This is a genomic window from Pseudooceanicola marinus (genome assembly GCF_020177265.1).
Classification (GTDB): Bacteria; Pseudomonadota; Alphaproteobacteria; order Rhodobacterales; family Rhodobacteraceae; genus Pseudooceanicola; species Pseudooceanicola marinus_A.
In genome coordinates, this window is record NZ_JAIVMC010000007.1 from 167,641 (window position 1) to 224,068 (window position 56,428).

Annotated in this window: 49 protein-coding genes, 1 pseudogene and 1 riboswitch (2 of these 51 running past the window's edge); of the genes and pseudogenes, 31 read left to right on the top strand and 19 right to left on the bottom strand. The window is 68.3% G+C overall.

All coding sequences use genetic code 11. From position 1 onward, the window contains the following. On the top strand, positions 1–609 hold the final stretch of the coding sequence (locus tag LC066_RS21530) for a methyl-accepting chemotaxis protein (RefSeq protein ID WP_224899845.1). 2,004 nt of this gene lie to the left of the window's left edge; 609 of the gene's 2,613 nt are visible here — the last part of the coding sequence; its start codon lies off the left edge, out of view; it ends in the stop codon at positions 607–609. 55 nt (positions 610–664) lie between these two features. Here the strand turns inward: LC066_RS21530 and LC066_RS13380 are convergent, their stop codons facing one another. Beyond that, a complete protein-coding gene (locus tag LC066_RS13380; protein ID WP_224899847.1) occupies positions 665–1,477 on the bottom strand; it encodes an IclR family transcriptional regulator in 813 nt (270 codons plus the stop codon). Positions 1,478–1,619: 142 nt separating this feature from the next. Between LC066_RS13380 and LC066_RS13385 the strand changes: the two genes are divergently transcribed. Continuing rightward, entirely contained in the window at positions 1,620–4,769 is a 3,150-nt protein-coding gene (locus tag LC066_RS13385; RefSeq protein ID WP_224899850.1) for a transporter substrate-binding domain-containing protein, read from the top strand. A 75-nt stretch (positions 4,770–4,844) separates the two neighbouring features. After that, positions 4,845–5,675 carry an inositol monophosphatase family protein gene (locus tag LC066_RS13390; protein ID WP_224899853.1) on the top strand — a complete coding sequence of 277 codons (831 nt, stop codon included), beginning with the start codon at positions 4,845–4,847 and terminating at the stop codon, positions 5,673–5,675. A 76-nt stretch (positions 5,676–5,751) separates the two neighbouring features. Here the strand turns inward: LC066_RS13390 and LC066_RS13395 are convergent, their stop codons facing one another. Together LC066_RS13395 and LC066_RS13400 are read right to left on the bottom strand one after the other, a co-directional pair. After that, positions 5,752–7,122: a dipeptidase gene (locus tag LC066_RS13395; RefSeq protein ID WP_224899856.1), complete on the bottom strand. Its 1,371-nt coding sequence runs from the start codon at positions 7,120–7,122 to the stop codon at positions 5,752–5,754. Positions 7,123–7,259: 137 nt separating this feature from the next. Beyond that, entirely contained in the window at positions 7,260–8,264 is a 1,005-nt protein-coding gene (locus LC066_RS13400) for a GSCFA domain-containing protein (RefSeq protein WP_224899859.1), read from the bottom strand. A gap of 296 nt (positions 8,265–8,560) precedes the next feature. On the opposite strand from LC066_RS13400, the gene LC066_RS13405 reads away from it, so the two are divergent. From LC066_RS13405 to LC066_RS13415, 3 genes are all read left to right on the top strand, one after another. Beyond that, positions 8,561–9,214 carry a protein-L-isoaspartate O-methyltransferase family protein gene (locus LC066_RS13405; protein WP_222477970.1) on the top strand — a complete coding sequence of 218 codons (654 nt, stop codon included), beginning with the start codon at positions 8,561–8,563 and terminating at the stop codon, positions 9,212–9,214. A 73-nt stretch (positions 9,215–9,287) separates the two neighbouring features. Then, on the top strand, positions 9,288–10,724 hold the full coding sequence (locus LC066_RS13410) for a TolC family outer membrane protein (RefSeq protein ID WP_224899863.1): 1,437 nt from the start codon (positions 9,288–9,290) through the stop codon (positions 10,722–10,724). A gap of 73 nt (positions 10,725–10,797) precedes the next feature. After that, positions 10,798–12,141 carry a hypothetical protein gene (locus LC066_RS13415; RefSeq protein WP_224899866.1) on the top strand — a complete coding sequence of 448 codons (1,344 nt, stop codon included), beginning with the start codon at positions 10,798–10,800 and terminating at the stop codon, positions 12,139–12,141. A 69-nt stretch (positions 12,142–12,210) separates the two neighbouring features. On the opposite strand, the gene LC066_RS13420 is transcribed toward LC066_RS13415, so the two are convergent. Both LC066_RS13420 and LC066_RS13425 read right to left on the bottom strand, forming a co-directional pair. Further along, positions 12,211–13,689, bottom strand: a complete 1,479-nt coding sequence (locus tag LC066_RS13420; RefSeq protein WP_224899869.1) for a cobyric acid synthase — start codon at positions 13,687–13,689, stop codon at positions 12,211–12,213. Between the two features lie 87 nt (positions 13,690–13,776). Further along, entirely contained in the window at positions 13,777–14,097 is a 321-nt protein-coding gene (locus LC066_RS13425; RefSeq protein ID WP_097145801.1) for a DUF6280 family protein, read from the bottom strand. Positions 14,098–14,316: 219 nt separating this feature from the next. Between LC066_RS13425 and efp the strand changes: the two genes are divergently transcribed. Further along, positions 14,317–14,880, top strand: coding sequence for an elongation factor P (gene efp / locus LC066_RS13430; protein ID WP_222477978.1), 564 nt, complete (start codon positions 14,317–14,319; stop codon positions 14,878–14,880). A 373-nt stretch (positions 14,881–15,253) separates the two neighbouring features. On the opposite strand, the gene LC066_RS13435 is transcribed toward efp, so the two are convergent. Both LC066_RS13435 and LC066_RS13440 read right to left on the bottom strand, forming a co-directional pair. After that, positions 15,254–16,087 carry a fructosamine kinase family protein gene (locus LC066_RS13435; protein WP_224899872.1) on the bottom strand — a complete coding sequence of 278 codons (834 nt, stop codon included), beginning with the start codon at positions 16,085–16,087 and terminating at the stop codon, positions 15,254–15,256. After that, positions 16,084–16,839: a YgfZ/GcvT domain-containing protein gene (locus tag LC066_RS13440; RefSeq protein ID WP_224899875.1), complete on the bottom strand. Its 756-nt coding sequence runs from the start codon at positions 16,837–16,839 to the stop codon at positions 16,084–16,086. Before LC066_RS13440 ends, LC066_RS13435 begins: the two co-directional genes overlap by 4 nt. A gap of 66 nt (positions 16,840–16,905) precedes the next feature. On the opposite strand from LC066_RS13440, the gene LC066_RS13445 reads away from it, so the two are divergent. Next, positions 16,906–17,376, top strand: coding sequence for a glycosyltransferase (locus LC066_RS13445; RefSeq protein ID WP_224899878.1), 471 nt, complete (start codon positions 16,906–16,908; stop codon positions 17,374–17,376). Here the strand turns inward: LC066_RS13445 and LC066_RS13450 are convergent. The 3 genes from LC066_RS13450 to LC066_RS13460 form a co-directional block, all read right to left on the bottom strand. Continuing rightward, positions 17,357–19,249, bottom strand: a complete 1,893-nt coding sequence (locus LC066_RS13450; RefSeq protein ID WP_224900226.1) for an ABC transporter ATP-binding protein — start codon at positions 19,247–19,249, stop codon at positions 17,357–17,359. The two genes, LC066_RS13445 and LC066_RS13450, sit on opposite strands and share 20 nt — an antisense overlap. 92 nt (positions 19,250–19,341) lie before the next feature. Next, positions 19,342–20,025, bottom strand: a complete 684-nt coding sequence (locus LC066_RS13455) for a tyrosine-protein phosphatase (RefSeq protein WP_224899882.1) — start codon at positions 20,023–20,025, stop codon at positions 19,342–19,344. Between the two features lie 363 nt (positions 20,026–20,388). Continuing rightward, entirely contained in the window at positions 20,389–23,013 is a 2,625-nt protein-coding gene (locus tag LC066_RS13460; protein ID WP_224899885.1) for a hypothetical protein, read from the bottom strand. Positions 23,014–23,181: 168 nt separating this feature from the next. Here LC066_RS13460 and LC066_RS13465 point away from each other — a divergent pair, with 168 nt between their 5' ends. After that, a complete protein-coding gene (locus LC066_RS13465; RefSeq protein WP_224899889.1) occupies positions 23,182–23,874 on the top strand; it encodes a thiamine diphosphokinase in 693 nt (230 codons plus the stop codon). On the opposite strand, the gene LC066_RS13470 is transcribed toward LC066_RS13465, so the two are convergent. Both LC066_RS13470 and LC066_RS13475 read right to left on the bottom strand, forming a co-directional pair. Next, complete coding sequence (locus LC066_RS13470; protein ID WP_224899893.1) at positions 23,792–24,739, bottom strand: DMT family transporter; 948 nt, start codon at positions 24,737–24,739, stop codon at positions 23,792–23,794. The two genes, LC066_RS13465 and LC066_RS13470, sit on opposite strands and share 83 nt — an antisense overlap. Positions 24,740–25,039: 300 nt before the next feature. Further along, positions 25,040–26,410, bottom strand: a complete 1,371-nt coding sequence (locus LC066_RS13475) for an L-serine ammonia-lyase (protein WP_224899896.1) — start codon at positions 26,408–26,410, stop codon at positions 25,040–25,042. A 167-nt stretch (positions 26,411–26,577) separates the two neighbouring features. Between LC066_RS13475 and xseA the strand changes: the two genes are divergently transcribed. Next, the gene (gene xseA / locus LC066_RS13480) at positions 26,578–28,209 is read left to right on the top strand and encodes an exodeoxyribonuclease VII large subunit (protein ID WP_224899899.1); all 1,632 of its coding nucleotides are present in this window, start codon (positions 26,578–26,580) and stop codon (positions 28,207–28,209) included. A 57-nt stretch (positions 28,210–28,266) separates the two neighbouring features. Here xseA and LC066_RS13485 read toward each other — a convergent pair whose 3' ends face one another. Continuing rightward, positions 28,267–28,695 (bottom strand): hypothetical protein, encoded by a 429-nt coding sequence (locus tag LC066_RS13485; RefSeq protein ID WP_224899902.1) that lies wholly within the window; start codon positions 28,693–28,695, stop codon positions 28,267–28,269. Between the two features lie 37 nt (positions 28,696–28,732). Continuing rightward, the gene (locus LC066_RS13490; RefSeq protein ID WP_224899905.1) at positions 28,733–29,818 is read right to left on the bottom strand and encodes an alkane 1-monooxygenase; all 1,086 of its coding nucleotides are present in this window, start codon (positions 29,816–29,818) and stop codon (positions 28,733–28,735) included. Between the two features lie 208 nt (positions 29,819–30,026). Here LC066_RS13490 and ftsY point away from each other — a divergent pair, with 208 nt between their 5' ends. Continuing rightward, positions 30,027–31,307: a signal recognition particle-docking protein FtsY gene (gene ftsY / locus LC066_RS13495; protein WP_224899908.1), complete on the top strand. Its 1,281-nt coding sequence runs from the start codon at positions 30,027–30,029 to the stop codon at positions 31,305–31,307. Positions 31,308–31,364: 57 nt separating this feature from the next. Here the strand turns inward: ftsY and LC066_RS13500 are convergent, their stop codons facing one another. Beyond that, complete coding sequence (locus tag LC066_RS13500; protein ID WP_224899912.1) at positions 31,365–31,832, bottom strand: MgtC/SapB family protein; 468 nt, start codon at positions 31,830–31,832, stop codon at positions 31,365–31,367. Between the two features lie 57 nt (positions 31,833–31,889). On the opposite strand from LC066_RS13500, the gene LC066_RS13505 reads away from it, so the two are divergent. From LC066_RS13505 to LC066_RS13520, 4 genes are all read left to right on the top strand, one after another. After that, positions 31,890–32,795: a DMT family transporter gene (locus LC066_RS13505; protein ID WP_224899915.1), complete on the top strand. Its 906-nt coding sequence runs from the start codon at positions 31,890–31,892 to the stop codon at positions 32,793–32,795. Further along, positions 32,795–33,424, top strand: coding sequence for an inner membrane-spanning protein YciB (locus LC066_RS13510; protein ID WP_085887918.1), 630 nt, complete (start codon positions 32,795–32,797; stop codon positions 33,422–33,424). Before LC066_RS13505 ends, LC066_RS13510 begins: the two co-directional genes overlap by 1 nt. A 110-nt stretch (positions 33,425–33,534) precedes the next feature. Then, complete coding sequence (locus tag LC066_RS13515) at positions 33,535–35,340, top strand: metallophosphoesterase (RefSeq protein WP_224899918.1); 1,806 nt, start codon at positions 33,535–33,537, stop codon at positions 35,338–35,340. Positions 35,341–35,548: 208 nt separating this feature from the next. Beyond that, on the top strand, positions 35,549–37,060 hold the full coding sequence (locus LC066_RS13520) for an acetyl-CoA hydrolase/transferase family protein (RefSeq protein ID WP_224899920.1): 1,512 nt from the start codon (positions 35,549–35,551) through the stop codon (positions 37,058–37,060). 88 nt (positions 37,061–37,148) lie between these two features. Here the strand turns inward: LC066_RS13520 and LC066_RS13525 are convergent, their stop codons facing one another. From LC066_RS13525 to LC066_RS13535, 3 genes are all read right to left on the bottom strand, one after another. After that, positions 37,149–38,168 (bottom strand): LLM class flavin-dependent oxidoreductase, encoded by a 1,020-nt coding sequence (locus LC066_RS13525; RefSeq protein WP_085887416.1) that lies wholly within the window; start codon positions 38,166–38,168, stop codon positions 37,149–37,151. Between the two features lie 147 nt (positions 38,169–38,315). Further along, positions 38,316–39,011, bottom strand: a complete 696-nt coding sequence (locus tag LC066_RS13530; RefSeq protein ID WP_224899922.1) for a glutathione S-transferase N-terminal domain-containing protein — start codon at positions 39,009–39,011, stop codon at positions 38,316–38,318. 23 nt (positions 39,012–39,034) lie between these two features. Further along, complete coding sequence (locus tag LC066_RS13535; RefSeq protein WP_224899925.1) at positions 39,035–39,922, bottom strand: DUF726 domain-containing protein; 888 nt, start codon at positions 39,920–39,922, stop codon at positions 39,035–39,037. A gap of 163 nt (positions 39,923–40,085) precedes the next feature. Further along, a riboswitch (SAM riboswitch) is annotated at positions 40,086–40,163 on the top strand. Positions 40,164–40,229: 66 nt separating this feature from the next. Between LC066_RS13535 and metZ the strand changes: the two genes are divergently transcribed. From metZ to LC066_RS13615, 15 genes and pseudogenes are all read left to right on the top strand, one after another. Further along, the gene (gene metZ, locus LC066_RS13540) at positions 40,230–41,411 is read left to right on the top strand and encodes an O-succinylhomoserine sulfhydrylase (protein WP_224899929.1); all 1,182 of its coding nucleotides are present in this window, start codon (positions 40,230–40,232) and stop codon (positions 41,409–41,411) included. 216 nt (positions 41,412–41,627) lie between these two features. After that, positions 41,628–42,716: a GTP cyclohydrolase FolE2 gene (folE2, locus tag LC066_RS13545; RefSeq protein WP_224899932.1), complete on the top strand. Its 1,089-nt coding sequence runs from the start codon at positions 41,628–41,630 to the stop codon at positions 42,714–42,716. Between the two features lie 101 nt (positions 42,717–42,817). Next, a complete protein-coding gene (locus LC066_RS13550) occupies positions 42,818–43,678 on the top strand; it encodes an urease accessory protein UreD (RefSeq protein ID WP_224899935.1) in 861 nt (286 codons plus the stop codon). Between the two features lie 3 nt (positions 43,679–43,681). After that, positions 43,682–43,984 (top strand): urease subunit gamma, encoded by a 303-nt coding sequence (locus LC066_RS13555; protein WP_085887409.1) that lies wholly within the window; start codon positions 43,682–43,684, stop codon positions 43,982–43,984. A gap of 165 nt (positions 43,985–44,149) precedes the next feature. Beyond that, complete coding sequence (locus LC066_RS13560) at positions 44,150–44,455, top strand: urease subunit beta (protein WP_224899938.1); 306 nt, start codon at positions 44,150–44,152, stop codon at positions 44,453–44,455. A gap of 89 nt (positions 44,456–44,544) precedes the next feature. Next, positions 44,545–45,174, top strand: a complete 630-nt coding sequence (locus LC066_RS13565; protein ID WP_224899941.1) for a hypothetical protein — start codon at positions 44,545–44,547, stop codon at positions 45,172–45,174. A 33-nt stretch (positions 45,175–45,207) separates the two neighbouring features. Further along, positions 45,208–46,959: an urease subunit alpha gene (ureC, locus tag LC066_RS13570; RefSeq protein WP_222478031.1), complete on the top strand. Its 1,752-nt coding sequence runs from the start codon at positions 45,208–45,210 to the stop codon at positions 46,957–46,959. After that, positions 46,959–47,588, top strand: a complete 630-nt coding sequence (locus LC066_RS13575; protein ID WP_224899944.1) for a hypothetical protein — start codon at positions 46,959–46,961, stop codon at positions 47,586–47,588. Before ureC ends, LC066_RS13575 begins: the two co-directional genes overlap by 1 nt. 284 nt (positions 47,589–47,872) lie before the next feature. Then, positions 47,873–48,097: a hypothetical protein gene (locus LC066_RS13580; protein ID WP_224899946.1), complete on the top strand. Its 225-nt coding sequence runs from the start codon at positions 47,873–47,875 to the stop codon at positions 48,095–48,097. Positions 48,098–48,184: 87 nt separating this feature from the next. Further along, a pseudogene (locus LC066_RS21465) lies at positions 48,185–48,799 on the top strand (urease accessory protein UreE); the annotation flags it as partial. Positions 48,800–48,947: 148 nt separating this feature from the next. After that, positions 48,948–49,598 carry an urease accessory protein UreF gene (locus tag LC066_RS13595; RefSeq protein ID WP_224899949.1) on the top strand — a complete coding sequence of 217 codons (651 nt, stop codon included), beginning with the start codon at positions 48,948–48,950 and terminating at the stop codon, positions 49,596–49,598. Positions 49,599–49,635: 37 nt separating this feature from the next. Beyond that, entirely contained in the window at positions 49,636–50,262 is a 627-nt protein-coding gene (ureG, locus tag LC066_RS13600; protein WP_224899952.1) for an urease accessory protein UreG, read from the top strand. Between the two features lie 4 nt (positions 50,263–50,266). Beyond that, entirely contained in the window at positions 50,267–51,754 is a 1,488-nt protein-coding gene (locus LC066_RS13605; RefSeq protein ID WP_222478040.1) for a TrkH family potassium uptake protein, read from the top strand. Between the two features lie 227 nt (positions 51,755–51,981). Continuing rightward, positions 51,982–53,349 (top strand): siroheme synthase CysG, encoded by a 1,368-nt coding sequence (cysG, locus tag LC066_RS13610; RefSeq protein ID WP_224899955.1) that lies wholly within the window; start codon positions 51,982–51,984, stop codon positions 53,347–53,349. A gap of 154 nt (positions 53,350–53,503) precedes the next feature. After that, complete coding sequence (locus LC066_RS13615; protein WP_224899958.1) at positions 53,504–53,893, top strand: hypothetical protein; 390 nt, start codon at positions 53,504–53,506, stop codon at positions 53,891–53,893. Positions 53,894–54,202: 309 nt separating this feature from the next. On the opposite strand, the gene LC066_RS13620 is transcribed toward LC066_RS13615, so the two are convergent. Next, positions 54,203–55,963: a serine protease gene (locus tag LC066_RS13620; protein WP_224899961.1), complete on the bottom strand. Its 1,761-nt coding sequence runs from the start codon at positions 55,961–55,963 to the stop codon at positions 54,203–54,205. Between the two features lie 267 nt (positions 55,964–56,230). Between LC066_RS13620 and LC066_RS13625 the strand changes: the two genes are divergently transcribed. Further along, positions 56,231–56,428 carry the 5' portion of a glycine--tRNA ligase subunit alpha gene (locus LC066_RS13625; protein ID WP_224899964.1) on the top strand. It continues 747 nt past the right edge of the window, so 198 of the gene's 945 nt are visible here — the first part of the coding sequence; the start codon lies at positions 56,231–56,233; its stop codon lies beyond the right edge, outside the window.

A 56,428-nucleotide genomic window follows, 5' to 3' on the forward strand; every position in this document is an offset into this window, starting at 1 on the left:
AGCGTCAGCGTCGTGCATCAGACCATCGGCGCGATGGAACAGATCCGCAGCTCCTCGAAAAAGATCGAGCAGATCATCGACATGATCGAGACGATCACCTTCCAGACGAACCTGCTGGCGCTGAATGCCGGGGTCGAGGCGGCGCGGGCGGGCGAGACGGGACGCGGCTTTGCCGTGGTCGCCAGCGAAGTGCGCGCCCTGGCGCAGCGGTCCAAGGAAGCGGCGGAGGAGATCACCGGCCTGGTGCAGGAAAGCCGTCGTCAGGTCGACGTGGGCTTTGATCTGGTCAGCCGGACCCGGGGTACGATCGAGGACATTTCCGAGACGGTCGGCACGGCCACCGGGCTGATGGCCTCGATCTCCGACGCGGTGGTGGAGCAATCCGCGAACCTGAGCGACATCAACGCCTCGATGTCCAGCCTTGACGAGGCGACGATGAAGAACACCGCGATGCTGGAGGAGGTTTCCTCGGCCAATGTCGCGCTCAACGAAGAGGCGCAGGGCATGGCCGGGGCCATTGGTCAGTTCAAGGTGACGCTGGACGGGGCGGCGGCCCATTTCGATACCGGGTTCGGAACCAGCGGCGAACGAGCAGCGCAGGTCGCCTGATCGTTCGGGCGCGAGCGGTGCGACCGTTGAACAGGGGTGGTGGGGCCGGGCGCGATCAGTCCGGCCTGGGCCCGCCGGAGGCCCCCGGCGGGGCGACCCCGCCCAACCGTTCGGTCAGTTGCCGGGCGGCCTCGCGCACTTGCTGTCCGGCCTGGTCCAGCCGGTCCCGGGTCAGTCGGGCCGCAAGGCCGGAGATCGAGATCGCGCAGGCCGGTTCGGCACTTGGTGCCCAGACTACGGCGGCGACGCAGCGCAGGCCGGGCACATGTTCCTCGTCATCCAGTGCATAGCCACGTTGCCGGATCCGCGCCATGTCGGTCAGCACCGCCTCGGTCGTGGTCAGGCTGCGAGGTGTCATCGGCGGAAGACCGACCCGCGCCACCAGCGCCGTGATCTCCGCATCCGGCCAGGTGGCCAGCAGGGCCTTGCCCATCCCCGAACAGAAAATCGGCGCCTGGCCCCCGGGCGGGGCGATGGCGCGCACGATCTCGCGGCTTTCGACTTGGCTGATCGTCACCAGCCGATCCTGGTCGAGGATACCGAGGTTGGCCGTTTCATGGGTCTGGTCGCGGAGCCGCCGCAGAAAGGGCAGGGCGGGGCCGGTGAAGCTGTGGCGCCGGCCATAGGCGGCCCCCACGGCAAAGGCGGCGCGCCCGACGCTCCAGCTGGCGGTGTCGGGGTCGCATTGGGCAAACCCCTGCGCTTCCAGCGTTGTCAGTAGGCGATGCGTGGTCGACACCGCCAGGCCCGCGCGTCGCGCCAGTGCGCTGACGCCCAGCCCCTCTTCCTGTTGCTGGCCAAGCAGCTGTAGCAACTCCAGCGCGCGCCGTACCGACTTCACCCCGTCCGATCCTGTCGCGCCCGTCATTTCGTTGCCCCGCTCCGTTTCTGCCGCGCCTTGCCGCCCTGCTGCCGCGATGCCGCCGCATTCGCGGTTTCTGGTAGCAAGAGGAGTAGGCAGTGCCAATCACTTCGCCTAGAACGGAAGTGGTGTCAGTCAGGGAACCCGCATGTACCGTCGTTTCGCCCGTTTCAAGATCTGCGTTCTTGGTCCGCTTCTTCTGGTTCTGTTCCTTGCGGCCCCGGTCGCGGCCCCTGCACAGGACGGACCGGCCCCGGAGGAGGCGACCTCCGACCGCCCGCTGGTACGGGTGCCCTGGTCGCCCTACGCGGGCATCTACGAGATGCAGCCCGATGGCACCCTGACCGGCTATTTCGCCGAACTGGCCCGGCTGGTGGCCGGCGAGGCGGGGTTCGATGTCGAATTCGTGGGCTACGAGTCCACCCCTGATGTGATCGCGGCGCAGATGGTCGGGGATACCGACATGCTGGCCGGCGGATCGGGGGAACAGGCGCTGCGCCGCACCAACATCCTGTCGAGTCCCGTCCTGAAAAGCAGCGTCTACTTGATCGCCCGGAGCGATGCGCCGGCGGACTGGTCGCCTGACACGCTGGAAGGCGCGCGGATCGGGGTGATCCGCAACACCACCGGCAGCGAGCCCGGCGCACTGGCGGAGCGCAACACGATCCTGCCCTACGGCGGGGTCGAGGACGCCCTGGGCGCCCTGCTTCTGGGCCAGATCGACGCCGTGATCAGCGTGCGCAAGGTGATCTTCGACACGCTGCGCCAGTGGCGCCTGGATCACCGGGTCCGCACGGTCGGTCCGCCGCTGATGGAGCCGGAGCATTACGTCCTGCTGCACCAGAGCCGGGCCGAACTGATGCCGCGCATCAATGCCGCGCTGGCCCGCCTGCAGGACAGTGGCGCCCTGACGGAACTGGGTGAACGCTGGGGCCTGGGCCTGGCCGCCCCGGTGCCCGATGTGCTGACCGTGGGGGTCAGCCACTTCCCACCCTACCAGGTGGTGACCGAGGACGGGACGCTGACCGGCTTTGGCGTCGAAAGCCTGCGCGACCTGGCGGAACGGGCCGGGGTGCAGCTGCAGTTCAAGGAAATCTCGACGGAGGACTGGGCCGCGGGGCCGTCGCCGGATCGATACGATATCCTGCCGCCGATCAGCGTGAATGCGGATCGCCAGCGGCGGATGGATTTCACCACCCCGATCCAGCAGTCGCCCTATTCGATCTTCGTGCGGGCGGGCAGCGGCGAGGGGATCGCCGATCTCGATGACCTTGTGGGCCTGCGCGTCGGCGTGGGGGAGCAGAACGTGGCGCGCGCCCGGGCCGAGGCCCATGGAGGGCTGGACCTGGAGGTCTATGACAATGCCGCCGGTTTGCTGGACGGGCTTCTGGCGGGGGAGGTCGATGCGATCCTCTATCCCACCATGACCGTCCGGCGTCTTGCCGCGACCGGCGGGTTCGACAGCCGGATTGAGGAGGTGCGCCCGCCCTTCGAGGTCACACAACGGGCCATTGCGCTGCGTCCCGGGCTGGCGACCGTGCGCGAGCGGCTGAACGGGGTGATCCCGGGCTACCTCAGCTCGGAGCAATATATCGCCCTGCGCGAGGACTGGCTGGGTACGCCTGAGTTCTGGACGCCGGAGCGCCTGCGCATGGCACAGATCGGGGTGGTGCTGATCTCGCTGTTGGTGGTCGCCGCCTTTCTCGTGCAGAACGTGCTGGCGCGGCGCAACGCCGAACGTCTGGCGGCCGAGACGCGCCGGGTCAGCAATCGCCTGACCGCGATCCTGGATGCGGCGCAAAGCGGCGTGATCGGCCTGACCGCGGGCGGCCAGATCGCCGCGGTAAACCCCAGCGGACGCCTGATGCTGGGTGAGCTGGATCGCCCGATCCCCTTCCCCTGGCCGGAAACCCTGGCCTTCGTCGATCCGGAGAAGATGGTGCCTGTGGGCGCCCACACCCCGGTGGCGCGCGCCATGGATGGCGAGGTGCTGCGCGGGGAAACGGCCCTTCTGCGCCGGGCCAACAGCGACGAGCCGCGCTACGTGCGCGTGTCCACCGCGCCGGTGAAGGCGCGCGATGCCGGCGACGTGGCCACCGTGGTGATCCTGGACGACATCACCGAACAGGAACGCAACCGTCAGCAGATGGAACGCTCGGGGCGGCTCGATGCACTTGGCCAGCTGACCGGCGGCGTGGCGCATGATTTCAACAATATCCTGGCGACCATCGAATACGCGGTGCAACTGGTGAAATCCGAGGCCTCGCCGCGGATGATGCCCTTCCTCGATACGGCCCATGCCTCGGTCCGGCGAGGGGCGGAACTGACCAAGCGGCTGCTGGCCTTCGCCAAGCGCCAGCCGGGTATGGAAAGCTCTGTGAAGACGTCCCGCGTGCTGGCCGATTTCCGCGACCTGGCCGCACCCACGATCGAGAAGAGCATCGACCTGGTCATCAACGACGAAGACGAGGATCTGCGCGTCTTCTGCGATGTGGGGCAACTGGAAAATGCCCTGCTGAACCTGGTGCTGAACAGCCGCGACGCGATCATCGCCGCCGGCATGGGGGACCGGATCAGCGTCAGCGTGCGCAGCCTGTCGGAGGTCGACAGCCGCTCCAGCCTTTACCGCTCCGGCGGCGGGGAAGACGACGGCCAGAACCTGCGCTACGTCGAGTTCTCGGTCACCGACAACGGCCCCGGCATGACCGAGGAGGTGCGCCGCCGCGCCATTGATCCCTTCTTCACCACCAAGGGGCAGAACTCCGGCACCGGGCTGGGCCTGTCGATGGTCTATGGCTTCGTCGAACAGTCCAACGGCGAGCTGCGGATCTATTCGGAGGAGGGGTTGGGGACCACCGTCAGCCTGGTCCTGCCACGCGGCACCGAGGACAACCGGCGCGAGGCCCCGCATAAGCGCGCCAAGGCGCCGAAGGGGCAGGGGCAGCGAATCCTGGTGGTCGAGGACGAGGAAAGCCTGCTGAGCATCGTGACCGAGGTCGTCCGCTCCTTGAATTACGAGGTCCTGCCGGCCAGTTCGGGGCGCGAAGCCCTGGACCTGGTGGAGGCCGGCGAGCCCTTCGACCTGTTGCTGACCGACGTGGTCATGCCGGGGGGGATCGGCGGGTTCAAACTGGCGGCCGAGGTGCGCAAGCGCTTGCCAGACATGCCGGTGGTCTACATGACCGGCTATTCCGGGCTGCTGGAGGCCGAGATGGGCGCGGTGGTCGCGCCCACGCTGCAGAAACCCTGCCCGCCGGTGGACCTGGCGAAGACCCTGAAACAGGAGCTGGAGGGCTAGGCGCCCGGCGCCGCCTTCCGGCTCTGTCCCAGAGGTGAAGACAGACCTGAAAACAGACCTGCAAACGGACGTTCCATGCCCCTGACAGATGACGTTATGACCGGCCTGATCGAGGCCGTGCGCGACGCCGCGCGAACGGAGATCCTGCCGCGTTTCCGCAACCTTTCGGCCGACCAGATCGACACCAAGAGCGGCCCCGATGACCTGGTTACCGTGGCCGATCGCGCCGCCGAGGCGCGGCTGACCGCCGCCGCGCAGCGGCTGCTGCCGGGCGCCCTGGTCGTCGGTGAGGAAGGGGTGGCGGAGGATCCCACGATCCTCGACCGCTTTGCCGAGGCGGAGCTGGCGGTGGTCATCGACCCGGTCGACGGCACTTGGAACTTTGCCAACGGGCTGGCCAATTTCGGGGTGATCCTGGCGGTGGTCGAGGGCGGGCGGACGATCTTCGGCCTGCTGTATGACCCGGTGCTGGACGACTGGATCACGGCCACCCCCGGGGGCGGGGCCTGGTTCTGCCGTCCCGATGCGGCGCCGCGCCGCCTGTCCGGCCCGCCGGCGCGGCCGCGTGACCGCTGGCAGGCCTTCGTGCCGCTGCGCCTGTATGTGCCCGAACACCGCGCCACCCTTTGGCAGCAGGCGCAGGGGTTCGGCGATGCCTTCACCCTGCGCTGTTCCTGCCATGAATACCGCATGATGGCCCTTGGCCACGCCGACCTGATGTTGGCGCCCGTGGTGAAACCCTGGGACCATGCCGCGGGCGTCCTGATCGTCGAGGAATGCGGGGGCGCGGTCTGGTCCGGCGGCAGGCCGGGCTACCGGCCCGCGGGGCCGGCCCATCCCCTGATGGTCATGGGCCGGGCCGAGGCAGGCGAGGATCCGGCGCTGTGGCTGCCCGCGGGCGTCTGAGGCGCGCCGATCAGGATCATGGAAAAGAGGCGGTCCCGGCGGGCCGCCCCTTTCCAGTCCAACGGCGCGGCGCGCCTCAGACGCGGGCCAGCGCCTCCATCAGCTGCCCATAGGCCAGCTGGCCGGTGCGGAAGGCATCCAGCCGGAAGAACTCGTTCGGGGCGTGGATGTTCTCGTCGCCATGGCCGAAACCGAACATCACCGCATGCACGCCGAGCTCTCCCAGCAGGGTGGTCATGACCGGGATCGAGCCGCCGACACGGGTGCGGTAAGGCGCGCGGCCGTAGACCTCTTCCAGAACCTGTGCGGCGATGGCGGTGGCGTTGTGGCCGGCGGGCACCTGGAAGGGCTCGGCCCGACCGGGGTTCTGGGTGACCTCCGCCGTGATGCCCGGTGGGCAATGGGCGGCCACATGGGCGCGGATCGTCTCGAAAACCGCTTCGGGGCTTTGGCCGGCAACAAGGCGGCAGGTGATCTTGGCGCTGGCGTGGGCGGGCAGCACCGTCTTGGTGCCCGCGCCCTGCCAGCCGCAGGTCATGCCGTTCACCTCCAGCGTGGGCCGGGCCCAGAGGCTTTCGCGGACCGTATAGCCTGGTTCGGGCAGCACAGCAGGGGCGCCGGTTTCTGCGAGATAGCCCGCCTCGTCGTAGGGCACGCGGGCGATGGCGGCGCGGGTCTCCGCGTCCAGCGGCAGAACGTCGTCGTAGAACCCTTCGACGGTGATCTGCCCCTCGGGGGATTTCATCGAGGCCAGGATCTGCGCCAAAGCCATGCCGGGGTTGGCCACGCCGCCGCCGTGTTGCCCGGAATGCAGGTCCGCCGCCGGTCCCTGCACATGCACCTCCAGACTGACCAGCCCTTTCAGCGCCTCGACGATCTGCGGCTGCCCCGGCGCCCATTGTGATCCGTCGGCGGAAAAGATCATGTCGGCCTTCAGCCGGTCGGCGTGTTCGGCCACGAAGGGCGGCAGGTCCGGGGAGCCGATCTCCTCCTGGCCTTCGAAGAAGAACCTCACGTTGACCGGCAGCCTGCCGTCGGTCTTCATCATCGCCTCGGCCGCCAGGATGGGGATCAGCATGCCGCCCTTGTCGTCCGAGGCGCCGCGCGCCCAGACCCGGTTGTCACGCACCTCCGGCTCGAAGGGCGGGCTGTGCCACAGCTCGAAGGGCTCCGCGGGTTGCACGTCGAAGTGACCGTAGATCAGGATCGTCGGCTTCTCCGGTCCGGCGCCCATCCATTCCGCCAGGACGACCGGGTGGCCGTCGGTCGGCAGGATCTCAGCCCCGGTCACGCCCGCTGCCTCCAGCCGGTCGCGCACCCAACGGGCGGCGCGCATCACGTCGCCGGTGTTCTCGGGCTTGGCCGAGACCGAGGGGATGCGCAGGAAACCGAGAAGCTCTTCAGTGAAACGCGCCTGGTTGGCGTCGAGATAGCCGGTCCAATTCATCGCGGGGTCTTTCGTCTGGGGATCCTTGCCCCCAGCTAGACCCGTTCGCGCGCGAATGGCCAGAGCGGTATCCCCGCGCGGCGCGGCCCCGGAGGCGCTGCGCCCAAGCGGCAGGCGATCCCGCGCGCGCCTCCCGTTCAGGCGGCCCCTTCCATCGAGCCGCGCAGGTAATGGGCCGTCATATGGGCGATCACCTCGGACACCACGGCGGGGCGGACGTGGACATTGTCGTTGTCGAAGGCCGCGAGGCCCATCGAGGTGACCATTTCGTAGCTGGGAAAGTAGTCGACGCCGTCGAACTGCTCCGCGACCTCCTCGGCCACCACGCGCAGCACAGCCTTGGAATAGGCGTTGCGCATGATCGCATCGCCTTCGACAAAGGTGGCCTGCAGGGGGACGGGCGACAGGGTCAGCAGCACCCGTTGGCCGCCCTCGGTGACCAGACGGTCCATCATCTCGAACAGCATGTCGCGGCAGGTCGCTGTGTCCAGCCGGCGGAAGACGAAGCGCTCGGGCTCGGCGCGCAGCAGGCGTCGGTTTGGCACCTCGTTCAGGTAGATGCCCTCGAACTGGTCGAACCAGCATTCGACCAGGCCCAGGGTGACCACAACGGTATCGCAGGACGCCAGCCCTTCGGCGTAAAGTCGGCGGATCTGGGCGCGCCGTTCCAGGGCACGGGCGCGGGCCACGGCGCGCCCGCCGGTGGCCAAAAGGCAATCCTGCACCATCTCCTGGTCTTCCGCCGCAGCCTGGCCTGCCTCGCCCTGATCCGCTCCGGCGGCGGTCGGCAGCCGGTAGAGGCCGGCGCCGGTTTCGCCGGTTTCGGCATCGCGCAGGCATTGCAGCATGGTGGCGGGGTTGTACTGGTTCAACAGACGGTTCGGTCGCCCCGGTGCCTCCTCCAGCGGGGCGCTGAAGGCGGTGGTGGGCACCTCCAGACCGGCGGCGATCAGGGCGTCTTCGACATTGCGGGCGAAGCAGGAGCCAATGGTGAAGACACCGCCATTCGGGGCCAGGTGGAAGCTCGGGGTGATCTGCGGGCGCAGCATGCCCCCGGCGCTGCGGGCGTCGGACCGGTCGGGGTAGCGGCGCGCGGGATTACGCAGGGCGCGGGCGACGACCCCTTCGCCGTCAGGCGCCATGCCCCTGGCGGCAGGACCCGCGAGCCTGTGGCGGCCATCAGTCTGCGGCCTCTGCGACGGTTGTTGCCTGTCTTCTGACATATCCCTCATGGGCGCCTCCTGGCGTCGATTCTTGGCGGTACAATCGGGCAGGGTGGGTTAATATCCCTTCAATCGCCGTGGCTGTTCCGGCCGGAGCGATGCAAAATGTGACCCCGGAAGCGCAATGCGCGAATGCAGGACATCGCGGCGTTGCCGTGGTCGCATCCTTGTGGCACAACCGGGTCCGAGAGGATTCTGAACGAAAGAGTCTAGTTATGACCGACTACGCCGCCCGCCGCACGATGATGGTCGATGCGCAGGTCCGCCCCTCCGACGTGACCAAATTCCCGATTATCGAGGCCATGCTCTCGGTTCCGCGCGAGCTGTTCGTGCCGCAGGAGCGCAAGGAGGCCGCCTATCTGGGCGAGAACCTGCCCCTCGGCGGAAACCGCGTCCTGCTGGAACCGCGCACCTTCGCCAAGATGCTGGACGCGCTGGACATCCAGCCCGAAGAGCTGGTGCTGGATCTGGGCGCCGCCCAGGGCTACTCCGCCGCCGTCATCGCCCGCATGGCCGAGGCCGTGATCGCCGTCGAGGAAGACAGCGAACTGGCCGGCGATAGCCAGCAGATCCTCAGCGATCTGGGCGCCGACAACGTGATCCTGCACGAGGCCAAACTGGCCGAGGGGGCGCCGGAACACGGCCCCTACGACGTGATTCTGATCGAGGGCGCGGTGGAACACCTGCCCGAGGCGATCACCGACCAGCTGAAGGAAGGCGGTCGCATCTGCGTGCTTTTCGCCGAGGGTCATCTGGGTGTCGTGCGTGTCGGCTACAAGATCGACGGCAAGATCAGCTGGCGCTTCTCCTTCAATGCAGGAGCACCGGTGCTGCCCGGTTTCGAACGACATGCGGCCTTCACCCTTTGATCCTTCGGGTCGGTCAGGCGCCGCGTCTCAAACAAACTGAGCCGGGCCAACCGGCGGAACGAGGAAGAACAGGATGATGGAACAGGTCAAGGCGCCCCGGCGTCGCGGAATCTTTGCCGGGCTGCGGCAATCGGCACGGGCGCTCCTGTCGGGGGCGGCCTGCGCCGCAGCTCTGGTGGCGCTGCCGGGCGCCGCCAGTTCGGAAACGCTGGGGCAGGCCCTGGCGGATGCCTATCGTAATTCGGGCCTGCTGGAGCAGAACCGCCTGTTGCTGAAGGCCACCGATGAAGACGCCGCCGGCGCTCTGGCGGCGCTGCGCCCGGTCCTGGCCTGGAGCGCGAACGCCTCCAGCGACTACAACGATGCCACCGGCGTGACCTCCAACGGGCTCGGGGCTGGCCTCTCGGTCAGCTATACCCTGTTCGACTTCGGCAAGGGCCAGCTGGGTCTCGACATCGCCAAGGAAACCGTCCTGGTGACCCGCCAGCAGCTGCTGGCCATCGAGCAGCAGGTGCTGCTGCGCGCCGTCAGTGCCTACATGGAAGTGCGCCGCGCCCTGCAGACGCTGCAGCTGCGCCGTGCCAACGTCCGCCTTCTGAGCGAGGAACTGCGGGCCGCGCAAGACCGGTTCGAGGTGGGTGAGGTGACCCGCACCGATGTCGCCCAGGCCGAGGCCGCGCTGGCCGGGGCCCGGTCGGGCCTGACCGCCGCGCAGGGCTCGCTGATCCAGGCGCAGCTGGAATACGAGGCCGCCGTGGGCCACAAGCCCGGCGACCTGGCGCCGCCCGCCCGCCTGGGCCGGGTGCCCGGCCAGGTGTCCGAGGCCGTGAATATCGGCCTGCAGACCCATCCCAGCATGAATGCGGCCCGCCGTCAGGTGACGGTGGCAGAGCTGCGCATGCGGCAGGCCGACCTTCAGGTGGCGCCCGACATCGACCTGTCGGCCAGCGTGTCGATCTCCCGTGACCTGGACAATGACTTCACCACCAACAGCCGTTCCATCGGCCTCGGCGCCTCCGGCCCGATCTACAGCGGGGGGGCCATCGCGTCGGCCCGTCGCCAGGCGGTCCTGAGCCGGGACGCACAGCTGGCCAACCTGCGCGTGGTCAGCACGGATGTGACCCAGAACGTCGGCAATGCCTTCTCCGGCGTGCAGATTGCCCGTGCGGCCTCGGTCGCCGGCGAGGAACAGGTGCGTGCTGCCGAGGTGGCCTTCGAGGGCGTCCGGGAAGAGGCGAACCTCGGGTCGCGCACCACGCTCGACGTGCTGACCCAGGAACAGGCGCTGCTGGATGCCCGCGTCGATTACCTGTCCTCGCAGGTCGACGAGGTGCTGTCGCGCTATTCGCTGCTGTCCACCATGGGGCTGCTGACGGCAGAGAACCTCGGCCTGAACGTCGAGATCTACGACCCGGCGGCCTACTACAACATGGTCAAGGATGCGCCGGCGGGGATCTCCTCCCAGGGGCGGAAGCTCGATTCCGTTCTGCGCCGCATCGGGAAAGAGTAAAACTCTGCTCATCCATTGTGAAAAACCCTTGCCCGGGCTAGACTTCGGGCTTGGGGATTAACGGTTAGAGCAGATGAACGACCCTGTCAGCAACGTCCAGATCGAGGATGTCCTGGCTTCCATTCGGAAGCTGGTATCGGAAGAAGTGCGCGCCCAGACGCAGCCCGAGGAGGCCCGCAAGGGGCCCACGGCCTTCGGGCGCAAGGGCGAGGCGGCTCCGGAAGAGAAAGCCCCCGCCGCGCCCGAGAAATTGATTCTGGCGCCGCATCTGCGCGTGGCCGATCCGGAGCCGGGTAGCGCTCCCGAAAGGGACGCGGAGACCGCGATCGGCACTGCTGACGATGATCTGAGCGACAGCTTTGCCGATGCCGGCCTGTCCTTTGCCCCGGAAAACGACCCTGAAGACCCTCTCGCGGAAGAGATCGAAGAGGCGCCCTTTGCCGAGGTGTCGGACGAAGCCGCCCTGCGCGGCTTCGACGATGCGCCGGTGGCCTTCGACGGCAGCAGCTGGGTGCCCGCCTATACCGGGGCACAGCGCGATGATGATCTGACTGGGAACGCGGCGGAGGACGACGTCCTGGGTGCGCAGCGCGAAGATGAAGAGCCCGAGGATGACGTGCTGGAGGGCACGGAGGATGACGACGACGAGTTCGACTTCGACGAGATGCTCGCCTCGCTGAACGCCGATCATGCCCGGTCCACCGATTTCTCCGATTTCGGCGATGGTGCTGCCGAGGCGCTGGCCGCCGCTGCTCACGTCGACGCCGCTCCCGTCGAAGACATGGCCGATGACCCCGCCAAGGATGATACCGCAGAGGACGAGGCCGCGGAGGATGCGCGGTTCGACGATCTGGACGCGGTTCTCAGCCGCCTTGATTTCGATACCGACCCGGCGCCACGCCACGACCGGTCCGGGCTGCGGGACGACATCGAGGACGCGGAACTGGTCGAGGGGCAGGGCGACAATGTCCGCAGTTTCGAGTCGCTGTTCCGCCGCAATGAGACCGTGACGCCGGTGGCAGAGCCGGAGCCGGTCGAGGCCGAGGACGAGCCGGCAACAGAGGCCCCCGAAGGATACCGTTTCGTCGCACCGGATGCGGATGATCCGACACAGGACGCCGATTTCCTGGATGGCAACAGGACGGATCCGCTGCCCGAGGCGGACTTCGACGCGATGCCGGAGCATGACGCCCTTGTTGGCGGCGCGGCGCAGTCGCCATCCGAACTGGCTGATCCCTATCAGGATGACGCGGACGACGGCAGCGTCACCGTGGATGAGGAGGCCCTGCGCGAGCTCGTCTCCGAGATCCTGCGGCAGGAGCTTCAGGGTGCCCTGGGCGAGCGGATCACCCGCAACGTGCGCAAGCTGGTGCGCCGTGAGATCCAGCGCGCGCTGCAGAGCAAGGATTACATCTGAGGCCGGCTCGGGGGCGCGGGCCGCAAGTGCCCGGGCTTGGTGTGCTCCTGTCGCGCCCGTGTGGCCTGATCAGCCCGCCGGGGCGTTGACCTCCCCTGACATCGCCAGAAGCCCGTCCAGGTCGAGGTGGGCCGCCATGTGGTCGGCCAGCCGGTCCAGGACGCTGTCCACCTCGGTCTCGTAGCGCAGGGCGGAGGCGGGGGTGCCAAGCTCCGCCAGCAGCGCGGCGCGGAAGCCGTCGGCGGCGAAGAGGCCATGCAGGTAGCTGCCCCGCACCAACCCATTCTCCGACATGGCGCCCTCGGGGCGACCCGCGATCTGCAGCCAGGGGCGGTCCGTGTCGGGGCCGGTAGTCTCGCCCAGATGGATTTCATAGCCTTCGACCGGGTTGCCGCTGGCCGGGTGGGACCCCTGGCGCAGGTGCAGCTGTTTCTCGGGGTGCAGCACGGTGTCGATCTGCAGGTGTCCCAGCCCTTCCGTGACGCCTGGAGGGCCTTCGAGGCCCTCAGGGTCCGATAGGGTCCGGCCGAGCATCTGAAAACCGCCACAGAGGCCCATGACATGGCCGCCGCGGCGCAGGTGCGCCGCCAGGTCGATATCCCAGCCTTCCGCCCGGAAGGCCGCCAGATCGGCGCGGGTGCTTTTTGAGCCGGGCAGCAGGATCAGCGCCGCATCGGCGGGCAGGGGGCGGCCAAGCGGCACCAGGTCCAGCGTGATGCCCGGTTCGGCGGCCAGCGGGTCCAGGTCGTCGAAATTGGCGATCCGGGGAAGGCGGGGCACCGCGATCTTCGCCGCGCCGGCGGCGGGGGCATCCGCCGGGCGGTCCAGATCCATCAGGTCCTCGGCGGGCAGGCGCCAGGCTTCGGCGAACCAGGGTAGCACGCCCAGGCCGGGCCAGCCGGTGCGCCCCGCGATCGCGGCGTAGCCTTCGTCAAAGAGGCGGGGGTCGCCCCGAAACTTGTTGATGAGGAAGCCGCGGATCATCGCCCGGTCTTCAGCGTCCAGCACCTCGGCCGTGCCGACCATCTGGGCGATGACACCGCCCCGGTCGATGTCGCCTGCCAGCACCACCGGCACGCCCGCCGCCCGGGCGAATCCCATGTTGGCGATGTCGCGGGCCCGCAGGTTGATCTCTGCGGGGCTGCCTGCGCCTTCGACCAGCACCAGGTCGGTGTCACGGGCCAGGCGGTGGAAGCTGTCCAGCACCCGGTCCATCAGGCCCGCGCGCAGGGCGGGGTAGTCGCCGGCGGCGCTGCTGGTCAGGCGCCGGCCCTGGACGATGACCTGGGCGCCGGTCTCGCTTTCGGGCTTCAGCAGGACGGGGTTCATGTGGACCGAGGGCGGCAGGCCGCAGGCTCGAGCCTGCAGGGCCTGGGCGCGGCCGATCTCGCCGCCGTCCGCCGTCACTGCGGCATTGTTCGACATGTTCTGCGGCTTGAAAGGGGCCACGCGCAGGCCGCGCCGGGTCAACGCCCGGCCAAGGCCGGCCACCAGCAGTGACTTGCCCACGTTGGAGCCGGTCCCCTGAATCATGATCGCGCGGGCCATGATACCCCCCTTGTCAAAAGGAAAACGCGCCCCTTTCGGAGCGCGTTTTTCATGGCGAAACCGGCTGGGCTGGTTCCGTCAATGGGCTCAGGCCGCTTCGGCCTGTTCCGCTGCGTGGCGACGCTCGCTCTCTTCGCGCGAGAGGGCGACGGAGGTCCGGACACCTTTGGAAACGAACTCCATCAGGCCACCGACCACGCGTTCATTCGGGTCGATGCCGGCACAGGACAGAACTTCACGGCCGTCACGAGACCGGGCCCAGCGGGCGATCTGTTCCGGGCCGTTGCCGTATTTCTTGTCGTCTGCAATGGCGTCATCGAGGGCCGCCAGTACGACAGCGGCAAACAGTTTGCGTGCGCGGTTGCCCTGTTCGTTATTGAAGGCGGTGCCGTCAACGAAATCTTTCATGATCCGTCCTTGCTTATTGCTCTTGTGTTTCGGGCGTGCCGCCCCTTATGACCAAAAAGAACCGATTCGGATAGCGCAATCACGCATCCCTGCGTTGCGTTCACCGCATGGCTCATTGGGCCACACCCAAGCGTGACACCCCCGTGGCGATGACTTGTCACGGGGCTGAAGGCCATATATAGGCTGGCCCGGAAACGGATCAACACGCAGGCTTCCCGAATGCCCAAGATCAACGGAAACGAAATTCGTCCCGGCAACGTGCTGGAACACAACGGTGGCCTCTGGGCGGCCGTCAAGGTGGACCACGTCAAGCCCGGCAAGGGCGGCGCCTTCGCCCAGGTCGAGATGAAGAACCTGCGCAACGGCTCCAAGCTGAACGAGCGTTTCCGCAGCGCCGACAAGGTCGAGCGTGTGCGGCTGGAGCAGAAGGACATGCAGTTCCTGTTCGAAAGCGACGGGATGCTGAACTTCATGGATATCGAAACCTTCGACCAGGTCGAGGTTTCCGCTGATTTGCTTGGCGATCGTCGGCCCTTCCTGCAGGACGGCATGACCATCGTGGTGGAATTCTACGAGTCCGAGGCGCTGAACGCCACGGTGCCGCAGAAGGTGACCTGCAAGATCGTCGAGACCGAGCCGGTGGTGAAGGGTCAGACGGCGGCGAATTCGTTCAAGCCGGCGATCCTCGACAACGGCGTCAAGGTCATGGTGCCTCCCTTCGTGGGCCAGGACGAGGACATCGTCGTCAACACTGAGACCATGGAATACGCCGAACGCGCCTGAGCGTGCCCGCCGCGGCGGAATCGGATTGATAAGGAGGCCGCGCGACGCGCGGCCTTTCACGTTCTCAGCGGGCATCTGGGGGGCTGTTGCCCGCTCCGAAAAGCTGCATCTTCCCAGTGCATATGAAGCGGCTGCATGGCTGCGGCGGCCCATTCTGGCTTTGGCAGCTTGGTGAAATTTCCGCCATTTAGGCGCGCTTCAGCCCCCAATTTCCCTCGGCTTGGCCGCGCGTGCCTGTCCAGCGCAAGGCTGCCGGTGCGTCGCGACCTGGACAGATTGGCGCGTTTGCCTGAAATTTGTGCAATTTTCTGTGGCGGCGCTGCAACGCGGCCCTGCGGCCTGTTGTCCTGGCGCAGGAGCCGCCAGACGCGGCTCAGAGCCGGTCCAGCAGGTCCTCGACAAGCGTGCGGTAACTGGGCCCGAAGAGGCGCAGGTGAACCAGGGCGGGCCAGAGCTGGTAGATCACCCGGCGCGTGCCCCAGCCGGGCGGCAGGGAGCCGTAGTTGGCGGTGAACCCCGGCCCCGGCTGGCCGAAGAGATGCAGCATCGCCAGGTCGACCTCCGCATCGCCGCGGGCGCAGGCGGGGTCGATCAGATGGACATTGCCCGACGGGCCGAACAGCAGGTTGCCGGCCCAGAGATCGCCGTGCAGCAGCGAGGGCCGCGGAGCGGCGGGCAGCATGTCCGGCAGCCGCTGCGCCAGGGCCTCGATCCGTCGCGCAAGCGGCATGGGCAGGGTCTCGATCCCCTGCAGCAGGCGTGCCTCGGCCCAGAAGCGGGGCCAGTCGGTGGCCGTGCCAGGCGCCTCACCGGGCAGGCCGCAGGGAATGGGCACCGGGCCGAAGGCATAGTCCTCGGGCCAGCCATAGCCCGCACCCTCGGGCGCCGGCGCGTCGTGCATGGCGCGTAGGCGGCGTCCCAGGCGGCCCCAGGCCCCGGGCAGGGCGTGGCTTTCGGGCAGGTGTTCGAGGATCAGCATCAGCGGCCGCACCTCCAGCACCTTGGGCACGGGGGCCCCCGTCCGCGCCATCGCCTCCAGCATGCCGGCCTCGGCGCGGGCATGGCTGCCCAGCTTGGCAACCCGGTGGCTGCCGTCCGCCAGCGTCAGCAGGCGCACCTCCGACAGGTCGCCGCCCTGCAACTGGCGCATCCCGGTGACGGGCTGGCCTACCAGGTCGGCCAGCAGGGCGGAGGACGGATCGCTCATTCGGGCGCGTCGGGCAGGGCGGTGACCCGGGCGTCGCCGGCGCTCAGCACGCCCGTGGCACGGTCGAAGCGCAGGTAGGCGATGCCTTCGCCGCCCGCCTGGGTGTAGAGCGTGCCGGCGGCCTTGCCGTCCTCGCTTGCCAGCGCGGTGCCCGGGGGCGCACTGCCCTCCACGGCGACGCGGCGCAGGCCCTTCCGCAGTTCAGTCTTGTGCTTCATCCGTGCGGTCACCTCCTGGCCGACGAAACAGCCCTTGCGGAAGTCGACCCCGTGCAGCCGCTCGAACCCGGCCTCCAGGATGAAGGTGTCCGGCGTCAGCTCGATCCCCGTCTCGGGGATGCAATGAGCCACGCGGATGGCCACGAAATCGCTGCCGTCATCGCCCGCCTCGGTGCCGTAGAGCCGCCAGCCAAGCGCCGGGTGACGCGGATCGGGCACGGCGCCCTCGGGCGCCTCGCCGGTGCCGCGGTAGACCTTCAGATCGGTGTCCTCGATCTGCACGTCGGCGCGCAGCTTGTAGAGGGTCAGCTTCTGCAGCAGCGCAGGCGCCAGATCGGCGGCCACGTCCAGCAGCAGAGCATCGCCCTGCGGGACCAGCAGGAAATCGGCCTGGTACTTGCCCTGGGGCGTCAGCAGGGCGGCGTAGACGGGCCCCTGGTCGAGGCGCCCCAGGTCGTTGGTGACGAGGTTCTGCAGGAAATCGTGTGTATCGTTGCCGGTAAGGCGCAGCACGCGGCGATCTGTTTCGGACATCGGGGACTCCCGGTTTTCGATTTGCTCCCTTATAGCGGGCCGAGGAACTGGCCGACAGGGGGTGACATGCGCGCAGCTATTTCGGTGATCGTGACCACGCGAAATGCAGAGCGGGATCTGCCGGATCTGGCCCCGCTGATCTTCGAGGCGGTGCAGGAGGGGATCCTGCGGGAGCTGATCTTCGCCGATGCGGGTTCGACCGATGCCACTGCCGAGATCGCCGAGGCGATCGGCGCCGAGGTGGTGCGCGGGGATCGCAACGCTGCCGCTGCAGAGGCGCAGGGCGAATGGCTGCTGTTTCTCGACCAATGCGACCGGCCCGAAAGTGGCTGGACCCGGGCCGCGGCGGATCACCTGGGCGCGAGGGCGCCGGGGGTCTTCCGGCAGGGCCGGATCGGCGATCTGCGGGCGCGGGTCCTGGCGCCAGGGGCCGACCGGGCGCTGATGATCCGCGCCGTGGACTGGCGGGCCGGACGCCTGGGGCGCGCGCGGGTCTGGTCCGCGCGCAACCGCCCCGTCAGCCGCCGAACAGCCTGAGGAAGGCGCGCCGGAAAATACCGGCGTCATCGGCATCCGCAGCGCGGCCGCGATTGCGGGTGCGGTCCCGTTCCTGTTCCAGCGCCATGCGATCGGCGGTGCGACCATCGGTGCGGAACTGAAGATCATGCAGATGCGCATAGATCCCGCCGTGCGCCATCAGCTCCTCGTGAGAGCCTTGGTCGGTGGCCCGGCCGCGATCCATCACCACGATCTGATCGGCGCCGCGCACGGTGGACAGGCGGTGCGCGATGACCAGCGTCGTGCGTCCTTCCGCCAGCCGGTCCAGCGCCGCCTGCACTACGGCCTCGGATTGCGCATCCAGCGCCGAGGTCGCCTCGTCCAGCAACAGGATCGGCGTGTCGCGCAGCAGGGCGCGAGCGATGGCGACCCGCTGACGCTGCCCGCCCGACAGGGACGACCCGCGCGGGCCCACTGGCGTGTCGAGACCCTGGGGCAGATTCTCGGCGAAGTCGCTGACATGGGCGGCGGCCAGCACCTCGGCCAGACGGTCCTCGCTGACATCGGTGCGGCCCAGCAGGATGTTCTCGCGCAGGGTCTCATCGAAGAGGGCGGCATCCTGCGACACGACGGAGAAGAGACTGCGCAGGTCAGGCAGGGACATGGCCGAGACCGGCACGCCGTCGATCTCGATCTTGCCGGAGGTCGGGTCGACCAGCCGGGTCAGCAGGTTGAAGACGGTGGATTTGCCCGCGCCCGACGCGCCGACCAGCGCCGTGGTCTGCCCCGGCCGCGCGGTAAAGCTGAGGCCGTTCAGCACCGGCGTCTCGCCGTAGGAGAGGTGGACATCGGTCAGGGTCACGCCCGGCATGCCCTTCGGCGGGGCGACGGGATTGGCCGGGGAGACGAGGGAGGGCTTCGTCTCCATCAGTTCCTTGATCCGCTCCAGCGCGGCGGCGGCCACTTGCCAGGTGCCCGAAACGGCGCCCAGGCGCCGCAGCGGTTCGAAGGCAAATCCGATGGCGGTGAAGAAGGACATGAACTGTCCCACGGTTTTCTCGCCGTCGATGATCTCGGAGCCGCCGAAGATCAGCACGCCCAGGAAGCCGATGCCGGCCATGATGTCGATCATGCCGGGGATCGAGGCGGTGCCGATGGTGGAGCGGATCGAGGCGCGGACCAGGTCGTCAGTCAGGGCGCCGTATTGTCGTGATTGATACTCCTCCAGGCGGTTCAGCTTCACCGGGACGATGCCGTGGAAAATCTCGTCCAGGCGGGTGGCCAGCCGGGCGCCGAGGTCACGCGCCTCGCGCGAGCGGGCACGTACGAAGCGTTGCACGATCATCGAGGGCGCCACCAGGATCGGCGCGCCGATCAGCGCCACGGCGGTCCATTGCCAGTCCACCGAGATCGCCACGCCCATCAGGATCACCAGCGAGATCAGGTCGCGGCCCGCGCCTGTCAGGATTGCGGTCCAGACGCCGTTGACGGCGGCCACGTCCGCCTGCACCCGCTGGATCAGGAAGCCCGGCGGATGGGTCTGGTGAAAGGTGCCATCCTGGCGCATGAGGTTCGCCAGCAGGTCCATGCGCAGGTCCGCCGCATTTAGCTGGCCCACGCGTGCCAGCAGCGCCTTCTGCCCCATGGAACTGAGCGCGCGAACTATGAAGATCGACAGGATGGCGGCTCCGACCCAGCCGAGCGCACCGGTCTGGCCCTCGATGAAGACGGTGTCGAACATCGGCTTCATCATCCAGCTGAGTGCGCCCAGCATCGAGCCCTCCAGCGACATCAGCACGAAGGCGGCGATCAGCGTCCAGCTGTGTTTCTTCAGGTAGTTGACCCAGAGCCAGCGCGCCAGGATGCGGCCGGGCACATGGGCCTCCGTGCCGGGGACAGGCTTGCCGCCCATGGTGGGGGCGGGCTTGGAGGCCTTGTCAGCCGGGCGGGGACTACCTGTCGCCGCGCCGGTCGGGGTGGTGCTCTTCGGGGTATTGTCGTCAGTCATCGGCGCCACCAGGGCAGGGCGCGGAAGTCTGCCTTGATCCTGTCCGCATCATATTCGGTCCGTATCCAGTCTTCGAAGCCGATCGGCTCTTTCGCATTGCGCGCGGCGTAGACGTCGAGCAGGTGATCGAGCACGCCGGTCTTGCTCTTGCGGATGTGGATGTACTTCAGCGAGAGCATCTTGCGGGCCTCTTCCACGGGGCGGCCTTCGATCACCATCAGGTAGATCGCCGAGGCCAAGCCTGCCCGGTCGGCACCGGACTTGCAATGCATCACGAACGGGCGGGGGATGGTGCGCAGGGTCTCGATGACTGCCAGCACCTCCTCCCGGCTCGGGGCCTTGCGGGCATGCAGGCGGCGCGCGATCAGCGTCAGGCCCAGTTCGCGGCAGCTTTCGACCTCGGTCAGGTAGTGCGCCGTCGGCTTGTCTCCCCGCAGGGTCAGGACATGGGTGATGCCCATGGCCTTCATCTTCGCGAAACGCCGGTGCGTGGGGTGGTTCGAGCGCCAGACGCCCGGGGCGATCTGGAAAAAGTTGGTCCACAGGATGCGCAGCGCGGCGTGATCGAACCAGAGGTTGTAGACATTCGCGCGCCGCCGCAGTTCGGGCGTGGAAAGATCGGTGTTGTAGTGGTCGCGCAGGTCGCGCTCAAACTTGCGGATCTTGTCAGCCAGTGTCATCCCGAACCCTTGTCTGTCAGTTCCGGCGTCCGTACCGGCGCGTCCCCGCGAAACCCGCCCCCATGTAGGCGAGCAGGGGCCGTCGCGCAAGCGTGGTGGGGGTGACGTAGCGATCTGGCCGAGGGCAGCGGTAAGGGGGGCCGGAGAAAGGCGTGGGCAGGCCGGGGGCAGGGGGCGCTGCCCCCTCTTGAGCCTGCGGCTCAATTCACCCCCGGAGTATTTCAGACAAGGTGAAGCAAGGGGCCGGCGGCGCGATGCAGGCGCAGGTGCCCATGAGCCGGAGGGGCAGGCCGGACAACGCGAAAGGCGCCGGCCTGGCGGCGGGGCGCATGGGGTCCTGCAGGGCAGTCGGTCAGCGGCGTGTCAGCCTGCGGCGCGTTTCTCGGGGCGGAAGCCGATGCTGTCGGAAACGGTGAAGCGCCCGGCCTCGGCCTTGCGGATCTTGCCGTCGCGCAGCAGCTGGCCGAAGGCGCGAAGCCCGTCCTCGCGCGAGTACTCATCGGGGGCCAGAGTCTTCACCCGCGTCATCAACTGTGGCCGCGAGAAGAGAGGCTGGCCTTCCAGGAAGCACATGTAGGAGGCCGCGGCCTCCAGCAGATCCCCGAGGGAGCTGGCGCCGACGGAGGCGGCGTAATCCTCGAAACTTTCGTCCGGCGTGCGGGCCGGGACCTGCGGGGCCGCCGCGGCCTCGCGCCGCTGCTCCCCGCTGTCATGACGGGCCAGGTCGGCCACCGAGATGCGGCGCGGGCGGACCGGGCCGCGCGGGGCGGCAGCGACGTCGACGCGTTGCTCTGCCACCAATTTCAGCGGCGCGGGGCGGCTGTCCAGGCGCCGGGCGGGGGCGGTGCCATGGTGCGCGATCGCCGGGCGGCGCGGGCGCACGACCTGGGCCAGGTCTTCGCGGTAGGCATCGGTGGTGTCCTCGCGCGCGGCAAAATCCGAACCGGCGGCCTTCTCGGCCTTCTTCGCTGCCACCGCGGCGCGCAGATGCGCCAGGGCGGAGCGACGCCGGGTGCTGTCTTCCTGTTCGAACTGGTGATCCGTCTCGCGCAGGATGCGGTCCATCTGATCGGAATGATCGGTGGCCCGAAGCGTGTCGCGGGCGGTCGGACGGGCACGCGCGGCGGGCGGTTCGGCGGCCGGCGTGTCGTTTTCCTCGGAGGCCGCGCCCTCATCCGGGACCTCCGCCGCCATCGGCTCGTCCGTCAAAAGGTCGTCCGCCGTCAGGTCGGGCGCCGGCGCATCCTCGTCCATCTCGTCGGGCGAGACGCCGGTGGCGGCGTTGCTGCTGGCGATCTCATCTTCGAGCGCGGCCAGCTCGCGCTGCAACTCGGCCTCGTCCTCGGGCGAGAGTGTGCTTTCCTCCGGGGCGACGTCCGCGCGCCGCTTCACCTTCACCACGCGGGCCATGACACGCGGGGCGCCGTCCAGATCGCTGTCGTCGCCGTCGTCGGAGAAGAGGGAATCGGCGCCTTCACTGTCCTCGGACAGGTCATCCTCGGCCTCGGCGGCGCCGATGGTGGAGGAGAAGGCGGCCTCTTCGTCCGCGATCGGGGGCAGGGGGGCGCTGTCCTCCTCCTGGGGGGCGAGGTCGACGGGGGCCGCCAGGCTTTCGGCCAGGGCACGGCGGCGGGCGACCACGTCGCGGATGCGTTGCAGTTTCAGCGCGACATCGGTGACGTCGGGACGGGCCGGGGCGACGGGCAGGTCTTCGGCCTCCCGGGCGCGGGCGGTATAGATGGCGTCGGCGGCCTCTGCGATGGAATCCTGGCCGTCGCCCTCGGCAGCCAGGTCGGGCAGCTCGATCGTCTCATCGGTCTCGGGGGCTGCGGCGTCCTCGACCAGGATGGCGCCCTCGGCACTTTCGGCGTCGTCGGTCGCGGAGGGCGCGTCCACCTCAGAAAGCGCGGCGTCGAGCGGCGCAGGGTCCGTCTCCGCGTGCAGATCATCCCCTTCGGGCGCCACAAGCTCGGGCGCGTCGGAGGTGGTCTCCGCATCGTCGGCGTCTGCCGGCAGCGGCGTATCGAGCAGCAGCGCGTCCAGCGTCTGCTCCTCCGGGGCCTCGTCCTCGGTGTCGGCCAGAAGCGTGTCGAGCGACTCGCCCTCTTCGACCGGAGCCTCGATCTGGGCGCTGTCGTCTGCCGTGACGGCGTCCACGGTCGGCGCCGCATCCAGAAGATCGTCACCGGCGTCCTGCGCGATCTCGTCGTTCTGGGGGCCGGTCGCCCCTGCCTCGGGCGCGGTCGTCAGGGGATCGGCCGTTTCAATCGGGGGTTCGAGGGCGTCGGCCTCTACCGGGTCTGCTTCGGTCAGCGTCCGGGCTTCGGCCGGAGAAAATGCTGTGGTTTCGGTTGCCTCGGGGGCGGACGGCTCCGCGTCGCCCTGGTCGGAATCGGGGATCGTCTCGACGATCTCTGCCACGGCTTCGCTGTCCGCCTTCGGCAGGTCTTCTGCCGGCGTCTCGGGGACCTGTGCCTCGTCGGTCGCGGCGCGGGCCGGGGCCGAGGCGAGCAGGGCGGCGCCGCCGGCGGCGGCCAGGGCGGCGGCGATGCGCGGGGCGCGTTGCGGTTGCGGCGCGGGGCCGTCTTCGTCGTCCTCGTCGGGGCGCGCGGCCGCGGGGGCGGGGGCCCCGCTATCGGCCTGCGTTTCGGGCTGTGGCGTCGGCTCGGGGCGCGTTGCGGTGCCCTGAGCCCGGGACGCGGGAGCCGGCTGCGGCGCGGCGGTGGCCTGCTGCGCGTCGGGGCTGAGGACGATGTTTCCGTCCTCGCTGCGGGCCGTCACCCGCCGCGAGATGCTGCGCTCGGCCAGGCGGGCCAGCATGTCGGCATCGGGGGTGGGTGGCTCGGCGCCGAAATAGCGGTCATCGGCGGCCAGGTCGCGGAAGTACTCGGCAATGGCCTTCATCGTGTCGAACGCGTCGTCGAATCCCTCAAGGGTACAGGAGAACGTCCCGTAGGAAACCGTGAGGATCTTGTTCGACTCGACCACTTTACTTCTCGCTCATTCTGGCACTACCGACCCTGTAACCCGGTCTGGCCGGGGCGAGGGAGCGCTTGCTTGGACTCTTGGATGAGACATAACCCGTCCGAATCTAAGGTGCAGAAGGTTTCATTTTGTGACGATATTGTGGTTTCTGTCGAATCCAGGGGGAAAAACATGGGTCTAGATGCGGTGGTGACAAGCCCGCGGGCCGTGGCCCTGGTGGGCGGCGGCAGGGTGCCCGAGGCGGTGCTGGACCGGATCCTGGCGCTGACCGGGCCGGTGGTCGGCGCCGACGGAGGGGCCGCCGCGCTGCTGGCGCGGGGGGTGTCGCCCGACGCGGTGGTGGGCGACATGGACAGCCTCTCCGCCCCGGTGCGGGCCCAGGTGCCCGGGGCGCGCGTCCATCATATCCCCGAGCAGGCCAGCACGGATTTCGAGAAATGCCTGACCCGGATCGCGGCGCCGCTGGTGCTGGGCACCGGTTTCCTCGGCCCGCGCGCCGATCACATGCTGGCGGCGCTGTCGGTGCTGACGACCCATCCTGACCGCCGCTGCCTGCTGGCCAGCGACAGTGACGTGGCCTTTCTCGCCCCGCCGGAACTGCGGCTTTCGCGGCCTGCGGGCGAACGGCTGTCGCTCTTTCCCATGGGAGCCGTCACGGGGCAGTCGGTGGGACTGGAGTGGCCGATCGAGGGGCTTTCCTTCGCCCCGGACGGCCAGATCGGGACGTCGAACCGGGTGACCGGCCCGGTGCGTCTGCGTTTCGACCGGCCGGGCATGATCGTCATACTGCCGGTGGCGGCGCTGGAGGATGCGGCAGCGGCGCTTGACGGCTCGCCCGCGCAATGGCCCGCTCGCGCAGGATGATGTAGAGGCCGGCGGCGATGGTCACCACGATCCCGGCCAGGGCCAGGCCGTCAGGGAAATCGCGGAAGATCAGCCAGCCGATCAGCGTCGCCACGGGGATCTCCAGGTATTGCATCGGGGCCAGGGTGGCAGAGGGCGCATAGCGCAGGCTGGCCGCCATCAGCAGGTGCCCGAAGGATCCGATCAGCCCGATGGCCAGGATCAGCAGCCAGCTTCCGGGATCGGGGGGCAGCATGGTCAGCGGGTCGAGCCCAGCCCAGTGGCCCAGCCCGATCACGGGCACCAGGATCGCCACGGCCATCCCCCCGCTCAGCCCCTGCATGCCGATCGGCGCGATGTCCTTGGCCACCTGCCGTGTCGACAGCATGAAAAGCGAGAAGAGCACCGCGACCCCGAGCGGCAGAAGGGCCGGCCAGCCGACCTCGGCGAAGGAGGGCTGGACAACCATCAGGGTGCCGATGAAGCCCACGGCGCAGGCGGCCAGGCGGCGCGGGCCGACCTCCTCGTCCAGCACGAACCAGCCCAGCAGGAGCATCAGGAAGGGCATGACGAAGGCGATGGCCACCGCGTCCGCCAGTGGCAGGTACAGAAGGGCGGTGAACATGCAGAAGATGCCGCCCATGTGGAACAGCGTCCGGTAGAGCGTGAACCGCAGGACCCGCGGGCTGAGCCCGCGCAACTCGCCTCGCCACAGGGCGACGGGGCCGAGGAAGATCATCTGCGCCAGGAAGCGGAACAGCAGCAGCTGCATCACGGGCAGCACGCCGCCGAGGAGCTTGGCGATGGAATCGCCCAGGGGCGCCAGCACGCAGAACCCCAGCATGAGGGAAATGCCCAGAAGCGGGCGGTCGAGATCCTTGGTCATGGGGCGACGCTAGGGGGCGTCCCAGGGGATGTCCATTGTCCAGGGCGTTTGCGTGGGTGGGGCGGCGTCGGTATCGGCCTGGCGGCCGATCGCCTCCGGCGGGAGTATTTGGACCGAGGTGAAAAGGGGGGGAGGCACCCGGGCTGGTCAGCGGTCCGAGGGCGGAGGCCTGCCACGCCCGGGGAGGAAAAGGAGGCCGCCTTTCCGGGCGCCGTCCTGCCTGGGTCGTACGGCTGGGAATATCCGGGGGTGTCTGTCGCAGGAGAACGGGGCAAGGGCCCCATCTGCCTGTCTCTCGCCTCAGCAGTTGGGTACGTTCACGGCCAGGCCCCCCAGCGAGGTTTCCTTGTAATGTTCGTGCATGTCGCGGCCCGTCTGGCGCATGGTCTCGATGCAGGCGTCCAGCGGCACGAAGTGGCGCCCGTCGCCGCGCAGGGCCAGCGAGGCGGCGGAGACCGCCTTGATGGCGCCCAGCCCGTTGCGTTCGATGCAGGGCACCTGGACGAGGCCCGCGACGGGATCGCAGGTCATGCCGAGGTGGTGCTCCAGGGCGATCTCGGCGGCGTTCTCGATCTGCTCCGGCGTGCCGCCCATGACGGCGCAGAGGCCGGCGGCGGCCATGGCGGCGGCGCTGCCCACCTCGGCCTGACAGCCCGCCTCGGCGCCCGAGATCGAGGCGTTGTATTTCACCAGCCCGCCAATGGCGGCGGCGGTCAGCATGAACTCGGTGATCTTCGACGGCGTCGCCGTGGGCACATGGGTCAGCCAGTATTTCATCACCGCCGGCATCACGCCCGCCGCGCCGTTGGTGGGCGCCGTCACCACCTGGCCCCCGGCGGCGTTTTCCTCGTTCACCGCCATGGCGTAGCAGCTGATCCAGTCGTTGACGACATGGGGCGGGGCCAGGTTGCGGCCTGCTTCCTCCTTAAGGGCCTCGTGGATGGCCCGGGCGCGGCGGCGCACGGCGAGGCCACCGGGCAGCAGGCCGTCGCTGTCGAGCCCACGGTCGATACAATCCGACATCACCTTCCATATCTGGCCGACCCCGGTGCTGACGTCCGGACGGCCGCGTGCGGCCTCGTTGGCGGCCTTCATCTGGGCGATGGTCAGGCCGGAGGCGCGGGCCATCTCCAGCATCTCGGCGGCGGAGTGGAAGGGGTAGGGGATGGGGGTGCCGGGGGCCTTGTCCTCGCCCGCCTCCAGCTCGGCCTCGGTCAGGACGAAGCCGCCGCCGACAGAATAATAGACCTCCGACAGGATCACGTCGCCCTGGGCGTCCAGCGCCATCAGCTTCATCCCGTTGGGGTGGCCCGGCAGCGCCTCGTCGTAGTCGAAGAGCATGTCGCGGGCCGGGTCGAAGGCCATCGGCGGCAGGCCCTCGGGCGTGACCTCGCCGGTCTCGGCGATCCGGGCCAGCGACGCCTCGGCCTTCTCGTTGTCGTAGGTCACCGGCTCGAACCCCGCCAGGCCGAGGATCGTGGCCCGGTCCGTCGCATGCCCCTTGCCGGTGAAGGCCAGCGAGCCGTGCAGCGAGGCGCGCAGGCCCTTCGCCTCGAAGGGGGCTTCGCGCAGCCGGTCGAGGAAACGCGCGGCGGCCACCATCGGCCCCATGGTATGGGACGAGGACGGGCCGATGCCGATCTTGAAGATCTCGAAGACGGAAAGGAACATGAGGCACCCCTGTTTATACCGTGACCCTAGCGCAGGCAGGGCGGGCGACAATGCCGAAAGCGACAGGGGCGGCCCCGGCTGCGGCGTGGCGCCGCCCAGGTCCGCGGTCCGGGTCTTTTGTCTGCCGCCCGGCGCCGCTAGGATGGCGCCAAAGCAAGGGCAGGCGCATGGACCTTTTCGAAGACGACACCTCCGACAATGGCCCGGGAAATTCACCGGAATTCACCGTCTCCGAGATCTCGGGCGCAGTGAAACGCGTGATCGAGGGCGAGTTCGCCCATGTGCGCATCCGGGGCGAGATCGGGCGCGTCAGCACGCCGCGTTCGGGTCATGTCTACATGGATCTGAAGGACGATCGCGCCGTCATCTCGGGGGTGATCTGGAAAGGGGTCGCCAGCCGGCTGGAGACCCGCCCCGAAGAGGGGCTGGAGGTCGTGGCGACGGGCCGTCTGACGACCTTCCCCGGGCAGTCGAAATACCAGCTGGTGATCGAGGACCTGGCGCCGGCGGGCATGGGCGCGCTGATGGCCATGCTGGAAAAGCGCAAGCAGGCGCTGGCTGCCGAGGGGCTGTTCGCCCAGGAGCGCAAGAAACCGCTGCCCTTCCTGCCGGAGGTGATCGGCGTGGTCACCTCGCCCTCGGGCGCTGTCATCCGCGACATCCTGCACCGTCTGCGCGACCGCTTTCCGCGCAAGGTGCTGATCTGGCCCGTGGCCGTGCAGGGCAAGGCCTGCGCGCCGGAGGTGACCCGCGCCATCGAGGGGTTCAACCGGATGACCCCCGGCGGGGCCATGCCGCGCCCGGACCTGCTGATCGTCGCGCGCGGCGGCGGCAGCCTGGAGGACCTCTGGGGGTTCAACGAGGAAAGCGTGGCGCGGGCGGCGGCGGCCAGCCAGATCCCGCTGATTTCGGCCGTGGGGCATGAAACCGACACGACACTGATCGACTTCGCCTCCGACCGTCGCGCGCCCACGCCCACGGCGGCGGCGGAACTGGCGGTGCCTGTGCGCGGCGAACTGCTGGCCTGGGTGGCTGACCAGGGCGCCCGGCTGACCCGCGCCCAGACCAGTGCGGTGGAAACCCGCACGCGATGGCTGCGTGATCTGTCGCGGGCATTGCCGCGGGTGGAAACGCTGGTCGAAGGCCCGGCGCAGCGGCTGGATCACCTGGGCGACCGCCTGCCGCGCGCCCTGACCGGGCTGGCGCAGCGCCGCCGGGTGGAACTGTCGGAAAAGGGCGGGTTGCGGCCCGCGCTGTTGCGGGGGCGGATCAGCGAGGAGCGGCGGCGGCTGGATCAGCTCTCGGCGCGGCTGGCCCCGGCATTGTCGCGGTCCGTGGCGGTGAAATCCGAACGCCTCGCCGCGCGGGGTCGGATCGAGCCCAGCCGGTTGGCGCGCCAGGCAGCACAGGGTCGGACCGAGCTGACGGCGTTGATGGGCCGTTTCGACCGTGGCGCCCGCGGCCAGATCGAGGCGCAGCGCCAGCGGCTGACCGCGCTGGATCGCCTGCGCGAAACGTTGGGCTACAAGGCGACCCTGCGGCGTGGCTATGCGGTGGTGCGCGACGAGGCGGGCCAGGTGCTGCGCGACAGCGTGGCGGCAGGCGCGGCCGCGGGGCTGGAGATCGAGTTTGCCGATGGCCGCTTGGCGGTCGGGGCCGGGGGCCGCGTCCCTGCGCCCGAGGCCACTGCCAAATCCGCGTCGAAGCCCGCCTCGAAAGCAGCCCCGCGCAAGGCGCCGAAATCGGACGGTGGCGGGTCTGGCGGAGGCACGCCGCCGGAACAGGGCTCTCTCTTCTAGGATCTCGTTTCTAGCATCCCGGGCGGGCACGCCACAGGCCGGGAGGCCGGCGGTGCCTCAGACGCCGATCTCGGGGCCGGGGCAGGCCAGGGGCTCTTCGCTGCTCTGCATCTCGTAAAGCTCGGTCTGGCTGCCCGGCCCCTGGAAGGTCGCGGTCAGCCCGCCGCCCGATCCGGCCGCGAAGCTCCAGCATTGCGGCTCGGGGGTCTGCTCGTAGGTGAAACAGATCAGCCCGTTTTCCTCATACCATTGCCCTTCCTGGCAGTCGCCGTCGAGGAAGGACCAGCGCACGCGGCGGTTCGACAGGTATTCCTCTGCGCCGTAGGGGGCCCCTTGCGAGCCGTAGGTGAAGGTGCGCCCCTGGGTGTAGGCGTCGAATTCCGCCGCCGACATCGAGGACGCAGGGGCCTGTTGTGTGGGGGCCTGTTGCGCTGTGGCAGGCAGGGCGGTGGCGGTGAGCAGCGCAAGGGTGAGAAGCGGTTTCATGCGGGCACTGTGACAGGTCGCGGGCAGGTCGCAAACGTCAAACCGCGTCACCTGGCTGTGACGGGCGGGCGCTTGCCGTGCCGCTGCCTGCCTTTGACTGCGCCCTGTGCAGGGCATCGACACGGGGGTCCATGACGTGCCGCCACCAACGCGGCACCAGGGCCACCGTCGCCATGACCGGCAGGGAGCGTGGCAGGATCGGCATCGCGTCCCGGTCCAGTTGCAGCCCGGGGTAGATACGCCCCGGGTGCAGGTGATGGTCGGAATGGCGTGGCGCATTCAGCATCATCGCCTGGGTGGCCGCATGGGGCGTGTTCCAGGAATGGCCCATGCCGACAGGCTCCAGCCGGCCATCCGGGCGCTCGCCGCGTTCCAGCCCGTAGTGCTGCACGTAGTCCGACAGCAGGATCTGGATCTGCGCCAGGATGCAAATCCCCAGATAGATCGCCGCGCCGCGCGCCCCGCCGAAGGCGCAGGCCAACAGCAGGCACAGCAGGGCCACCGCGACGTAGCCGATGTAGGGATGATGCCACCAGCCGCGCCCCGCGCGGCGCAGGTCGCGGGTTTCGGCGCGGAGCCCTTCGCGGAAACTGCCGCGCCAGGCTCGCCGCAGGTAGCGCCAGAACCCTTCGCCCCGCCGGGCCGTGTTGGGATCGCGCCGGGAGGCGACCCAGACATGATGCACCTTCGGGTGGGCGCTGGCGTGGTGGCCGAACAGCATCGTGGAATAGACCAACCGCCCGAGCCTCCGCAGGCCGCGTTTGGGGCGGTGGATCAGCTCATGCGCATTCGGGTGGCTGACCTGGCCGAAATAGACGGCGAAGGCCAGCGCGGCGGGCGCCATCTCGGCCCAACCCTCGGCTCCGCCGGGACCGCCGAGGAACCGCAGCGCGATCAGCACCAGCCACAGGTGTGCCAGCCCGAGCGTCAGCGACAGGCCGACCCCGGCGTCGAAGGCGCGGTCCGTGGGCGTGTTCTGCCAGTTCTTCGGCAAGAGCGCGTCCAGCAGGGCAGTGAGGCCGGTCAGCCAGGCCAGGGCGATCCAGCCCCATGGTCCGCCGACCAGCGCGGCCAGGACCAGCAGGGGCAGGGGACAGAGCGTGGCAATCACGAAAGCAACCATGAGGGTTCCCGGGGGAGAGGAAGAATGCGCGCCGCCGACCTGGCCGGGGCGCCTTTGTCTAACATAGCGCGCAATGGGTTGGGAAACGGGTGCAATCTCCTCCTTCTCCCGGCATTTCGCCTACTTTCGCCCGCGCTCCGCGTCCCGCGCCCCCTTCCATCGTCCCCGCTTTGGCATTACCTCCGTAACGGTAACGACCGGAGGCCCCATGGCGCTGTTTTCCAAACTGAAGGACCGTCTGTTCAAATCCTCGTCCCGGCTGGAGGCCGGTCTGGATGCGATCGTCGAGGAAGGGGCCGAGGCGCCCGAACAGCCCGAGACGCCGGAGCCCGCGCCAACCCCGCGCCCCGAGCCAAAGCCGGAGCCGAAGCCGGAGCCTGCCCCGGAACCGGAGCCCGAGCCCGTACCGGCGCCCACGCCGCAGCCTGACCCGGCGCCTGCGCCCACGCCGCAGCCGGAGATCCCGCCCGCGACCCCGCCCGAGGATCCCGCGCCCACGCCCGACAGCGATCCGGGCGTGCCGCCGACCCCCGGCCCCGACCTGCCCAGCCCCGGCCCTGACGAGGTGCCTCCCCCCGCGCCGGACCTGGCGTCGGTGACGCCAAAGGGTGGGCTTGTCTCGCGCCTGTTCGGGCGGGGCCAGGCCGCCGTGCCGCGCCGGGTGCTGGACGACGAGATGCTGGAAAGCCTCGAAGAGCTTCTGATCGCCTCGGACATGGGGGTGGATACCGCGTTGCGGGTGACGGCCAACATGGCCGAGGGGCGCATGGGCCAGAAGCTCTCGGTCGACGAAATCAAGCGTCTGCTGGCCGAGGAGGTCACCCGGGTGATGGAGCCGGTGGCGCGCCCGCTGCCGATCTACCCGAAGAAGCCGCAGGTGGTGCTGGTGGTGGGCGTCAACGGGTCGGGCAAGACCACGACCATCGGCAAGCTGGCCTCGCAGTTCCGTGACGCGGGCAAGTCGGTGGTGATCGCCGCCGGCGACACCTTCCGCGCGGCGGCCGTCGAACAGCTGGAGGTCTGGGGCCAGCGCGCTGGCGTGCCGGTGCTGAAGGCCGAAACCGGCTCCGACCCGGCCAGCCTGGCGTTTGATGCCATGACCAAGGCCGAGGCCGAGGGGGCCGATCTGCTGATGATCGACACCGCCGGGCGTCTGCAGAACCGCGCCGACCTTATGGAAGAGCTGGCCAAGATCGTCCGGGTGATCCGCAAGAAGGATCCTTCGGCGCCGCACAACACCCTGCTGGTGCTGGATGCCACCACCGGCCAGAACGCCCTGAGCCAGGTCGAGACCTTCCAGAAGCTGGCCGATGTATCGGGCCTGGTGATGACGAAGCTGGACGGCACGGCCAAGGGCGGTGTGCTGGTGGCGCTGGCCGACAAGTTCGGCCTGCCGATCCATGCCATCGGCGTGGGGGAGCAGATCGACGACCTGGCGCCCTTCGACCCGGCCGATTTCGCCCGGGCCCTGACCGGGCTGGACAGCTGAGGCGCGCCGGCCCCTCTCACGGACCTCATCCCCTTCGGCGGGCCGCGGACCGGCCCGTCATTCCAGCACGCGCTTCAGCAGCCACAGCACGGTGACGGCCATGACCGACGTCAGCGCCGCCAGCGCCAGGTTGCCCATCCCCGCCGAGAGGCCGACCGCGCCCGCCAGCCACAGGCCCGCGCCCGTGGTGATGCCGCGCACCTTGTCGTCGGCGGTGAAGATCGCGCCGCCCGCCAGGAAGGCGACCCCGGCGGTCACCGCCTCGATCACGCGGATCGGATCCTTGCGGACAGAGGAATCGTCCGTCAGCGGGTCCATCAGGATTCCCAGCATGATGAGGGTGAACAGACAAGCGGCCAGCGACACCAGGATGTGGGTGCGCAGCCCGGCCGATTTTTCCTGCCGCTCCCGCTCCCAGCCGATGATCCCGCCAAGCAGCAGGGCACTGAACAGGCGCAACAGGATCTCGGGCCAGCTGAGGCCGGCGACGGGCGGAGCAAAATGGGTGCTGAGTAGGTTTTCCATCACCGGGCCAACGCCCTACGCCCATCTAGGGTTCATTTCCCGAAAGGCCTCGCGCGCATGAGTGACTGGATCACCGCCATTGAGGGCACGGAGGCCGGCCATCAGGCCGCGCTGATCCTGGCGCTATCCGCGGCCCTTCTGCATGCGCTGTTCGGGTCCTTGCAGAAGGGGCGCCTGGATCCCTGGACCTCGCGCGGCATCATGGATGTCTTCATGGTGGCCCTGGCCGTGCCGGCGGTGCTTTGGCTGGTGCCGGCGCCGCAGGGCGCGCTGCAATGGGGGCTGGTGCTGGGGGCGATCCCCATTCACATGGCCTACAAGATCGGCATGGCCATGGCCTACAGCCGGGGCGCCTACACGGTGGTCTACCCGGTGGTGCGCGGCACCGGCCCGGTCTTCACCGTGCTGGGCGCCTGGGTGGTCTTCGGTGAGGTGTTCCAGCCGCTGCAGTGGCTGGGCGTCGGCATCCTGATGGCGGGGATCCTCGGACTGGCGCTTTACAACCTGCGTCGCATCGTGGTGGCGCGGGAGACGCTGGTGGCGGCGCTGATCCTGGCGGTGGTCACCGGCGCGCTGGTCGCGCTTTATACCACCTACGACGCCTATGCGATCCGTGCGCTGCCCGATCCCTTCACCTTCCTCGCCTGGTTCTTCCTGGTCACGAACCTGGACTTCCCCCTTGTCCTGGCCTGGCGCTGGCGCCATCTGGACATCAGACCCGCGCCGCGTGACTGGCTGCGCGGCGGGTTCCTCGGCGCGCTGGTGGCCTATGGCTCCTTCGGGTCGGTCATGCTGGCGACGCGGCTGGACAAGGTGGGCGAGGCGGCGGTGCTGCGCGAAACCTCCACCGTCTTTGCCGCGCTGATTGGCTGGCTGGTGCTGAAGGAAACGGTGGGGCCGCGCCGTATCGCCCTGATGGCATTGATCGCCGTGGGCGCCGTGGTAGTAGAAGTAGCCGGATGATGAAGGAGCGCCCCGTGGCCGAGCCCAAGAAGATTTCACCTGCCCTGAAACTTGGCCTGGAGCTGGGGCCGATCCTGGTCTTCTTCGCTGCATATCTTCTGCTGAAGGACAACATCTACACCATCGGCGGGCGCGACTACGAAGGGTTCATCCTGGTCACCGCCGGGTTCATCCCGCTGATGCTGGCCTCCACCTTTGCCCTGTGGCGGCTGACCGGCAAGCTGTCGAAGATGCAGGTGATGACGGCGGTGCTGATCGTGATCTTCGGCGGGCTGTCGGTCTGGCTGAACGATGACCGCTTCTTCAAGATGAAGCCGACGCTGATCTACCTGCTGTTCGGCGGTGCCCTGGGCCTGGGCCTGCTGCGCGGAGAAAGCTGGCTGCAGATCGTCATGGAAGAGGCCGTGCCGCTGACCCACGAAGGCTGGATGATCCTGACCCGACGGCTGTGCTATTTCTTCCTGGCGCTTGCGGTTCTGAACGAGGTGATCTGGCGCACGCAAAGCACCGACACCTGGGTCTATTTCAAGACCTTCGGCCTGTCGGCGGCGGTCTTCCTGTTCTTCATCACGCAGGGAAAGGTGTTCCAGGACCACGGCATCGAAGAGGCCGAGGGCGACGAGAGCTGACGGGCCCGCAGGCGGCGCTTTCCCGGCCCGGCTCCGGTCGGGCCACTGTCATTTCCCTGTCATCGCCCCGCGTTAGGGCTGCGCCTGTCTGTTCATGACAGGAGGGCGTCATGCCTTTCTCCCCCCGCCGTCGCGCCGGAGCGGGCATGTTGGCCATGGCTCTTGCCCTGCTGATCCTGCCCCCGGCGCCCTCAGCCGCGCAGAGCCTTGAGATGACCCACCTGTTGACCGACCCCTACCTGCAACTGCCGACCGAGACGGGGGTGCGGGTGGTCTGGCTGACCGAGTTCGAGGGCCGCGATCACCAGGTGGTGCTGGCGGATGGCACCCGGGTCGCGGCCCGGACGCTGAAGATGTCGCGCATGGCCGAGGATGCTGACAGTCATATCGGCACGCAGTCGGGCGATGGCAGCCTGTACCCCCGCGCCACCCCGCGGGCCATCTGGCGGCATGAGGCGCAGGTCGAGGGGCTGACGCCCGGCCAGCGGACGGGCTACCACGTCGAAAGCACGGACGGGGCGGGCAGGAGGCTGACCAGCGAAAGCTACACCCTCGCGGCCCTGCCACGACCGGGCCAGCCGCTGCGCATCCTTCTGACCTCGGACCACCAGCAGAAGCCGATGACACCGGCCAACATGCAGCAGGTGGAGGCAATGTTCGGCCCGCTCGACGCGGTGTTCTTCGCCGGCGACTTGCAGAACGTGCCGGATCGCGCCTCGGGCTGGTTCGACGACACGCGTGGCGCCGCCTTCTTCCCGGCGATGCAGGGGCGGGCGGACACGGTGTTGCGCACCGCCGGGGAGGCCGGCGAGACCCGCTACCACGGGGGCCGCATCCTGCAGCATGCGCCGCTTTTCCCGATCATCGGCAATCATGAGGTGATGGGCCGCTACGATCCGCGGGCGCCGCTGGTGCGACAGTTCAACGATCCGGATCCCCGCGCCGTGGCCGAGGCGGGCTATGAGGCCCGTGCGGGGCTATTGAACCCCTCGGGCGATCCCGGCGTCCAGGAGGGCTGGATCCGGGACAATGCCTTCAACACCCTCAGCTATGAAGAGCTGTTCACCCTGCCCGATGACAGCCCGGGGGGCGAAACCTACTACGCTCTGCGGTTCGGCGATGTCTTCCTGATCGGGCTTTACGGCACGCGCATCTGGCGCAACCCGACGATGGCGTCGGACCGGCGCGGCAAGTACCGCGAGGCTGATCAGCATCTGGACAACCCCGACCAGTGGGGCTGGGGGGAATTCATCTTCGAGGACATGGCCGCGGGCTCTCGCCAGCACGACTGGCTGAAGACGGTGCTGGCAAGCGACGCCTTCCGCACCGCGCCGGTGAAAGTGGCGATGATGCACACCCCTTCGCATGGGGTCGGCGACAACTCTATCCCGGTCTTCGCTGATCCGGTGCCGGTGCTGGACCGGGACGAGGCGGGGCGGCTGACCGGGGTGCGCTACGAGTATCCGCTGGGCGATGACATCTACATCCGCGACGTCGAACCGCTGCTGGAGGCGGCGGGGGTGCATCTGCTGCACAATGGCCATTCACACCTGTGGACCCGCTTCGTCACGGCGGGCGGGCTGAACGTGCTGGAAACCTCGAACGTGGGCAATTCCTATGGCTGCTACCTGCCGGGGCAGCGCCCCCGCACCAACGGTCCCGACGATCCGCGATTCGATGCGGTGAGCTACCCGGCGTGGGGCGATCCGCACGGGCTGTCCCCCGTGCCCCCGACCGAGTTCGCGCCGCAGACGGGCGAGGACGGCACGCCGCTGCCCTGCCTCGCCTCCGACGTGCTCTCGGCCTTCTCCATCCTGGAAACGGATGAGACGGGCGCCCGGGTCAGTTCCTACGTCTTCGATTCGACGCGACCTGACGTGGCGCCGCGCCTCTTCGACCGTTTCCCGCTGCGATGAGGGGCGGGAGACCCAACTTCAGCCACTAGTTGATGATCTCTACTGACTCCGCTCCCGGTGGTGGTTCCGCCATGTGTTTCACGCATGGCGGATCTGCGTGCCGTCGCGGCCCACTGGCGGTCGGTGCACATTTGTATTCAATTGGAACCGTTCCAGCGCGGGTCTGTCCCGCCGCCAGGTCGAACCAGCCGAGGAGGATGCTTCGCTGATGTCCAACCGAATTTCCAACGAGACCCTGCGCGCCCGGATGATGAGCGCCGAGGATGCCGCCAGCCTGATCGCCCCTGGCGATACCATCGGGATGAGCGGTTTCACCGGCTCGGGCTACCCCAAGGAGGTGCCCCAGGCCCTGGCCGCGCGGATCGAGGCAAAGCACGCCGAAGGCACGCCGTTCAAGGTGAAGATCTGGTCGGGGGCCTCCACGGGGCCGGAGCTGGACGGGGCCTTGGCCAAGGCCGACGGGATCGAGTTCCGGCTGCCCTACAACTCGGACCCGATCGCCCGCGAGAAGATCAACAACGGCGAGATGAACTATTTCGACATGCACCTCAGCCAGGTCGCGCCGATGGCCTGGGAAGGCTTCATGGGCAAGATGGACGTGGCCGTGGTCGAGATCTCGGGCATCACGCCCGAGGGCGACCTGATCCCGTCCTCGTCGGTGGGCAACAACAAGACCTGGCTGGAACTGGCCGACAAGATCATCCTGGAGGTCAACGACTGGCAGTCCGAGCACCTGAACGGGATGCACGACATCTACTATGGCACGGCCCTGCCGCCGAACCGGGTGCCGATCCCGTTGGTGAAATCCGACGACCGCATCGGTCAGCCGCATTTCCGCGTAGATCTGTCGAAGGTGGCCGCTGTGGTGCGCACCGATGCGCCCGACCGCAACGCCCCCTTCAGCCCGCCCGACCAGACGTCGCTGACCATCGCCAGCCACATCATCGAGTTCCTGGAATGGGAGGCCAAGCGCGCCGGCCTGCCGAAATCGCTGCTGCCGATCCAGTCAGGCGTGGGCAACGTGCCCAATGCGGTGATGGCCGGGCTGATCGAGGCGCCGTTCGAGAACATGACCGCCTTCACCGAGGTCATCCAGGACGGCATGCTGGACATGATCGAGGCGGGCACCCTGCGCATGGCCTCCGCCACCGCTTTCTCGCTGAGCCCGGAAAAGGCGCAGTATTTCAACGACAACGCCGAACGGTTCAAGGACCGGCTGCTGCTGCGGCCGCAGGACATCTCGAACAACCCCGAACTGGTGCGCCGCCTGGGCTGCATCGCCATGAACGGGTTGATCGAGGCGGACATCTTCGGGGCCGTGAACTCCACCCATATCATGGGCTCGCGCATTCAGAACGGCATCGGCGGCTCGGGCGATTTCGCCCGCAACGGCTATGTCTCTATCTTCGTCACGCCGTCCACGGCCAAGGGCGGCGCGATCTCGGCCATCGTGCCGCGCGTGGCCCATGTGGACCACATCAGCCAGGACGTGCAGGTGATCGTGACCGAACAGGGCCTGGCGGATCTGCGCGGCCTGGCGCCGCGGCAGCGCGCCGAGCTGATCATCGAACAATGCGCCCACCCCGACTACCGTCCCATGCTGCGCGACTATTACACCCGCGCCCTGCAGGACAGCTACGGCAAGCATGCGCCGACTCTGCTGAACGAGGCGCTGTCGTGGCACCAGCGGTTCGTCGAAACCGGCACGATGAAGCTCTAAGCCATTCACAGGCGTAAGAAAAAGGCGCGCGTCCCGAGGGGCGCGCGCCTGACTGAGAAACCGCTAAGGGAAAGCGGTAACGCCTTCCTTAACGCCAGCCGAGAGCGGGCGCCACGTCTTTCAGGATGCTTTCGATCACATGGGCGTTGTAATCGACGCCCAGGGAGTTCGGCACGGTCAAAAGCAGGGTATCGGCCTCGGCGATCGCCTCGTCCTTTTCCAGCTGCTTGATCAACTTGTCCGGCTCATCCGCGTAGCTGCGCCCGAAGATCGAGCGTTGCTGTTCGATGTAGCCGACGCTGTCATCCTCCTTGCCGCCGCGCCCGAAATAGGCCCGGTCCATGTCGTTGGTCAGGGCAAAGATCGACCGGCTGACCGAGACGCGCGGCGTGCGCTTGTGACCGGCGGCCTTCCAGGCCTCGCGGTAGGCGCGGATCTGCTGCGCCTGCTGGACGTGGAAGGGTTCGCCCGTCTCGTCGTCCTTCAGGGTGGAGCTTTGCAGGTTCATGCCCAGCATGGCGGCCCATTCGGCGGTCTTCACGCTGCCCGAGCCCCACCAGATGCGATCCTTCAGCCCTTCGGAGAAGGGTTCCAGCCGCAGCTTGCCCGGCGGGTTGGGGAACATCGGGCGCGGGTTCGGCTCGGCAAAGCCCTGGCCTTCCAGCATCTGCAGGAAGACCTGGGCGTGGCGGCGCCCCATGTCGGCGTCGGTTTCATCCTCGCCGGGGTTGTAGCCGAAATAGCGCCAGCCTTCGATCACCTGTTCCGGGCTGCCACGCGATAGGCCCAGTTGCAGGCGACCCTCGGAAATCAGGTCGGCGGCGCCGGCATCCTCGGCCATGTAGAGAGGGTTTTCATAGCGCATGTCGATGACGCCGGTGCCGATCTCGATCTTCGAGGTCTTGGCGCCGACGGCGGCCAGCAGGGGGAAGGGGCTGGCGTGCTGACGGGCAAAGTGGTGCACGCGGAAATAGGCGCCGTCGGCGCCCAGTTCCTCGGCCGCGACCGACAGGTCGATGGCCTGCAGCAGGGCGTCGCCGGCGGTCCGGGTGGCCGAGCCGCGCTGCGCGGACCAATGGCCGAAGGACAGAAAGCCGATCTTCTTCATCTCGTGTCTCCTCGGGATCGGGCAGCGCGACAGGGGCCGCGCCCGCCCGTCCTGTTTGAGAGACAGCTAGTCATTCCGACCCCACCCGGGCAAGCGGCGGGGCTGTGTGTGCGGGCGCAATGGCTGTGCGCCCGCGTCACGGGCGGCTCACTTCTGGCCGAAGAGCACCTTCTGCGCGTCCTTCGACTGCGTCACCGCGCGTTTGTCGGACGACAGGGCCTTGCCCTTCTGCACCGCCTCGCGCGCGCCGACCTGGTCGAGCCAGCGCGACAGGTTGGGCTTGTCGCTGATGTCCTGTTGCTGGCCTTCCCACAGGATCGCCCAGGGCCAGATCGCCATGTCGGCGATGGAATAGAAGTCGCCGGCAACATATTCCGTCTTGGCCAGCTGCCGGTCGAGAACGCCATGCAGGCGGTTCACCTCGTTACGGTAGCGGTCCTGGGCATAGGGCAGTTCGTGCCCCATCTGGGGGGCGTATTTCAGGAAGTGATGCGCCTGGCCGGCCATCGGGCCAAGGCCTCCCATCTGCCACATCAGCCACTGGTCCACCGCGATCCGGTCGCGTTCGGTGGGGCCGCAGAACTGGCCGGTCTTGCGCGCCAGGTACTGCAGGATGGCGCCGCTTTCGAAGATCGAGATCGGCTCTCCCTCCGGGCCGTCAGGGTCGATGATCGCGGGCATCCGGTTGTTGGGAGAAATCTTCAGGAAGTCAGGCTCGAACTGCTGGCCGGCGCTGATGTCCACGAGGGTCAGGTTGTAGGGCAGGCCCATCTCCTCCAGCGCGATGGAGATCTTCCATCCGTTGGGCGTGGGCCAGTAGTAAAGCTCGATCGGCGTGGTCATGACATCCTCCTGTTCGCGAGGGGTCATGATGACGCATTGGCGCCCCATGGCAAGGGCAGGGACCAGCCGGCCCGGGCGGGCCGTGCGGGTTTGCCGATGGCCTGCGTCACTTCGGCGTGAAGCGCGGCGCCCTGCGGGCCGGTCAGCGCGCGGTAAAGCGGAAAGGCGCCCTCGCGCAGGTAGGTCGACCAGTGGCAGATCCGGCGGTCCGGCGCGGCCAGGGGAAAGCCAAGGGCGCAGAGGCCGGCCAGGTGCCGACTGTCGTCAAGCCGCAGTTCCGGCAGGGCGGGGACGCCGGCACGCCCCAGAACTGTGTCATTCCAGCGCCTGCCGAGGACGAGTCCCCCCAGCATCAGGTCGAAGATGCCGTTTTCCCCGCTGGTCACATGCAGAAGGCGGGCGCGCCGCCCGGCCGGGCTGGTCAGCGCGGCCTCCAGGTGGCTGGCGTGATCGGCGGCGGCCAGCAACAGGACGCGGTCCAGCACGGGGCCATCCAACGCCGCCAGGGCCGACAGCAGCACCCGCGCGCCCAGCGAATGGCCCAGGGCGTGGATCGGGCGATGCGGCGCCAGGCGCCGCAGCTCCGCCAGGACCTGCGCCAGGTCCCGGCCCGCCGCCTCGGCCCGGGCATAGGCCTGCCAGATCGTGCCGCGGGCAGGCCAGCCGAAGGCCAGGCCCAGGCGTCCGTCCTCGCCGATACCCAGGCCCCGGGGCCAGCTGGCGGCCTTGCGGCAGGCATGGCTGACATGATCCGAAAGGATGTGACGATGTGGGCAATGCTGCGGGTCGCCGGGCAGAAAACGGTAGCCGTGCACCATCACGATGATCGGGCCGGCGGGCCCCTGTGTGGCGCGGGGGCCGAGCACCTGGCGCAGCGCCGGTCCGGCGGGCGCGCCGCCGTCGTGGGTCACCGGCCCCTGCGGGCTCGTGTTTATCCGGATCAAGCTCATCGCAACGAGCCCTCTGCTCAACTCTGCGTCATGGCTAACCCAAAGAAGCAAAGGAGCCGTGAAATCTCCGTAACAGCGCCGTGACGGGGCGTGGCCGTCTTGACCCCGCGTCGGGCGGCGCGTATGCGGGCGACGTGGCGCTTTGTTACCGGATTGCGGGCCACGTTAAATATTCCGCTAAAGAGGTCGAGGATAGGAGACCCCTTTCGCTTGACCGCGTCTGGGGTTTTTTTATTGGCCGTTTCCCCGCGGCCCGGAGGTTGGAAAGATGACGCAAGACTACAAACCGCGCACCAGGCTGGTCCATGGCGGCACCCGCCGATCGCAGTACAACGAAGTTTCCGAAGCGATCTTCATGACGCAGGGCTTCGTCTATGACACGGCCGAACAGGCCGAGGCCCGGTTCGAGGAAACGGGTCCGGACGAATTCATCTACGCCCGCTACGGCAACCCGACAGTGGCGATGTTCGAGGACCGGATCGCCCAGCTGGAAGGGGCCGAGGCGGCCTTTGCCACGGCGTCGGGCATGGCGGCAGTAAACAACGCGCTGCTGTCGCAGGTGAAGACCGGCGATCATGTCGTGGCCTCCCGCGCGCTCTTCGGGTCCTGCCTGTTCATCCTGGAAAAGGTGCTGGTGCCCTTCGGGGTCGAGCTGACCCTGGTCGACGGCACCGACCTGGAGGCCTGGAAGGCCGCGATCCGCGAGGACACCAAGCTGGTCTTCTTCGAGACCACCTCGAACCCGACGCTGGAGGTCGTGGACATCAAGGCGGTGTCGGACATGGCCCATGCGGTCGGCGCGCTGGTCGTTTGCGACAACGTCTTTGCCACCCCGGTCTATTCCCGCGCGATCGAGCTGGGCGCCGACGTGGTGGTCTATTCCGCGACCAAGCATATCGACGGCCAGGGCCGTGCCCTGGGTGGTGTCGTCCTGGGCAGCGAGGATTTCATCAACGGGCCCTTCTTCAACTATTCCAAGCATACCGGCGCCGCGATCTCTCCGTTCAACGCCTGGCTGATGCTGAAGGGGCTGGAGACGATCGACCTGCGCGTGCGCGCCCAGACCGAAAGCTCTGAAAAGATCGCCGAGGCCTTCCACCAGCATCCCAAGCTGTCGCGCATGATCTACCCGGGGCATCGTTCGCACCCGCAGTTCGACCTGGTGCAGCGCCAGACCGGCAAGGGCGGCACTGTCATCGCCATCGACCTGGCCGGCGGACAGGAGGCGGCCTTCCGTTTCCTCAACGCGGTCAACGTCGGCGTCATCTCCAACAACCTGGGCGATGCGAAGTCGATCCTGACCCACCCGGCGACCACCACCCATTCCTCGCTGACTGAAGAGGCGCGGCAGGAACTGGGTATCACCCGGGGCCTGGTGCGGATCTCGGTCGGGCTGGAAGATGCCGAGGACCTGGTGACCGACTGGCTGGCGGCCCTCGAACTGGCCTGATCCCCGACAGGCCCGCCCGCCGGGTCGGGATGGAGACAGACGGCGTTCCGGACCCCCGGAGCGCCGTTTTCGTTTCCGCAAAGATTTACTGATCCGGTAGCTTTATGGCTGCGTATCCAAGGCGAGAATGGAAATTCCTGCCAAAGACGCTTATGTATACACCAGCTTGCCTGGGAGCGTCCTGTCTGGGGCGATGAAGAAGGGGGAGGGCGGAGCATGAACATCCACCCGAACGATCTGAAACCGGAAACCGAAGAGGCGAAAGCCGCGCTCGCGCTGTTGCGCGACTGGGTCGCCAAGGCCTCGGATGCCGAGATCAACGCGCTGGATCCAGCCGTGGCCCAGCTGTTGCCGGGGCAGGGGGGCTATCCCGTGCTGTCGCGCGACTACCCGCAGGATTTCACCGTCGATGAGGCCTATCGCGCCACGCTGCCCGATCTGCAGAACGGACCCGCCTCGTTGATCCGTGGCGCCCGTGCGCCGATCCAGCACGTGGGCATCTCCAACTTCCGCCTGCCGATCCGCTTCCACACCCGCGACGGCGGCGACCAGACGCTGGAAAGCTCGGTCACCGGTACCGTCAGCCTGGAGGCCGACAAGAAGGGCATCAACATGTCCCGGATCATGCGCAGCTTCTACGGCCATGCCGAGAAGTGCTTCTCCTTCGGGGTGATCGAGGCGGCGCTGGATGACTACAAGTCGGACCTAGAAAGCCTCGACGCCCGGATCATGATGCGGTTTTCCTACCCGGTGAAGCGCGAAAGCCTGCGCTCCGGCCTGGCGGGCTATCAGTATTACGACATCGCGCTGGAGGTCGTGGACGAAGGCGGGCAGCGCAACCGCTACATCCACCTCGACTACGTCTATTCCTCCACTTGCCCCTGCTCGCTGGAGCTGTCGGAACACGCGCGCCGGGCCCGCGGCCAGCTGGCCACGCCCCATTCGCAGCGGTCGGTGGCACGGATCTCGGTGCAGGTGCTGCCCGGCGACTGCCTGTGGTTCGAGGACCTGATCGACATGGCCCGCGTCGCCGTGCCGACCGAGACCCAGGTGATGGTCAAACGCGAGGATGAACAGGCCTTTGCCGAGCTGAACGCCGCCAATCCGATCTTCGTCGAGGACGCGGCGCGGTTGTTCTGCGAAGAACTGCAGGGGGATGCGCGGATCGGTGATTTCCGCGTGGCGGCCAGCCACCAAGAAAGCCTGCATTCGCACGACGCGGTGTCGATCCTGACCGAAGGGCCGACCTTCGCCGCCTCCAGCCTGGATCCGCGTTTCCTCGCAACGCTGCATCACGCGGGCTGACCGCACGCCGCTTGCCGGGCGCCCATTTGATGGGCGCCTTGCCGCCGAAAGTGGCAGGGTCGGGGGCGTGATCGCGATTGCCCTTTCGTCCGCCGCACGGCTTGCTACTCTCCGAGGAATTGGAGGGACACGCCATCAACATGGAGCTGCAGGAGATGCGCCCCAAGGCGCAGCGCCAGCCCCGCGCCCGCGGGGTGCTGCGGCTGTCCGCCCGTCCCGGCGCGCGCATCGGGCGGCTGCATCAGTCCGGCTCGCTCAAGGCGCTGTTCCCTGCCTCCCGTCATGACACGCTCAACGCCGTTTTCCTGAACACCTCTGGCGGGGTGACTGGCGGCGATCGGTTCCATGTCGAGGCCGAGGCGGAGGCCGGCGCCTCGCTGATGCTGACCTCCCAGGCGGCCGAACGGTTCTACCGCGCGCAACCCGATGAAACCGGCGCGATGGACATCGCCCTGACCGTCGGTGCGGGCGCGCGGCTCGACTGGCTGCCGCAGGAAACGATCCTGTTCGATGGCGCCCGGGTGCGACGCAGCTTCCGCGTGGACCTGGCCGAAGATGCCCGTTTCCTGGCGGTGGAGCCGCTGGTGTCGGGCCGTTTGGCCATGGGCGAGCTTGTACATTCCGGATCTCAATCGGATGTCTGGCGGGTGTATCGCGCAGGTAAATTGACTTTCGCCGACAATTTCCGCCTCACCGGCGACATCGACGCGCAGCTGGCGCAGCCGGGTGTCGCAGCGGGCAATCGGGCCATGGCGGCCCTGCTGTTCGCCGCCACGGGGGCAGAAACGCTGCTGCCGGCGCTGCGCGATCTTCTGGGTCCGCTGGGGGGCGCAAGTTGTGTCGCCAAGGACCTTCTCTTTGCACGGATCCTGGCCGAAGATGGGTATGAGCTGCGACGCCGACTCATCCCGGCCATCACGCGGCTTTCGGGCCAGGACATTCCCAAGACGTGGACGCTTTAACACATGCAGCTAACTCCCCGCGAAAAAGACAAACTTCTGGTGGCCATGGCGGCCGAGGTGGCCCGCAAGCGGCTGGCCCGCGGCGTCAAGCTGAACCACCCTGAGGCGATTGCCCTGATCACCGACGCGGTGGTCGAAGGCGCCCGCGACGGGCGCAGCGTCGCTGAAATGATGGAGGCCGGCGCCCAGGTCATCACCGCCGAGCAATGCATGGAGGGCGTCGCCTCGATGATCCACGAGGTCCAGGTCGAGGCCACCTTCCCGGATGGCACCAAGCTGGTGACCGTCCACAACCCGATCCGCTAGGGCCGATCCGTCCCGGCCGGCCGCAAAAGGCACAACCTTAAGAAAGGAGCGCAAGCAAATGAGCTTTCTGGAGAAACTCCTGGCGCTACTGGGCCCGAAACAGCAACCCGCCCCGATCCCCGTGCGCGTCGAGAAACCGAAGCGCGCGCCCTGGGAGGGACGTCGATGATCCCCGGTGAACTGCTGCCCGCAGAGGGCAGTCTGACGCTGAACGACGGGATCCAGTCGGTGACGCTGATGGTGGCCAATACCGGCGATCGCCCGGTGCAGGTCGGCAGCCATTACCATTTCGCCGAGGCCAACCCGGCCCTGGATTTCGACCGGGCCGCCGCGCTCGGCCTGCGGCTGGACATTGCCGCCGGCACCGCCGTGCGGTTCGAGCCGGGCCAGCGTCGCGAGGTGCAGCTGATCCCCATCGGGGGCGGCCGGAAGATCTACGGCTTCAATCAACAGGTCATGGGCGCGCTCTGACGCGACCCGGGGCCACGAGGGAACGGGCAGATCGGCGGGGGCGTCCCGCCGGAACGTGACATGGACGCAACGCGAAAGGGACAGACCCAATGATGGACGCGACGCAGATCATGATCCGCCAGGCCAGCTTCGTGCAGGGGCTGGTTGTCGGCTCCGCGCGGATGGCCGAATGGCAGATGCGCTTTTCCCAGGCGATGCTGAAGGCGATGCTGGATGACCCGCTGCCTGATGTTTCGCCGCATCCGGCCCCCGAGGGCGCCGAGGCGGCCCCGGCGCTGACGCCGAAACCGGCCCCTAGGCGCAAGCCCGCCGCCCGCAAGGCGCCGGCAAAGCGGGCCGCTCCCGCGAAGGCGGCAGCCCCCGCGACCGAACCCGCCGCCAAGACCGCTGCCGGAAGCGAGGCGAAACCGGCCGCCCGGAAGGCCGCGCCCAAGCCGGCCGCGAAACCTGCATCGAAACCGGCCACGCGGGCCAAGACCCCGGCGAAACCCGCCGCCAAGGGCGCAACCGCCGGGACGCAAGCCAAGGCAGCGCCCGCGACGCCGCCGAAGCCGGCAGCCAAGACCGAGCCCAAGGCCGCGAGCGCCGCGCAACCGGCGCCCAAGCCGGAGGCTGAGGCCAAGCCCGCTGCCACCGAGGCCAAGGCACGTCGCCCGCGTCAGCCCTCGGCGCCGCCTTCGATGCCCGACAGCCCTGCCAACAAGAGCGACGACAGCTAAGTCGCGCCGACAGATCCTTCAGGAGCCACCCGAATGCCCACCCAGATCTCCCGCGCGGACTATGCCGCGATGTTCGGCCCCACCACCGGCGACCGCCTGCGGCTGGCCGATACGGACCTTGTCATCGAGGTCGAGCGTGACCTGACCGCCGAACTGGCTGCCCTGGGCGGCGGCGCGGCCAATGGTCCGCGTTACGGCGAAGAGGTGAAGTTCGGCGGTGGCAAGGTGATCCGCGACGGCATGGGGCAATCCCAGGCCACGCGCGCCGAAGGCGCGGTCGATACCGTCATCACCAATGCGTTGATCGTCGACTGGACGGGGATCTACAAGGCCGACGTGGGCCTGCGCGACGGGCGCATCGCCAAGATCGGCAAGGCGGGCAACCCCGACACCCAGCCCGGCGTCGACATCATCGTCGGCCCGGGCACCGAGGCCATCGCGGGGGAGGGCAAGATCCTGACCGCCGGGGGGATCGACAGCCACATCCACTTCATCTGTCCGCAGCAGATCGAGGATGCGCTGCATTCGGGGCTGACCACGATGATCGGCGGTGGCACGGGGCCCGCACACGGCACGCTGGCCACCACCGTCACCCCCGGCCCCTGGCACCTGGGCCGGATGCTTCAGGCGGCCGAGGCCTTCCCGATGAACCTGGCCTTCGCGGGCAAGGGCAACGCCTCGCTGCCCGCGGCGCTGGAGGAGCAGATCAAGGCCGGCGCGTCCTGCCTGAAGCTGCATGAAGACTGGGGCACGACGCCTGCCGCCATCGACAATTGCCTCAGCGTGGCCGACGACTACGACGTGCAGGTTATGATCCATACCGACACGCTGAACGAAAGCGGCTTCGTCGAGAACACCGTGGGCGCCATGAAGGGCCGCACGATCCACGCCTTCCACACCGAAGGTGCCGGCGGCGGCCACGCGCCCGACATCATCAAGATCTGCGGCGAAGAGCACGTGCTGCCCTCGTCCACCAACCCCACGCGGCCCTTCACCCGCAACACGATTGACGAGCATCTCGACATGCTCATGGTCTGTCACCACCTGGACAAGGCGATCCCCGAGGACGTGGCCTTTGCCGAAAGCCGCATCCGGCGCGAGACCATTGCGGCCGAGGATATCCTGCACGACATGGGCGCGTTTTCGATCATCGCCTCGGACAGTCAGGCCATGGGCCGGGTGGGCGAGGTGCTGATCCGCACCTGGCAGACCGCGGACAAGATGAAGAAGCAGCGCGGGTCGCTGCCCGAGGAGCAGGGTGACAACGACAACTTCCGCGTTCGCCGCTATATCGCCAAGTACACCATCAACCCGGCCATCGCGCATGGCCTGTCGCACCAGGTGGGCAGCATCGAGGAGGGCAAGCGCGCCGACCTGGTGCTGTGGAACCCCGCCTTCTTCGGGGTGAAGCCCGAGATGGTGCTGATCGGCGGGTCCATCGTGGCGGCCCAGATGGGCGATCCCAACGCCTCCATCCCGACGCCGCAGCCGGTCTATACCCGGCCGATGTTTGGCGCCTACGGCAAGGCCGTGACCAACTCCGCCGTTACCTTCATCTCCGCTGCTGCCCAGGCCGAGGGGCTGGCAGGCAAGCTGGGGCTTGAGAAAGAGACGATCGCGGTGCTGAACACTCGCCAGATCGGCAAGAAGGACCTGCGGCTCAACTCCGCCACGCCCCATGTCGAGGTGAACCCAGAGACCTACGAGGTGCGCGCGGACGGCGAGCTGCTGACCTGCGAACCGGCCGAGGTCCTGCCGATGGCCCAGCGGTACTTCCTCTTCTGATGCGCCTCGCTGCCGCATTCTGCCTGTCCCTGCCGGCTGTGCTGCTGGCCGGGGCGGCGCTGGCCCGTTGCCCGACGTCGGACGACATTTCGGCGGGCATCGTCTATTCCAACACGGTCGCGGGGCAGGAGAGCATCAATGTCGCCTTCGGCACCACGGCCTATCTCGCCTCCTATTACGAGTTGGGCGACCAGGGGCTGACCAAGCAGTTCCTGATGTTGAAGGGGGTCTACCCGCAGACCCTGACGGCGATCACCGCCGCCGAGGTGCTTACGATCTCCTACCACTACCCCGTGGGCCAGGCGGAGTTCCCGGAGCCGCGCGAAGGGGTCTCTTGGCAGGTCGAGGCGGTCGTCGCCCAGGGGAGCGACAGCCTGACGGAAACCCAAAGCTACACCTTTGGCCGCGAGGAGGCGCGCGAGATCGGCGACTGCACCTTCGGCGTCATCCCCTACGACATCGAGACCCGCAGCGAGGCCTATGGCGCCCAGGTGCTGGGGATGTTCTACGTTCCGGTGCTGGGCGTGGCCTTTCCCGACGTGAGGCGCGATCTGCCCGAGTCGGGCGAGGTGGCGTTCAGTGAGAGCATGACCACATACCCCGCGCTTCTGGCGCAATGGGGCAACTGAGGGGCGATCCTTGACAAGTCTTGTGATCACAAAGTTCGGCGGGGCGGGAAAATCGCCTTGTGTGACAGGGATTTCCCCGGATCTGGGCACGCTGCAATGCAGCGCTTTTCTGGAAAGAGCTATGCGTATTGCGCAAGGGGGGTCTGCAAACCCCTTTAAATCAAGGCTTTCTGCGTTGCGGCAAGCGCATGGCGGTAATGAGGGATTGAAAATGGTAAGGGCGCAAGAGCTGACCTATTTTGAGTGTCAATCAACGGACGAACCAGACATTCACGAGGTCCCCCATGGCAACCGTTTCCAGCCAAGTTTCCGCTCCCGCCGGCATTTCCGCAAAACTGTCGGCCTTCTTCCACTCCGTCTCCGTGGCCCTGGTGGCCTACATGGAACGTCGCACCCGTGCCGATCAGATCGCCGCGCTGCAAGCCAAGTCCGACGAGGAACTGGCCAAGATGGGCGTCAACCGCGACGAGATCCCGGCCTACGTCTTCCGCGATCTGTTCTACGTCTGATCGCCGTTTGGCCGAAGCGGGGCGCCGCCGCGCGCCGCTCGGGCCATCCGGCTGTCAGGGAATGGTTCCCGGTAGCGGAGGTGCGTCATGCCTGATCGCGCCCCAGTCAAGAGAGCCCTGACAGCCCTCAGATCCGCCGAAATGGACGCGCCCCGTTTCGACGACCTTGTGACGCTCGACTACGAAGAGCGTTTCTTCCGGCGCAAGGGCCTTGTGACCGACGGCGGGGAGCGGATCCTCGCCGATCTGGCCCAGACCCTGTCGCTGGACGAAGGCGACGCGCTGCAGCTTGAGGATGGCCGGCTGATCGGCATCCGGGCCGCCCCCGAACCCCTGCTGAAGGTCACCGGCGAGGCGCTGCCCCGTCTGGCTTGGCATATCGGCAACCGTCATACCCCCTGCGAGATCACCGCCGCGGCCCTGTTCATCCGCCAGGACAAGGTCATTGCCGAGATGCTGCGCCACCTCGGCGCCACGGTGGAAACCGTCATGGCGCCCTTCCTGCCCGAAGGCGGGGCCTACGGGCACGGGCGCACCCATTCCCATGAACATGGCGCCACCCTGCACGACGGGGAGCACGGGCATTCCCATGCCCGGGACCACGACCACGGGCATTCGCACGACCATGGCCACGCCCATTCGCACGATCACGGCCATGTTCACCACCATTCCTCCCACGATGATCCGGATGTGCAGTCCGAGGATGAGACGGCGCGCGGCGCCCGTACGGCACGCAAGGGCCACGGTCACACCCATCACCATTCCTCGCATGACGACTTCGGTGCCCTGACCGAGGACGTGGATGGCGACGGTGGCCCTCGCGTCCCGGGCCACGGCCCCCTGGGTGATCATGACCGCGACCACTGATCCGGCGCTGATCCTGCACCGCTGGCTGTCCCCCGCCTACCCGGTGGGGGCCTTCGCCTATTCCCACGGGATCGAGGCGGCGGTGGCCGAGGGCTGGCTGACCGATGCGGATCAGACCGGCGCCTGGCTGCGCGACGTGGCTTTGAAGGGGGCCGGGCACAACGACGCGATCCTGCTGGCGGCCGCCTGGCACGCCGAAACACCCGAGAGGCTGGCGGAGATCGCCGAGTTGGCCTCCGCCCTGGCCCCTTCGGCCAACCGCCGGCTGGAAACCGAGGCCCAGGGCGCGGCCTTTGCCCGGACCACCGCCGCGGTGCACGGGATCGCCCTCGATCCGGCACCCTATCCGGTGGTGCTGGGCCGGGCTGCACGGCTTCTCGATCTGCCGCTGGAGAAGACCCTGCGCCTCTTCCTGCTGGCTTTCCTGTCTAACCTCACCTCTGCCGCGATCCGACTGGTGCCCCTGGGCCAGACCGACGGTCAACGCATCCTGTCGGCACTGGAGCCGCTTTGCGCCGAGCTTGCCGCGACGGCTGCGCCAGGCGATCTCGACGCCCTTGGCTCTTGTGCTGTAATGTCCGACATTGCGGCAATGCGGCAGGAGGTGCTGACCACGCGCCTCTTCCGTTCCTGACCGACCACGCCACCACGACCTGACACGAGGTATCCCGATGACCAGCTCCCCTCACGGCCCCCTGCGGATCGGCCTCGGCGGCCCGGTGGGCGCCGGCAAGACCTCCCTCACGGCCGCGCTCTGCCGTCGCCTGCGCGATGACCTGTCCATCGCCGTGGTCACCAACGACATCTACACCCAGGAAGACGCCGAGGCGCTGGTGCGGATGCAGGCGCTGTCCTCGGACCGCATCCGCGGGGTCGAAACGGGCGGCTGCCCCCATACGGCGATCCGCGAGGATGCCTCGATCAACCTGGCCGCCATCGACGACCTGATGGCGCACTTCCCGGACCTCGACGCGGTTTTCGTCGAATCGGGCGGTGATAACCTCTCGGCCACCTTCTCGCCGGAACTGGCGGATGTGACGATCTACGTGATCGACGTAGCCGCTGGCGAGGAAATCCCCCGCAAGGGCGGCCCCGCCGTCACCCGCTCCGACATCCTGGTGATCAACAAGACCGACCTGGCCCCCTACGTGGGCGCGGACCTGTCGGTGATGGAACGCGACGCCAAGGCACAGCGCGGCGCGCGGCCCTTCGTCTTCACCAATCTCAAGACGGGGGAGGGGCTGGACCAGGTCCTGACCCTGCTGGAAGAGATCGGCGGCCTCGCCGTGCCCGCCTGATCCGATGGCCAACCTGGACGTGCCCCGCGGGCAGAGCCTGACCCTGATCGACTTCCGCCCCATTGGCTACGTGATCGGCCTGCTGGTGGCGGTGCTGGGGCTGACCATGCTGGTGCCGCTGGCGATGGACATCGCGGACGGCAATGGCCACTGGCCGGTCTTCTTCGAGAGCTTCCTCATCACCTTCACCGTGGGCAGCCTGACCTCGCTTGCCTGTCAGAACGGCGCGCGCGAGGGGCTGACCCTGCAGCAGACCTTCATCCTGACGACGGGCCTTTGGGCGATGCTGCCGCTCTTCGGGGCGATCCCCTTCGTCATGGGGGCGACGCAGGCCAGCTTCACCGATGCCTATTTCGAGGCGATGTCGGGGATGACCACCACAGGCTCCACGGTGTTCTCCGGGCTTCAGGACCTGCCGCGGGGGCTGAACCTGTGGCGCGGCATCCTGCAATGGCTGGGCGGCATCGGGATCATCGTCGTGGCCATGGTTTTCCTGCCGGAACTGCGCGTGGGCGGCATGCAGATGTTCCGCTCCGAGGCCTTCGAGACCATGGGGAAGATCCTGCCCAAGGCCTCGGCCATCGCGGGGCAGATATCGGTGATCTACGTCGGCCTGACCGTGGCCTGCATGCTGACCTACCTGCTGCTGGGCATGGATCCCTACAACGCCACGGTGCATGCGCTGACCACCATGTCGACCGGGGGCTTTTCCACCTCCGACGCCAGCTTCGGCGCCTTCCAGGGGCCGATGGAATATGCCGCCTCCTTCTATATGATCGCCGCCGCGCTGCCCTTCGTGCGCTACGTGCAGATGCTGAACGGCAACCGCATCGCGCTGTTCCGCGACACCCAGGTGCATGGCTTCATCGGCACCATCGCCGTTCTGGTGATCGTCTCGGCCATCGTGTTGCTGCACATCTTCCCGCATCACTGGGAACAGGCGGTGCGCGAAAGCCTGTTCAACATCGTGTCGATCATGTCCGGCACCGGCTATGCCTCGGTCGATTACATGCAGTGGGGCGCCTTCCTCATCACCATGTTCTTCTTCATCGGCCTGATCGGCGGCTGCGCCGGCTCCACCGCCTGCTCGGTGAAGATCTTCCGCTACCAGATCCTGCTGATTTCCATCAAGGCGCAGATCAAGCGGATCCACTCGCCCCACGGGGTCTTCTCGCTGCGCTATGACGGCAACAAGCTGGACGAGGACGTGCTGGCCTCGGTCATGTCCTTCTTCGTCTTTTTCACCGTCTCGGTGGGGGTCTTCTCGGTGGCGCTGGCGCTGACCGGGCTCGACTTCATCACCTCGCTGTCGGGGGCGGCCACGGCGCTGGCCAATATCGGGCCGGGCCTCGGCGACATCATCGGCCCCGCGGGCAACTTCGGCCCGCTGAACGACACGGCGAAATGGGTGCTGATCATCGGCATGCTCTGCGGCCGGCTGGAGCTGATGGTGGTCTATGCCATGCTGACCGTGCGGTTCTGGCGCGGCTGATGCCTGCGGGGGCGGCGTTTTGCGCGCCCCGACGCCTTGGCATTGCCTTTTCCTTGCGCGACTCGGCCCCGTTGCGCGATACTGAGCGGGTCGCGCGGCAAAGGCGTCGCGCCTCTCTCCCGATGATTGGGATCCCTGGCAGGGTTGCCTGCCTGTCCGACATGCGGACAGGGCGGTGACTCTTTGGCGTTTTCCCAATCGGAGGCAGAGCGATGAAAAGCTTTCCCATGTTCCTGAAAATGACCGGCCGTCGCGTGGTGATCTGCGGCGGTGGGGCCGAGGCCGCACGCAAGGCGCGCCTGGTGCTGAAGACCGAGGCGCGGATCCTGCTGGTGGCCCCCGTGCTGGACCCCGAACTGGCTGGGCTGGTGGCCGTAGGCCGAGCGGGCCATGTCGCGACGGCGGGCCCCGACACCTTCGACGGCTGCGTGCTGGCCTTCATCGCCACGGGCGATGTGGCCGAGGAGGACGCGCTGGCCGCCCAGGCCCGTGCGGCGGGGGCGGTGGTCAATATCGTCGACCGGCCCGAGGCCTGCGACGCCTTCACCCCCTCCATCGTCGACCGTGATCCGGTTGTGGTCGCCGTCGGCACCGAGGGTACGGCCCCGGTCCTGGGCCGATCGATCAAGACGGAGGTCGAGGCGATGCTGCATCCCCGCCTGGGCGCCTTTGCCGCTCTGGCCGGCCGGCTGCGCGCGGCGGTGGCCGAGCGGATCGCGCCGGAGGCGCGGCGCCGCTTCTGGGAATGGGTCTATACCGGCCCGGCCTTCGACCGGCACCGCGCGGGCGACGAACATGCCGCCGCCGACATGCTGAAACAGGCGATAGCGGCAGGGCAGGCCCCCGAAGGCGGCGGGCGCATCGCCCTGGTTGGTGCGGGGCCCGGCGCGCGTGACCTGCTGACCCTGCGCGCCGTGCGCCACCTGCAGGAGGCCGACGTGATCTTCTACGACCGCCTGGTCGATCCGGATGTGCTGGAACTGGCGCGACGCGACGCCGATCGGGTCTTCGTCGGCAAGGAGGTCGGCGCCTGCGCCTGGCCCCAGGCGAAGATCGACGCGGTGATTGTGGCCGAGGCGCAGAAGGGGCGCAGGGTGGTACGGCTGAAATCCGGTGACCCCTCGGTTTTCGGACGTGCAACGGAGGAGATCGAGGCCGCCCGCGCCGCCGGCATCCCCATCGAGATCGTGCCCGGGGTCACCGCCGCCTCCGCCGCCGCCGCGTCGCTGAGCCGGCCCCTGACCGAGCGTGGCGAAAGCGACGCCTGCGTCTTCGTCACCGGTACCTGCCGTCCCGGCGACCCGGCGCCCGACTGGACAGCGCTGGCCCGGCCCGGCACGACGCTATGCATCTACATGGGTGTGGCACGGGCGGGCGAAATCGCTGGCGGTCTGATCGCCGCGGGTGTGCCCGGAGGGACCGAGGTCGAGGTGGTCTCGCAGGCCTCCCACGCCACAGAGCGCCGCGCCTGCGCGACACTGGCGAGCCTGCCGCAGGTGATCCGCGACGAAGGCATCGCGAACCCGGCGATCCTCATGGTGCGGCACCTGAAGTCGGCTGCGGCAGAGGTGGTCTATCCGCAAAGCGTGGCGTGACAAACGCCCTCTCTTGCGGCGTTTGTGTCGGCGGGGGGCCGCGGCGAGGCATTCGGGAGTCCGCCCTCGTTTTCGTGCTGTATCGGTGACGCGATATGGCATCATGCTGCCTGTCATGGGCGTCGTTGGGACGTCGAAGCGAAGCGAGGAGCATATGAAATTCAGAACAGCAACCATGGTGGCAGCCCTGGTCGCCGGATTGGCGACGCCGGGCACCGCGGGAACGGAGCTGTCGCGGGATGAGGTCCTGGCGTTGATCGTGGGTCACACCGAGCAGGGGCGGGTCATGAAGGCGTCGCGCGATGACATCGGTCGAGATCGCACACAGTACGCGATCCGCTATGCGGCCGATGGCACGCTGGTCTATTCCACAGGCGGCGGAAAGTCGGGAACCGGCACCTGGTCGATGGAGGGCAACGCCCTGTGCCGTGGCTTCGACGGCAACGGCGCCTCTTGCCGGAAGATCGAGAAAAGCGGCGACCGCCACGAAGGGGTGGGATTCCGGACGGGCAACCTGCGGTACCGCTTCACCATCTCCGACTGAACCGCGCGAGGATGCGGCGACAGGACAGCAAAAAGGCGCCCGCTTGGGGCGCCTTTCTTGTGTGATGAAGATGAGGTGGCGCCCGTGACCTCTTTTCGGTCTGAGGGAACGACCCGTGCTGTCCTCATACCAACTGGGCTCCGCGGAGCCGTCCTTACCGGTCCGGGGCTCCGCCCGTGGCCACCTCAAACGCTCCCTTGGAGCGTTTGTCGGCCCCATTGGAGGGCCGAGCCTGAGGGCTCCGCCCGTGACCGCTTCAAACGCTCCCCCAGAGCGTTTGCCGCGCCCCTTTGGGGCGCGGATCAGCGGTCACTCCCAGCACTGCACCAGGACGGTCAGTTCTTCGGCCTGACGGGTCAGGGCGGCGGGCGTCAGCGTCTCACCAGCGTTGGAGGCGCTAGGGCTGAGGCCGGCCTGCGTCAGCATGTCGGCCACGGTCATGGCATCGATCGCGAAGGAGACGCCTTCGGGCAGGCGGCGGGCACCGTCCTCGGGGTCTGCCAACAGGCCGATCAGCGCGCCGGAGCGGTCGAAGACCGGGCCGCCGGCATCACCGGGCAGGGCGGCGAGGTCGAGGCGCAGAAGGCCCTCTTCGCCGGCCAGGCCGCGCACGTCCGCCAGGCTGCCCCAGGTGACGCTGGGCGCGCCAAGCAGGCCCTCGTAGCTGTAGCCGGCCACGGCCACTTCGCTGGCGATGCGGGGGCTGAGGCTGGCCAGGCTGGCCACGCCCATGGGCGCCTGGGCGGTCGTCGGGCGCAGCAGGGCCAGCCCGCTGTCGCCGTCGCTGGCGGCCAGTTCCGCCGGGGTGCCGTCCTCGCGCCCCGTGCCAAGGGTCACGCGGCCGCAGCCGTCCACGGCCGACATCAGCGTCAGCACGGCACCGTCGGCGCCCACGTAGACGCCCGACCGGCCCTTCAGCGGCTTGCGGATCTCCAGGCCGGAAACCAGGTCGACGCTCTGTTCGGTGCCCGCGCCCGCATCATGGGGCAGCACGCTGGGCGTCCGCTCGAAGCTGGCGCGCATCGTCTCCAGCAGGCGGCTGCGGCGTTCCTCGTCGCCGGCGGGCCAGACCAGGATGAAGCCCTTGATCGCGCCATCCTCCAGCGTGGCCTCGGCATAGGTGGCGCGGGTGGCGTTCCGGCCCTCGATGGTGAAGCTGCGCGCGGCGCGTTCGCGCGGGCCGTCTTCTGGCAGGATCTCCAGCGTCTGCAGGATGTCGTAGAGGCCGAACAGCGTATCCTGATCGCCGTCCTGGCTGATCAGGATCAGCTGGGCATCCAGATCGCCGGAGGCGGTGTAGAAGGCAAAGGGCGCCTGGTAGCGGTCGAAGCTGACGGCGCCGAGGGGCATCTGCATGCGGATACCGGCGCGGGTGTCGGTCTGGGTCTGCAGGCCCAGGCCGTCGAGAACCGCGTTGTACTGACCCAGAAGCTCGGCCCGCTGGGCGGTGGTCAGGATGCCGGTGGCCTCGTGCCCGTTGTTCTGCTGCCAGGCGGCCATGGCGCCACGGGTGCCGCGGCCGAAGGCGCCGTCGATGGCGCCGTTGTAGACGCCGGCCCATTCCAGCGCGATCTGCAACTGGTCCCGTTCGGCCCGGTTCAGCAGGGCCTCGCTGCGCCGCGCCTCGGCGGGGCTTTCGTCGGGCAGTGCGGGCATCGCCGGTTGCGTCTCGGCCTGCGCCTCGGGGGTGGCCTCGGGCTGGGCCTGCGGTGCCGTGGCGCCGCCGGCGGGCGGGTAGATCCGACCGGCGAACCAGCTGGGGAAGGCGATGTAGCTGTCGCGCGGGATGCGGCCCTCGGCGCGCAGCACGCGCAGAACCTCGCCGGCGTCGGTACGGCTGTAGGGGCCAAGCGCGACGGCGAAATAGCCGTTGCCCAGCGAGAAGCCGTTCACGTCCGACAGGAAATCTTCGTAATAGGTGATGGCGCGCAGGGCCTCGGACTCACTGGGTTGAGCCTCGATCTGCACGTAGACCTGGCCGTCGGCGGTCTGCGCCCGGACGGGCAGGGGCGCCAGGGCCCCCAGGGAAAGGAACAACGCGGCCAACACCGCGAACAGGGAACGGATCATGAAAAGGGCCTCTTGGCGAACTGTCTTTGCCCCTTCTAGCCGTCTGAACCCCCGGAAAGGCAAGCGTTTTGACGTATTCGGACAAACCGGACGCGCGCGCGGCGTCCCGCGTGCAACAGCACGGGGGACGCATGCAACCAGAAGGGGACCGGTCCCGGGGCCGCCGGTCGGCGCGGGTCTGGGCCATTGACCCTTCGCACGCCCGCCCGTAATCAGGCCCCTGACCCCGGCCGGCCCCGGTCTGTGCGCTACGTGAAAGGGATGGACATGTCCGAGACCCGCATCGAGAAACCCCGCTCCTTCCAGGAGATCATCCTGCGTCTTCAGGCCTACTGGGCCTCCAAGGGCTGCGCGGTGATGCAACCCTACGACATGGAAGTGGGCGCGGGCACCTTCCACCCGGCCACCACGCTGCGCTCGCTGGGCTCGCGCCCCTGGGCCGCCGCCTATGTGCAGCCCTCGCGC

Excerpts from the sequence above, each read along its gene's own strand:
- LC066_RS13380 (WP_224899847.1), bottom strand. The coding sequence starts at position 1,477 with ATGACGGGCGCGACAGGATCGGACGGGGTGAAGTCGGTACGGCGCGCG.
- LC066_RS13385 (WP_224899850.1), top strand. The coding sequence starts at position 1,620 with ATGTACCGTCGTTTCGCCCGTTTCAAGATCTGCGTTCTTGGTCCGCTT.
- LC066_RS13390 (WP_224899853.1), top strand. The coding sequence starts at position 4,845 with ATGCCCCTGACAGATGACGTTATGACCGGCCTGATCGAGGCCGTGCGC.
- LC066_RS13395 (WP_224899856.1), bottom strand. The coding sequence starts at position 7,122 with ATGAATTGGACCGGCTATCTCGACGCCAACCAGGCGCGTTTCACTGAA.
- LC066_RS13400 (WP_224899859.1), bottom strand. The coding sequence starts at position 8,264 with ATGGCGCCTGACGGCGAAGGGGTCGTCGCCCGCGCCCTGCGTAATCCC.
- LC066_RS13405 (WP_222477970.1), top strand. The coding sequence starts at position 8,561 with ATGACCGACTACGCCGCCCGCCGCACGATGATGGTCGATGCGCAGGTC.
- LC066_RS13410 (WP_224899863.1), top strand. The coding sequence starts at position 9,288 with ATGATGGAACAGGTCAAGGCGCCCCGGCGTCGCGGAATCTTTGCCGGG.
- LC066_RS13415 (WP_224899866.1), top strand. The coding sequence starts at position 10,798 with ATGAACGACCCTGTCAGCAACGTCCAGATCGAGGATGTCCTGGCTTCC.
- LC066_RS13420 (WP_224899869.1), bottom strand. The coding sequence starts at position 13,689 with ATGGCCCGCGCGATCATGATTCAGGGGACCGGCTCCAACGTGGGCAAG.
- LC066_RS13425 (WP_097145801.1), bottom strand. The coding sequence starts at position 14,097 with ATGAAAGATTTCGTTGACGGCACCGCCTTCAATAACGAACAGGGCAAC.
- efp (WP_222477978.1), top strand. The coding sequence starts at position 14,317 with ATGCCCAAGATCAACGGAAACGAAATTCGTCCCGGCAACGTGCTGGAA.
- LC066_RS13435 (WP_224899872.1), bottom strand. The coding sequence starts at position 16,087 with ATGAGCGATCCGTCCTCCGCCCTGCTGGCCGACCTGGTAGGCCAGCCC.
- LC066_RS13440 (WP_224899875.1), bottom strand. The coding sequence starts at position 16,839 with ATGTCCGAAACAGATCGCCGCGTGCTGCGCCTTACCGGCAACGATACA.
- LC066_RS13445 (WP_224899878.1), top strand. The coding sequence starts at position 16,906 with ATGCGCGCAGCTATTTCGGTGATCGTGACCACGCGAAATGCAGAGCGG.
- LC066_RS13450 (WP_224900226.1), bottom strand. The coding sequence starts at position 19,249 with ATGGGCGGCAAGCCTGTCCCCGGCACGGAGGCCCATGTGCCCGGCCGC.
- LC066_RS13455 (WP_224899882.1), bottom strand. The coding sequence starts at position 20,025 with ATGACACTGGCTGACAAGATCCGCAAGTTTGAGCGCGACCTGCGCGAC.
- LC066_RS13465 (WP_224899889.1), top strand. The coding sequence starts at position 23,182 with ATGGGTCTAGATGCGGTGGTGACAAGCCCGCGGGCCGTGGCCCTGGTG.
- LC066_RS13470 (WP_224899893.1), bottom strand. The coding sequence starts at position 24,739 with ATGACCAAGGATCTCGACCGCCCGCTTCTGGGCATTTCCCTCATGCTG.
- LC066_RS13475 (WP_224899896.1), bottom strand. The coding sequence starts at position 26,410 with ATGTTCCTTTCCGTCTTCGAGATCTTCAAGATCGGCATCGGCCCGTCC.
- xseA (WP_224899899.1), top strand. The coding sequence starts at position 26,578 with ATGGACCTTTTCGAAGACGACACCTCCGACAATGGCCCGGGAAATTCA.
- LC066_RS13485 (WP_224899902.1), bottom strand. The coding sequence starts at position 28,695 with ATGAAACCGCTTCTCACCCTTGCGCTGCTCACCGCCACCGCCCTGCCT.
- LC066_RS13490 (WP_224899905.1), bottom strand. The coding sequence starts at position 29,818 with ATGGTTGCTTTCGTGATTGCCACGCTCTGTCCCCTGCCCCTGCTGGTC.
- ftsY (WP_224899908.1), top strand. The coding sequence starts at position 30,027 with ATGGCGCTGTTTTCCAAACTGAAGGACCGTCTGTTCAAATCCTCGTCC.
- LC066_RS13500 (WP_224899912.1), bottom strand. The coding sequence starts at position 31,832 with ATGGAAAACCTACTCAGCACCCATTTTGCTCCGCCCGTCGCCGGCCTC.
- LC066_RS13505 (WP_224899915.1), top strand. The coding sequence starts at position 31,890 with ATGAGTGACTGGATCACCGCCATTGAGGGCACGGAGGCCGGCCATCAG.
- LC066_RS13510 (WP_085887918.1), top strand. The coding sequence starts at position 32,795 with ATGAAGGAGCGCCCCGTGGCCGAGCCCAAGAAGATTTCACCTGCCCTG.
- LC066_RS13515 (WP_224899918.1), top strand. The coding sequence starts at position 33,535 with ATGCCTTTCTCCCCCCGCCGTCGCGCCGGAGCGGGCATGTTGGCCATG.
- LC066_RS13520 (WP_224899920.1), top strand. The coding sequence starts at position 35,549 with ATGTCCAACCGAATTTCCAACGAGACCCTGCGCGCCCGGATGATGAGC.
- LC066_RS13525 (WP_085887416.1), bottom strand. The coding sequence starts at position 38,168 with ATGAAGAAGATCGGCTTTCTGTCCTTCGGCCATTGGTCCGCGCAGCGC.
- LC066_RS13530 (WP_224899922.1), bottom strand. The coding sequence starts at position 39,011 with ATGACCACGCCGATCGAGCTTTACTACTGGCCCACGCCCAACGGATGG.
- metZ (WP_224899929.1), top strand. The coding sequence starts at position 40,230 with ATGACGCAAGACTACAAACCGCGCACCAGGCTGGTCCATGGCGGCACC.
- folE2 (WP_224899932.1), top strand. The coding sequence starts at position 41,628 with ATGAACATCCACCCGAACGATCTGAAACCGGAAACCGAAGAGGCGAAA.
- LC066_RS13555 (WP_085887409.1), top strand. The coding sequence starts at position 43,682 with ATGCAGCTAACTCCCCGCGAAAAAGACAAACTTCTGGTGGCCATGGCG.
- LC066_RS13560 (WP_224899938.1), top strand. The coding sequence starts at position 44,150 with ATGATCCCCGGTGAACTGCTGCCCGCAGAGGGCAGTCTGACGCTGAAC.
- LC066_RS13565 (WP_224899941.1), top strand. The coding sequence starts at position 44,545 with ATGATGGACGCGACGCAGATCATGATCCGCCAGGCCAGCTTCGTGCAG.
- ureC (WP_222478031.1), top strand. The coding sequence starts at position 45,208 with ATGCCCACCCAGATCTCCCGCGCGGACTATGCCGCGATGTTCGGCCCC.
- LC066_RS13575 (WP_224899944.1), top strand. The coding sequence starts at position 46,959 with ATGCGCCTCGCTGCCGCATTCTGCCTGTCCCTGCCGGCTGTGCTGCTG.
- LC066_RS13580 (WP_224899946.1), top strand. The coding sequence starts at position 47,873 with ATGGCAACCGTTTCCAGCCAAGTTTCCGCTCCCGCCGGCATTTCCGCA.
- LC066_RS13595 (WP_224899949.1), top strand. The coding sequence starts at position 48,948 with ATGACCGCGACCACTGATCCGGCGCTGATCCTGCACCGCTGGCTGTCC.
- ureG (WP_224899952.1), top strand. The coding sequence starts at position 49,636 with ATGACCAGCTCCCCTCACGGCCCCCTGCGGATCGGCCTCGGCGGCCCG.
- LC066_RS13605 (WP_222478040.1), top strand. The coding sequence starts at position 50,267 with ATGGCCAACCTGGACGTGCCCCGCGGGCAGAGCCTGACCCTGATCGAC.
- cysG (WP_224899955.1), top strand. The coding sequence starts at position 51,982 with ATGTTCCTGAAAATGACCGGCCGTCGCGTGGTGATCTGCGGCGGTGGG.
- LC066_RS13615 (WP_224899958.1), top strand. The coding sequence starts at position 53,504 with ATGAAATTCAGAACAGCAACCATGGTGGCAGCCCTGGTCGCCGGATTG.
- LC066_RS13620 (WP_224899961.1), bottom strand. The coding sequence starts at position 55,963 with ATGATCCGTTCCCTGTTCGCGGTGTTGGCCGCGTTGTTCCTTTCCCTG.